We start from the raw sequence: 43,659 nt of genomic DNA, 5'->3' as shown, positions 1-43,659 counted from the left end.
ACGAAACCCGGGGCTATTCACACTCTGAACCTTGCACTTCAACCACGTCTGGCCCAGCGCCGGGCGTCTTATAACCCCTTGCAACCCCCCCACCTAGACTCCAAACACCGAGTCGAGGCTCCACCCTCTCGGTACTGGCCCGCCTGGCCTCACAGGTGGGCTTTTTTGTGGTAAACGTCTGCGAAAATCACCTTGAATAAGCTGAAGGTTCATTATGAAGGGCTTCGCAGAGAGGTGTAGGCAGGGTTTCGACTGCAACCAGTTGCTGGTGAGGCGTGTTTCAGTACACTCAGCACACTACCCACCTTAAGGAGATGAGATTTTATGAAGGATCAATCCGGCCCTATCCCCCTTGTTATCCTTGACGTTCAGGATGCCATTGATCGCCCAAACTGGGATGGCAAAAATAATCCTGAGTATTTGCCGGTGATCCAACGCCTTCTCAATCATTGGCGATCAAACGGGTGGCCGGTTCTTCATGTGAAGCACGATGAGCAGACTCCTACATCTAGCTATTACGTCCACGGTCCATGGAATGGAATCAAGAAGGACGTTGCTCCGATAAAGGGAGAAACCGTCATTACCAAGCAGGAAAACTGCGCTTTCATTGGCACCGAGTTGGACGCAATTCTTAAAAGGATGCAAGTAAAGCGTTTAGTGCTGACGGGGGTTGTCATTCACAACAGCATGGATGCCACGGTCCGTGCGGGAAAAGCACTCGGATACAGCATCATCCTTCCCTCAGACGCCACCACAGCCGTGCCCGTCATTGGGGCGCATGGAAAGTCGTGGGACGCCACAACCGTTCACGAATTAACCTTGGCCATACTCGGTGATGAGTATGCCGTTGTCATGTCAGCAGACGAAGTAGTCGCACAACTCACCCTATGAAGTTATGTGGCTCCACACCGATACGGTAGCAGTTGCCCCACCTCACTGACCCGCTGCGTCGGCACACCTTCTACCCTTCCCCGCCCAATGGTGGCTACGTAAGCGCCTACTCAAGCCCCGGCCCAACGCCGGGTATCTTGTATCTAGCTCCCTTGCAATCCCCCTCCCCCCGCCTAGACTCCAAACGCCGAGATTGAGGCTCCATTGTCTCGGCGCTTGTTCGCGTACTGCTTACCCCGGCAGTGCGCGGGCTTTTTTGTGTCTGCTACACACTCCTCATCAACCAGAAGAGACGCTATGGCCGTAAACGTCCGGTTAAGTCGCCTTGACGCAAGGGATTGGAGTTGAAGGCGCTGACGCAAGCGTGAGTAGTGGCCATATCGTCATCCAGTTTTTGGACTTGAAACGGTCTTGATAGATCTTTTTTTTCTCCATGGCAAACCTTCCCGCTGGCCTGATAACCAACCCAAATAGATCCTCAAGGCCCAACGGCGCTGCGATCTCGCATGGACCTTCCTCTCGTAGCCTGACGGCTACCGCCGTTGCGGTTTCCGGCCAGTAGCGCATTGCGTCGGTCGTAGAACGGTACGGTTCATCACCATTCTGAATATGCATTCTGGCTTGGTTTTTTACAGACCACATGACGGTCGGATCTAGCCCTCTGAGGAGAGTCTCCAGTGCTTTATCTTCCCCTGGGGAGCAACGCCTAGCGTCAAACCAAATGACGTCGACGTCTGTTAAGACAGGAGACGTACTGCGCCCGTGCAAATAGTCCCAAACCGCGTTTCGGACGAAACCTGCTCCTATCCAGCAGTCTGGCAAATTGAGGGAGCGCACCATTTCAAGTAGGCGCCAGCGAACGGGGTCGTCTGAAATAATCGCTTGGATTATCGAAATATCGTCCACTAAGAACTTCCCTTTTCGAGCTAGGCAGGCATCGTCATTGTTGATACTGTCGCAAAAATCATATGCAGAGCTGTAGTTATAATCGGGAGTTTTGCGACGAATTAAAAGAGCGGATTACAATGGAAAATCCGCTTGGTATTGGCCCATACAAAGGCAAAGGGTTTGATTTGATGATATCTGGAAGCATGACGCTGCAAGCGTTCTATCGCACCTACCTAGACTGCCTTAATCGCCAAGATTGGGATGCGCTAGGGCGGTATGTTGCCGACGATGTCAAACACAATGGCCGACCGTTTGGGCTGTCAGGCTACCGCTCGATGCTGATCAAGGATTTCGAGGATATTCCCGATCTGCGTTTCGTCATCGATCGTCTGGCGTGTGACTCGCCGCTTATTGCTGCGAGGCTTTTGTTCAATTGCTCACCAAAAGGATACTTCCTTGGCCTGAAGATCAACGGTCGGCGCATTACCTTCGCAGAGAACGTATTTTACGAGGTAAAGGATGGCAAGATTGCCGATGTTCTCTCCGTCATCGATAAAACCGCCATCGAAGATCAGCTCATTTGAGATGTGTTTGTCGCGTAACTCATGAATTTTCCGCCAGATCGTCGACACTGAAAAATCAGGGGAAAGTCTGGCGTAAAAGCCGTGACATTCAGGGGGCTTTTGCGACATCTGAAGGCCGCTTCATTGCAAAACTATCCGAAAGCTACCCGACCGGTATCAATTAGCCCGCCTGCCCCCCACAGGCGGGCTTTTTTGTGGCTGTCACTTGAGGAGCTATCCCAGAACCAGATCCAGAGGAACTGGAGCCAAAACACCCGATAAGTTCGCCGAAAGATCGTCCGAAAGGACGATGTAGCGTTTCACTATGTATTTGATGCTGCCTAAGTGTTCATTCCGCATCAGGCCTAACCGAGCGCCCCTGCCTACCAAACGCAGTATCTATTCGTGAGCAAGGATTAGTGATGAGCAACACCGCTATCGAAATTACCAATCTGCTCTACCTTTATGCCGAAAGAATGGACGGGGGTGACTTGGAGGGTGCCGCCACCCTCTTCCGACATGCGCGAATCAAAGTCACGAGCTGCGAAGATTTTCTTGATTCGACTGCATTGTTGCTCATCTGGAAGCAACACATAAAAATTTATCCTTGCGGGACTCCACGCACAAAACATGTCATCAGTAATCCGATCATCGAAATCGATGAGGCCTCAGGCAAGGCGACGATACGCTCTTACTACACCGTCCTTCAGGAAACCACCGAACTCTCCCTTCAGCCAATTGCTGCGGGCCGTTACCACGACGAATTCGAGTGTGTCGACCAGACGTGGCGTTTCTCCTTTCGCGATTATTCACTGCTGGAGTTCACGGGCGACATGAGATTTCATCTAAAAGGCTATAAGGGCTAGAACCCCACGTACTCGGCCGATTGATGTCGTCGCAGTGATGTATTGCCGAGCTCCACCTTTCCTTGTCTCGGTACTGGCCCGCCTGTACCCCACAGGCGGGCTTTTTTGTGTCTGCTACGCTTTCCTCATCATCCAGAGGACGCACTATGACCGCCCTTCCCGACGACCCGACACCAGCCCTACTCAGCCGTTTGAACCAAAATATCAACGCCCTGGGCTCTGCGATCGAAGAAATAGGCATCTGGATTGATCAACGAGGCTCCACAGAGACATGTCATAGAATCAATGAGCACCTTGAGACACTGTCAGACAACAGTGACGCTATTGCCGAGCTGCTGGTCGACCTAATAGCCAGGTGGGCGCCAGAGAATGAGTCAGCCCCAGAGGACTGAGCGCACTGGCAGACTTATGTGATCCGCTAGGTCGGCCCGTCTACAGCAACAGACGGGCTTTTTTGTGTCTAGGGCAGCCTGAGCTCCTGAAACGTGCCATTTTCGTTATCCAGCCTTATGCAGACTTCTGATCCCGTAAAAAGCAGCTTCGCCTCCTGCAGCACCACCTCTCTGCATGAGTCTTGGATCATAGGTCTACTCGACCCTTTTTTGAACAACCCCCCAGCCCGTCTTCGTTACCATCACCATGTACACATTCATAAGCACCGCAATCAGTCAGATAGCATTTGATGGCGATTATGTCCGAGTTCTCATTGCCGATCGCATTTTTCCCGCCCAGCTAAATATCCCGCAAATCTACCCCCATCCGATAGCTGCTGCAGCTGCGGAACCGTCTCATAAGACCGAGTAATACCTACCTGATAATGCTGCTGGTATGAAGCACGAATCCCAAGATTGCGGCTAATATTGTGATCTCCTCTGAATGATCGGAGCGCATATGGACACCATGAGTAGGATGCAAATTCAGGCAATCCTTTCGAGCCGGCTGCCTCAATGTGAGGTTTCCTGCTCAATAAATGCGGATAGCACCCTTTCCGTATGTGTTAGCGGGCCTAATGCGCATCACTTCACGATCATAAATATTGACCGATTTCAGTACCACGGTGATACGGGCGTAAACCGGCTCGTCCGCGAAATATTGGAGGAGATGGTGATCGCTCGACAGAACTCACATATTTAATCATGGCGCGACGAATTTCGTCATGACAGCCCTCATCTAGAAGCCACTCATCCCTCCTTTCTACTTCTCGCAGACTTCTGCCGTAACCGCACGCGTATAGGCAACGGTCGCAACCTCTATCAAAGTCCTACGTTCGTGAGAATCGATGATTCCCTCTGCTTGAAAGCCATCCGCCAACTTGAGCAATTCGTCGTATCGCTCTTGAGAATCTAGCTCTAGCTCTGGGTTGATCAATAGATCATGCCAGGCCGTAAAAGCATCAACCTTCGCATTGGTGAACATTCCATTTCTCCCAGGTGTTTTCCTGTAGATCACATGAGATCTCTGGAAATCCTCTGGGATGACGTACGGCGCATGATGTCCCCGCCCAATGGTGGTTACGTAGCGCCCACTCAAGCCTCGGCCTAGCGCCGGGCTTCTTGTTTCTGCCCCCTTGCAATCCCCCGCACCCAGCCTAGACTCCAAACACCGAGTCGAGGCTCCCACCTCTCGGTACTGGCCCGCCTGTCCCCCGCAGGCGGGCTTTTTTGTGCCTGCCACGCTCTCCTCATCAATCTGAGGAGACACTATGTGTGAGCCAAAGGGATTTGGCTCCCTTTGCTATGGTGCTCCGCTCTGATCGCAGTGGAAGCATCGAAGATCAGCAAAGACCGACGCCCTGACGTTCACTGGCTCAGATGGCGAGATTCGCGGGGCTCAATTTGAGCAGCCATCCCAGCATTACAGGACGACCTACAGTCAGCCGCTTATGACTGATATGCAGCTGGCCTAGGCAATCGCTGCATCCTTCTGAATTCAGCGCCGAGCTTCTTTATACTCTGTGTTTTCGCGGCACTGATTAATTTGTAGTGAATTAGGCTATAAAATATTACCAATACACCTCGCCTTGCTTTGCTTTGCTTTGCTTTGGCGAGGTGTTGATTTCAGCCAGTTAAAATCTTATATCAAACCTCAACTAATGCTGAGAAAACACATTCTATATCAGTCAGCTTTGCGCTTGGAGTTAGAAATAAATCTTGTATTAGACAGAGGGGACTCGTAGTAATCCTCATCCAGAAAACGCAGCAACTTTCTTAGCTCGGTATTATTGTCAGGAACGATAATTCTTCCGTCATCCGACAGAGCTAATGGAAATTGCATACTGGCTGCAACCGCAACAATTTGATCAGTACTGTAGTTATCAAGAACTGCTGACTGCCGGATTAGAGAAATCTTCTTTCTTATTTGCTGGCCTGCTGCAGCCAAAAAAGCCTGTACATCTTGAACCGCTAACTTTTCATGACCAGCAAAAGTAGTCACTTCTTCGTTAGTCGCTTCTCGAAAGTATTCCGAAAGATCGAATACCCGCTTAGCAAAGTGAAAGCTTTGAAATTTTAAGTTAGTGCCTTCGAGTACAGCTAAGAGTTTAGTATCGAGGGACAGTCCAGACTCGCTCATTTTTTGAAATTGATTTTTCGCGTAGAAAAGCATCAACCCTGCACGGGCAATCAATCTGCGGCGCTCAAAAATCTGAACAAGAACCCGAGGAGTGCCATTCACCTCTATTCCGGTAAAAATCGCTCGCACCAAGTCAAGGCTGTGAGTATTGGGATCATACTGATCAACAGAAAGTGGGTTTGCAACTGCTGATAACAGGCCGTCCACATCTGCGAAGTCAGAAATCTCAAGAAGCTCGCCTTCCTCTGGGGTATATCTACCATCAAATGGCACGATAGTATCTACGCCCCGAAAAAACTCTCCGTGCTGATCATTAAAAACAGTAGAAATATCAGCACTCAATTCCACTGAAAGCGGAAAACGAATCAATCTAGCTCCAGCCACGTCCATTAGTGCAAACAAATTCATTTGTCTTCCTTAGGTTTTGGCTTCCAATATTCCGTACTCCGTAAGTTGAACTACGTTTTTAATACTGGAAACGTTATTAATTGTTCTTTTAGTTAACATCAGATACGTTACACCCTCTTGAGTCTCAACTTCATAAAAGTGAAAACCAAGAAGACCCAGCACAGGATTTACATGCAAAGCATGAGTTGTCCACAAGACAAATATCAGCATCGCCCCCGCAAGCATCCAAGCACCCAAGTCCAGCCCAGCATTCCCCTTAAATATCAAAGGAAGTGCATATGCTACAAAAAACCCTACGACTTCTTTGTCAGCACTCTTGACCTTTTTGATTACAACAGGAAGCCGCTCAAACCGAGCTGAAGCTTCAGTGATAATCCAGCTAGATATAATTCCAAGGATTAGGCATGCGCAGATGGCTAGCACAGAAAGCAGCCACTCCCCCTTTCGCGCGCCAAAAACGTATGCCAGCGAAACCGAAACCGGTGCAATCGCGGTGAGCGCTAAAAGCACTCGAGTAGGCTTACCTAGCATAGATCCCCCCTCCCTGGGCTGATGCCATCATAACGCAATCATCCATTCAAAAGCCCTCACATTTTTTCAAACCACAAAAACCTGTACATATACACAGTATAGCAAAATAATGCAGGTCTTCCCTGCCTGTATTTCACTGAGTGAACAGCTCGCAAGATCAGCATCCGTACATGGTTGATATACGTCACGAATGATAAAGTTCGGTCTTAATTACGGGAGGGAACCAATGAAAGGCTTCGGAATTTTTGCTCTGATCGCAGGCATCTGCTGGGTGATATTTGCGCTGAGCATGGATGTGTCTGTATCGACCGGCATGGGAAGAGTCAACAACCTTGGGTTTATGGCTGATCGCCAGGTACATACGATTGTGGGCGGAATGATTGCCTTGGCGGGCATCATAATGCTGATTTTTGGCGGCAAGGTGTCAGTCTCTACCACTTCCGCGCCAGTCGAGATGGATACTCGGCCCTGCCCTCTGTGTGCTGAAACTATCAAGAATGCCGCAATCAAGTGTAAACACTGTGGCGCGGACGTTGAGGCGACGACCCGGAAGATCCCAATTACAGGCTGGTCCGTTCGCATACCCTGCAGACCGGGCACTGAATTCGAAACAACACAAGCCTTAGTAGTCGCGAGCGGTCATCCCTGCTCGAAACCAGATGGAGCAGTTGTGGTTATGGGCCCATTTGAGGAAAAACATGAAGCTGTAGAGGTCTTAAAGCAGCTAAGTGTTAACCACTCTATTTTTGGTGAGCTGTCCTATAAGTAGCCCGCTCCAAGCTAAGACCCGTAAAGTCATACCGAAGCCCGCCATTGAGCGGGCTTTTTTGTGGGCGATGCAAATTATTTAGCATTTGCTATTGCGCTGTAGTTTAGCAGTTGCTAATTTACACCCGTCGCAGCAACACACCGCAGCGACCCGCTCTTTAACAACCTGATGGACGCCGAGCTGGCCGATGCATAGCCAGCAGACCTACCGCGTAACGGTAGGCAGCGATTCGACCTTATGTCGGCGCTGGGCACAGGAGACCTCATTCGGAGGGCGCGCTGGAGAAGCGCGTGATGACTGGACGGCCAATGGTCTGATGGGAGTTGACGTGAAAGCGAACGTTGGCCTGTGCAAGAGAACGGAATTTTTCACTGATGCACCTGGTAACCCGGGTGCATTGGGAAAACAACCGAGGAGCTCCCCATGGGATGGCTACCAATCACCTGCATCAGCATTGTCATTGTGCTTCTGGTTTGTGTGGCTGTTCCGGTGTGGACTTTTGGACGGCGCGTGGAAGCGTGTGAAGAGTGAGATTTACCGACCCTCTCTATGAGAGCGCATCGGGGTGTGATCTACAGCGGAGCAAGGCACCTGACTCGTAATCAGACCAGCCACTGAGCACCGTCGACAAAGCGCGGCGGCAGGCAAAGCCAGAGGTGACGACCTCGCGTAGATCACACCCCGATGCGGACGAAACTGCGGCCTATAACCGCCCACCTGCATCTCCACACCGTCCTGTTCGACCTGGCTTCGGCCACACAGAGCGCAGGAGCCGGACAGCGTAACCGGCACCCTCCCCCTTAAACCATAAAGACCGCACTAGCAGGTGCCAGGCCAGTCTCACGGCTGGGTTTGGTCGCCCGTGCCTGGCATCTGACTAATGCGGTTTACGCCCTGGAGGCGACCATGAACCAAAGTAACCGCGCTTACTGCGATGTAGCGCTCGCCATGCACAAGCGCCGCAATATGTCCGTCGCGCTTCACCTCGGACTGGTCGGCTCCACACCTCCTAAGAACGCCCCGCGTTACCGGGTAATCCCAGTGAGCGGCGAGTTCTTCCACATCGTCGATTCTCGCACCAACAAGGTTAAGGGCTTCCGCCGCGACCATAACGCCGCCTGCACCTTTGCACGCAAACTTGAGCAGGAGTAGCTGCCATGCCTGACTTTCTTGATACCGTCGAAGGCCCCGACTGGCTTCACGATGCAATCAACACTCTGATTTGCGGCGATAACGTTACGTCGCCTCGCCCTTATGGCAAGTCGGTTGCCCTGGTTACACCGCAGTCTCTGTATGAAGCGCTGGCTGAGCATCTTGGCGCGCAAGAGCACGTTGCCCCTCTGTTGACTGACAACCGCGAATACCCCATCGAGCAGATGATCTGCGAGGTCGTTGCCGGCGGGCGCTCTGAATATGGAAAGGCCTATGACTTGGCTTGTTTGGCGCTGGGCGCACCCAAGGCAAAGCATCATCCGACAGCACTGCACGATGTAGCTGATGCCTTGATACGGCCTTGGGCGAACGATTACGGCCAGGCCCGTGCCGAAGAGATCGCGGCAGACGCAGCGGCTGATCGATTCGAACGCCGAGAGCACGCGGCATGACATCTGATCAACGCCAACGCCGCTTCGCGCTCTGGCGGGGCTCATTCCCTGCCCTCGCCGTCTTTACCGTCCTGATGTTGCTCAGCGCCTTCGTTGATCGACTTACGAATTAGCTTTTCTGACAACGGCTCTCGAAAGCTCAAGAATCGTATTCGAAGCGCTTTGAAAGCTTCCAAAGCCAGGAAGTTTGACCTCGTAAATGTAGCTATCCCGAGCCGTCAAGGCTTTATGTATTTCCTTTACCCCAAGCGCGGTCCCCAAATTGATCATTATCTCTTCCAGAGTTTCCCGCTGGCTGAGCCCTGTGTTCTTTATTGTGGCTCCGTAACTGCCTGAGCTTGGTCTTGGCGCCGTGATAATTTTTGTCTTTCGCACTTCTTGATCCTCCTGATCCTAACTCCTCGAAATATCCCACAAACAACATCAAACGCACAGCGCCCCGTTAACGGCATGGCGCAAGGAACCCCATGTCCACAGAACAGCAGCTCATCACCATCGACGACATCAGCGCCGATAACGCCCCAGCCATTTACGTAGCCGGCGGCCTTGGTCGCTTCCTCGAAGCGGTGACAACCGAAGTCACCGCTGAAGTGCCTGACCTCTCCACCCGCAAAGGTCGCGAGCGTATTGCCTCTCTGGCTGCCAAGGTGAGCAAGTCCAAGTCCGCTGTAGAGAAACCCGGCCGCGATTACCTGAAACGCCTCAAAGAAATGCCGAAGGTCATCGAGGCTGAGTTACGCGAATTCGTCACCAAAATGGACGCCCTGCGCGATGCCACTCGCAAGCCGCTGACAGACTGGGAACAGGCTGAACTGGCCAGAACCGACAAGCACGTCGATGGCATCCAGGACATTAAGGACACTCTGGTTTTCGAAGGTATACCTGCAGCATCCACGGTCAACCAGGTCATTGCAGCCCTTGAAATGGTGCCTATGGATGACAGCTGGGAAGAGTTCCTTGCCGAAGCCGCTCAGGTGAAGGATCAGACTTTGGTCAAGCTGCGCGCCCTGCTGACAGAGCGCACCCAGTACGAGGCCGAGCAGGCGGAACTGGTACGGCTGCGCGCCGAAGCCGAAGCACAGGCCCAGCGCGACCGAGATGCAGAGATTGCCCGGGCTGCCGCCGAACAGGTCCGACTCCAAGCCGAACAGCAGGCCCAGGCCGAGCGCGACGCAGCCTCCCGCCGGGAACAGGAACTGATCGACCAAGCCGCCGCCGCGCAGCGTGCAACTGCACAGGCAGCACTCGACGCAGAGGCCGCCGCCGAACGCCAGCGTATGCAGCTGGAACTGCAAGCCGAACAAGCACGCACGGCAGCGGCCCAGGCAGAAGCCAGCCGGTTGGCCGCCGAGCAGCGCGCCGAGCAAGAGCGAATCGCTGCCGAACGTCGTCAGGAAGAAGCTGTAGAACAGGCTCGATTGGCTGAGCTCTCCCGGCAGACCGCCGAGACTGAAGAAGCTCATCGGCAGCAGAAGCTTCGTGAAGCAGACCAAGCACACAAGGTGAAGATCATGGGCGCCGCGAAGGAAGCGTTGATGTCAATGAATATCACTGAGGAGCTGGCCAAGGCCATCGTCCTGAAGATCGCCCGCCGCGAAGTCCCAAATATCACAATTCAATTCTGAGGTAGCCAGTATGACCGGCCAAATCATAGTTCCAGAGCAGCGGCGCCAAGCGGTGGCGCCGATCTCAACGGACAACAGCATCATGGCAGTCATCAGTCGTGCTGCCGCAGATCCTTCCTGCGACATCGAGAAGATGGAACGCCTTCTGGCGATGCATGAACGCATGCAGGCCAAGACCGCTGAGCAGGAATTCAACTCTGCCATGGCCGAAATGCAGTGCAACATCCCTACGGTGTTCGAAGGGGCAGTAAACCTGCATACCGGTAACTCGTACGCCACGCTGGATCACATCACCCACACGCTGAAGCCGATCATGCAGCGACACGGCTTCGCCATCACCTTCAAGGTTGAAACCGAGGACAAGGTGATCAAGGTCACCGGGATCCTGATGCACCGCGGCGGCCATCGTGAGCAAACAACCATGAGTCTGCCGGTCGATATCGGCAAGGGCCGTAACGACGTGCAGGCGGTCGGATCGTCCACCACTTACGGCAAGCGCTACGTCATGAGCGCCTTGCTGAACATCACCACAGGCGAGACCCGTGACGATGACGGGCAGTCATCGGATGGCTCGGATACGGATGACATGCGCGCCCAGGTTGTCGCTGACATCCTCGAGCGTGTCGGGCAGACCACAACACCGGATGAACTGAAGGACGTCTGGCAGGCAAGCCTGAAAGTCTTGCAAGCATCGGGTGACACCAACGGGTATTCCACAGTGAAGACCGCTGTTACCGTCCACAAAGCCAAGCTGGAGGCACCTCAATGATCGTCGTTAATTGCACGCAAGGCTCACCTGAGTGGCTGCAAGGTCGCGCAGGCGTCATAACAGCCAGTATGTTCAGCACCGCCCGCTCAAAAGTGAACGGGCTGAACGCCCAGCAGAAAAAGTACGTCGACGCCATGCTTGCCGGGAAAGGCGAAACGCAAGCGATGGCGCTGGCAGGCTACAAGGCCGGACCTAAGGCCGAGGTCGTGCAGCGCGCACTAGACGGTGAGACTGTTGGCGAGCCATCTGGAGCAGCACTTACCTACGCATTTGAGTTGGCCGTCGAACGGATCGGCGGCGCACCAATTGATGGAGGGTTTGAGACTTGGCAGATGCGACGCGGCCATGATCTCGAGCCGGAAGCGCGAATGGAACATGAAATTCGGACCGGACTGATCGTGACTCAAGTCGGCCTGGTTAAGACTGATGACGGCGTCTTCGGTGCCAGTGCTGATGGTTTCATCGGTGAAGACGGCGGCGCTGAGTACAAGTGCTTCCTTGCACCGGACAAGCTCCGCGCATTCCACATCGACAACGACGCCAGCGAAGTAATTGACCAGGTGCAAGGCTGCATGTGGATCACGGGGCGCAAGTGGTGGCATATCGGGATGTACTGCCCGCTTTTGAAGCCTGTAGGCCGTCAGCTCTGGTTGCAGGAATTCAAGCGCGACGATGACTACATCGAAAAGCTCGAAGCCGATCTTTGGCAGTTCAAGCTTTTGGTGGACGGGTACGAGGAGAAACTGCGGAGTAAGGCGGCATGACCGACAACCAAATACTCGCAAGCACCCAACGCCAAGCCCAGCTGGAGGCCGCAAAAGCGGCCTTCTTCAATTCTGGCGGACAGATCACGAAAGCACGCAGCTTCGCGTTCAAGCCTGTGTTCCCGGCCCGCTCTGACAAGATCGATCCTGAAACCATCCTGAAGCGCCGGCGCATTTCACCGACCATGTCTGAGCGCAAGATCCTGCGGCGACTCGCGGAGGAATTATGAGTAAGCGTAAGCCTCACAACCTCAAGGCCCGCATCGACCGCTCATGCCGAGCACTGCTGGCCGCCAACCACGTTGCGGTGGTGAACATCGACCCCAGCGGCCGCCAAGGCATGATCAATTACAAGTCATTGAAGAGCATCGCACCCGGGAAGATTGGGCAGGCAGTGTGCGGCATTGCCCACCGCTGGACGATCTACCTCAGCGTTCTTTGTATTGATGCTCACGGTGACCGCTACAGCAAATCCATTGAGGTGGCGCCTGATGGCGTCTACCTCTCCGACCATCTGGAGGACGTGATCGAGCATTGCTACAAGCAATTGCGAGACGCAGCCAACCAAAACCAGATGGTGGCCTCGGGGTGGATCGCCATTCCAGAGTCGATATCGCTCGAAGAAGATCACGCAGCGCGGATCTTTGAAGCGGTCGGTGCCTGGAACCAGCAAAAGGTTGCGGCATGAAACGCATAGCCCGCATCCAGCAACGCAAACGTCAAACATGGCTGGTACTGCCGGCCAGCGGAATTGAAGAGGTAGGCCATGGCTGCCCAGCAGAAAGAACGATCGGCAAAGACTGCGGCGAGGCGAAGGACTCGCGGCGAGGAAGAGCTACGAATGCATGCCATGGCCGGCACCCGGCAAGCGCTGGCTGACTTGATGGCCTGGCACGGCATCGAGGAACAGGGCGAGGCAATGACGCTGATGATTCACCGCCTGCATGAATTAGGGCCTCAAAAGTCCGCCCCGCTGCTAGCCCCGCCGCGACACACCTACGAAATACCCGAAAACGTGTCGCGCAAACTTGAGCTCGCCTACAACCGCGAAGCCCTGCGCATCTGTCACGACGAATAATCACTCGCCTGCATTGGAGAACACCATGGATCTGAAAATCAGGGCGCTATACCAATGTGGGGCGTGCCGAGAAATTCACGACGATGAAGATGGCGCTCTGGAGTGCTGCCGGCCTGAGATCACCGAGCTGTTCGAATGCCCGATCTGCAAGAAACACCACGAGGACGAAGACGATGCGCTAACTTGCTGCGGCGTCGACGCCGTCAAATGCCCCTCCTGCTACCGAGACTACGCCTCGATTTCACTTTCGTATCAGGCGATCAAAATTGCCGGCCACTGCACCACCTGCAATCCGATGTTCACCATTGACCAACAGATCGCGATCCAGGATCAGCACTATCAGGAAACTGGCAAGCGCGAACACTTGCACGACTGAGGCATAAACATGACCCCACAGTTCGAAAGCCCCAACGGGCTATGGCGGCGGCTGGGCTACGCAGTTGAGCGTGGCCCGCGTGGCGCACGCACGATTCGCCGGCCGGACGGCTCAACGGTAAGCATCGACACCGAGCATGGTCACCACACCGGCGAAGTGGCCGCGGCCAGACAAGAGCTCGCGCGCTTGCCGCACGGTGAACTCGAGTGCAAAGCCGCACAAATAGATATCTTCGCCTAATCGCGTGAACTTAATAGCTATTGTTTTTCTCTGGGCTGTATCCAGAGCTGTGTGTTTTTGCGTATTCCATTATTTGCTGCAGGGCAGCATCAATAGTTTTCGCTGGAACTGGTGAAGGCTTTTTCGACCTGGATCCTTCGTGAATTGAGTAATGGCTGATATCCCAGAGATAATTCTCCGAGGTGTTGATGCCCTTGGTGATTCGAGCCTGCACCGGGTGACCGAAGAGGTCGAGAACGTAATTCGCTACAACTTCTTTAATTTCGATTTGCATACAGCAATTCCAGTTATTTGTGAAGCCTAATAATACACTATTTTTTAGGTCTCTTTTTGAGCCTCGAAAATAGGCTTCGCATCACCTACCAAAGCGTTTTCTGCATTATCAAAACCAGCCCGTACGGCTGATCACGCTGATCAGACGAATCACAGCAGCAATCAGGTTTATCCATTCGGTCAGTCGTTTCATTAGGAACAGCTCCAGCTCTATCGGTAGCCAGATGCTGAGGCCGGAGCAACGGATCGTGCCAGCCAAGGTCCTGTAGACAAAATTTACCCACCCTTCATTTCGAAACTTCACCGCCCGGGCATGCCCCGGCATAGGACGCCCCATGCCCACAGAAAACAAACCGGCCGAGCCGCAGCCAAGTCTTGCCGCCGGTGCAAACCTCAATCCAGCAACCTGGGCCGACTTCGTAGAACGCCTTCGCCATGACTGCAACGGTGCAGGCGTTAAATGGCACCACACGTCCTGCGCCCTGTTCACCGTACAGGCCAAGCGAATCGATTACGGCTTCGAGCCGGACTATGCCGAAGGCCTGGTCGTGTGCCTTGAAGATCAATCGTGGTTCACCCCGGCTGAATACTGGGAGGACCTCGACGAAGACGAGCAAGCTGAGATAAACCGGGCCACTCAAGAAAGCAACGAGTGCGATTTCCTTGAGCTTGATGAAGACGACCAGTGGGAGTTCCTGGCCGAACTAGACGACCATACCGTCACCGGCTGGAACAAGCGCTGGGAGATCGTGAACAGCCACTTCACGAAGGACGCAGCCGAGGCATTCATCCGCCGGAAAAAGCACGATTACGGCGAGATGCGCGTCTACGTCGAATCGCAGTATTACGCCTGGGAGTTTGAAGCCATCAAGGCAGCGATCCTCGACGGCACGTTGACCTACACGCCGAAGGTGGCAGCATGACCACTCAAAATGTAATCGCCGGGCCGCTGAAGGTTGAGCGCTCTACAGTCACGAAACTGGTCATCACCGGCGCACCAAGGCTCGACCCGATCACGGTGTTCCTCGAGGACTTCGGCCGCCGGGACTGCCCCACCGAATCCGACCCGAACTACCAAACCGCCCAAGGCAAGATCACGATCAACTGCTGGGACAAGAGTTGGAACGCTTACTGGGGCGGAATGGGGCCGAGGACCGTCGCCGAGTTTGTCGCGAAGTGCGGCTGGGATTACGTCCTGAACTGCCTAGATCGCGGGATCGGCAGCACGCGCTTCAGCGGTGATGCGCTCCATACCTTCGCCAAAAAGTGCATCGTCCAGCGCCGTCGGCAGCAGGCCGGGCGCCACGACTGGGAGCTGGGCGAGTTGAGCAAAGGTGAAGCCCGTGAGCTTTGGAATGACGCCAGCGTTTTGAGCGAAATAGAGACGCCCAACGAATGCTGGCATCACAGCAAGCTGCTGACCGAGCTGTTCGGCGATGAATGGCATTACCCGGTGGGCGAGCACGCTGTCGAGGAAAACCACGACTTCACCTACTTGCGTCGCATCGTCGAGGCCGTCCAGGCAGCGCTAAGTCAGGAACAGCAGCAGATTTCCTGACAGGAGTACATCTGTACTCCACCCCATAGCAACTCCCTCACCCTTCAAAGTCAGCCGCTATAGCGGCAAGGACGAAGTCATGCCTGAAGAAACTGTTGTGCCCGTCGCTCCAGTGGTTATCGAATACGCCTACTCCATCAATGGCGAAGACTGGACAGCCGACTGGTGTTCGTTCCTAGACCAAAACAAAGAGCTTTCCCCCGGCTGCGAATGCCGGCGCGGCGAGATGCACTACGCAGATCCCGCTGAGTTTGTAGATTCAGACGCAGTGATCAACTCCATGGCCGACAACGCGAGCTCAAGCGACCTTGGCGAGTGGGCCGATGATTTTCCAAGCGTCAGCGCTGAAGCCAAGCAGGAGCTAGAGGATCTTCTCGATGCCTGGGCCCGCAAGAACTGCGACTGCTCGTTCTACCGCGTCAAGAACATCGAAACATTCAAGATCGCCCATGAGGATTTGGAGCATCTGGACCAGGTCGCACCATGACCCATCACCCCAAAGGCGGCATGTGCTGCGCTTGCCGGCACGCCCGCCGAGATTGCAGCGCCCTTCCCTTCAAGACCATGCCGCCGATTCATCGAGATGCCAGCACGGTCATCGTGCGGTGCACCGACTTCAAGCGGTAGACCTGGTGGAGCAACTCCCATGATAGCGACGATCAAGGTTCGGACAGAAAATCTATCCGGAGCAGCACTGTGCTGGGCCATCGAATCAATCGAGGGTGCTGGCCAGCTTCAGACCGAACAACTCCAGCTGCCCTTTGCGCGCCAGATTGACAACTCAGCGGCGGAGCGCCTGGTCGCCAAATACGACGTCTGGCTTGAACGAGGCTGGAGCAACAACTGGCTGGCCAACGCAAGAGCAGATCGCGACCCATGCGAGCGTCAGCCCGGAGAGACGCGCGCAATCGCAGTCTGCCGAGCCGTCGTAGCTGTGCGGATCGGCAATACCGTCAGCATCCCAGCAGAACTCATTAACTAATTCCGAAAAGCGCCAAGGCGCATGGGTGACCTATGGCTAGCGTCGCAGCCGCTCAAGCAGATCAGTTCCAGCCTCGAATCCTCCGCGCAGGTAAAGCGCCTGCATATCTCGGCATGTCGCGTGGTGCATTCACAGAGATGGTACGGCCTCATCTGCAAGAAATTCGCATCGGTACACAGGGCGTCGGGTTCGATAGATACGAGCTCGATGAGTGGGTAGACAACTACCTCAAGACAAAATCGATTGAAAAAGACCCGTTGCGGGACAACAATCCGCCCTGCAGTGGGCGCCTGGGAGCAAGTAAATGGCGCGAAAAACGATCTCCGGCCTCTACGAGAGGAACGGCATCTGGCACATCGACAAAGTCGTCAGAGGTACACGACTTCAAGAAAGCACTGGAACGTGCGAAAGGGAAGAAGCCGAGCAGTACCTGATTCACCGGCTTGAGAAGCTCAGGCAGGAAAAGGTTTACGGTGTGCGCCAGGTGAGAACTTGGCGCGAGGCCACCACCCGGTTTTTAGTGGAGTATCAGGATCAGCCCTCGATTGCTTTGTCTGCATCCCACATCGAGCAGCTCGATCCTTACCTTGGTGATCTGCCGGTGACCCATGTGGATGATGGGACATTGGCTCAGTTCATTAAAGACAGAAAAGCGCCGGGGCTGACAAAGACTGGCAAGGTAAAGCCCGGTGTCTCGAACAGGACAATCAACATTGCCCTGCAGAGAGTCGTCAGGATTTTGAATCTGTGTGCGCGCAAGTGGCGGGATGCTGAGAAACGACCATGGCTTGAGTCGGTGCCGATGATCAGCATGCTTGACGAGAAATCGAACAGCCGAAAGCCCTACCCCCTTTCATGGGAAGAGCAATCGGTTTTGTTTGCTGAGCTTCCAGCTCACTTGCAACGCATGGCCATGTTCAAGGTGAACACCGGCTGCCGAGAGCAAGAGGTCTGCAAGCTTCGTTGGGATTGGGAGATTTATGTGCCCGAGTTGGATACCAGTGTATTTCTGATTCCAGCAGGCTTTGGCGGGAGACGGGAAACCTCAGGCGTGAAAAACGGCGAGGACCGTCTGGTGGTGCTGAACGGGGTAGCCAGGTCGGTTATCGAGAAGCAGCGCGGCCTGAGTAAGGAATGGGTGTTCCCTTATGACGGCACCGGAATGCATCGAATGAACGATTCGGCTTGGAAGAAAGCGCGGGTACGTGCAGCGAAGATGTGGCAGGAGAAATACTTGCGCCCTGCTTTGTTGGGTTTCGCATCAATCCGGGTTCACGACCTGAAGCACACCTTTGGCAGAAGGCTACGTGCAGCAGGCGTGACACTGGAAGATCGAAAGGCATTGCTTGGACATAAGAACGGAAGCATCACGAGCCATTATTCTACCGCAGAGCTTGGGCAACTGATCGAAGCGGCAAATAAAGCTTCATCGACTGACTCGCGAGGACCAGCTTTGACCATCTTGAGGAGGAAAACGGGATGATCCCCCGCAAAAGTCCCTACGCATGAAAAAGCCCAACTCGCGAAAGTTGGGCTAACTCATTGAAAAATATGGTCGGGACGGAGTGATTCGAACACTCGACCCCTAGCACCCCATGCTAGTGCGCTACCGGACTGCGCTACGCCCCGACTAGGCGTTACCTCTGCAAGACAACTTGCTGAGACGTCGAGAAATATACTCTAAGCATTTGAAATACGAAAGTATTTTAAGCTTAAAATTATTTCCGAAGAACCAGCAAGACGTCTTCAAGCTCGGAGATCGTTTGACGGATCAGTTGCTTGTACTGCGTGGTGTCGTCTTTGGCTTCGTCACCGGAAAGCCGCAGGCGCGCCCCTCCGATGGTGAAACCTTGATCATAAAGAAGTGCGCGTATCTGCCGGATCATCAGCACATCCTGGCGCTGATAATACCGGCGGTTTCCGCGACGTTTTACGGGGTTGAGTTGAGGAAACTCTTGCTCCCAATAGCGCAGCACGTGAGGTTTTACCCCACATAGCTCGCTAACTTCGCCAATGGCGAAGTAGCGTTTGCCTGGGATCGGCGGGAGCTCGTCGTTATGACTTGGTTCCAGCATAAGCCTCTACTCGGGCCTTCAACTTCTGCCCTGGACGAAAGGTGACCACACGGCGAGCCGTGATCGGGATTTCCTCTCCCGTTTTCGGATTGCGGCCAGGCCGCTGTCGCTTGTCACGCAGATCAAAGTTGCCAAAACCTGACAATTTAACCTGTTCATTGTCTTCTAGAGCGTGCCTGATTTCTTCGAAAAACAACTCCACCAGTTCTTTGGCTTCGCGTTTATTCAGGCCCAGCTCTTCATAAAGACGTTCCGCCATTTCAGCTTTCGTCAGAGCCCCCATACGTCACTTCCTTAACGTGGCGTTCAACCTGTTTTCGAGCGAGGTGAGGATATTTTGTGTCGTGGTATTCACCTCATCGTCATTAAGAGTGCGCGATGGATGCTGCCAGGTCAAGCCAACTGCAAGGCTTTTTCTTTGCGGATCAATGCCTTTACCCTGGTAAACGTCAAATAACCTGAGGTCAGTGAGCCATTCACCTGCATTTTCACGAATAACATCCAGTACGGCACTGGCCGCGACGTCGCGATCAACCAGCAGCGCCAAGTCACGACGAACTTCAGGAAAGCGCGATAACTCGTGGAATTTAGGCATTTTTCCGAGCGCGACTTCCGCCAAAACCAGCTCGAACACAAACACGGGACGATCCAGACCCAATGTTTTCGAAAGCTCAGGGTGAATCGCACCTACGTAACCCACTTCGCGACCATCACGTTCAATACGTGCGGTTTGGCCCGGATGCAGCGCCGGGTGCTTTCCAGGTACGAATGTGAACGCATCCAGGGCGCCAGCAAAACCCAGCACGGCTTCAACATCAGCCTTGACGTCAAAGAAGTCGACCACGTCGCGACCTTGCGCCCAGCCTTCAGCCAGACGGGTGCCGCATACCACACCTGCCAGCATCGGCTCTTGCTTCAAGCCTTCCAGTTGACCGACAAAGCGCAAACCGCTTTCGAACAGACGAACACGGTCTTGCTGACGATTAAGGTTGTGCTGCAGCGATTTGATCAAGCCTGGCCACAAAGAGGCACGCATGGCCGCCATGTCGCTGGAGATCGGGTTGGCCAGCAACAAAGGCTCCACGCCCGGGCTGAACAGCTCGAACTGCTTGGGATCGATGAAGCTGTAAGTAATCGCTTCCTGATAACCACGTGCTACCAGCAGACGTCGCAGTTCAGGCAAGTCGCTGCGCGCTTCGGCTTTGGCCTGGGGGGCCAGGCGAGCTTGCGGGTAGCGAACCGGCAAGCGGTTGTAACCGTACAGGCGCGCCAGTTCTTCGATCAGATCAACTTCAAGGCTGATATCGAAGCGATGGCTAGGCACTTCTACGTGCCACTGCCCTTCCCCGGTGGCATTGATGCTCAGGCCCAAAGCGCTGAGCAGACGCTCGACTTCAACCGGGTCCATGTCCATGCCCAGCATTTGGCTGATGCGTGCAGCACGCAAAGTGATCGGCGCGATCGAGGGCAGGTACTGCTCGCTGACGGTCTCAATGACAGGACCCGCTTCACCACCGGTGATTTCCAGCAGCAGGCCAGTGGCACGCTCCATGGCTTCACGGGCTAATTGCCAGTCCACGCCACGCTCGTAGCGGTGCGAAGCATCGGTGTGCAAGCCATAGGAACGCGCCTTGCCAGCCACCACAATCTGGTCGAAGAATGCGCTTTCCAGGAAGATGTCGCGAGTGGTCGCGGTCACGCCGCTGTGCTCACCGCCCATCACGCCCGCAATGGCCAGTGCACGCGAATGGTCGGCAATCACCAGCGTATCGCTACGCAGAGTGACTTCCTGACCATCCAGCAATACCAGCTTTTCGCCCTCTTCGGCCATACGCACCCGGATGCCGCCATTGATCTCGGCGAGATCAAATGCGTGCAACGGCTGACCCAGTTCCAGCATCACGTAGTTGGTGATGTCGACGGCGGCATCAATGCTCCGGACATCGGCACGGCGCAGACGCTCAACCATCCACATCGGTGTTGGACGGGACAGGTCGACGTTGCGGATCACACGCCCCAGATAACGAGGACAGGCCGCAGGCGCAAGCACCTCAACAGCGCGAACTTCGTCATGCACGGCCGGCACAGCAGCCACGACGGGACGTGTCACTTCTGCTGCGTACAGGGCACCGACTTCACGCGCCAGGCCAGCCAGCGACAAGCAGTCGCCACGGTTAGGCGTCAGATCGACTTCGATGCTGGCATCTTCAAGTGCCAGGTAAACGCGGATGTCTTCACCCACCGGTGCATCTGCCGGCAGTTCCATCAGGCCGTCATTGCCCTCGCCAACCTGCAACTCGGCTTGAGAGCAGAGCATGCCGTTGGACTCGACGCCACGCAGTTTGGCCTTCTTGATCTTGAAGTCGCCCGGCAGCTCGGCACCAATCATCGCAAACGGGATCTTCAGGCCGGGACGCACGTTAGGCGCACCGCACACAACCTGAAAAGTCTCCGAGCCATTGCTGACCTGGCATACACGAAGCTTGTCGGCATCGGGATGCTGCTCGGTGCTCAACACCTCGCCAACCACCACACCACTGAACACACCGGCGACCGGTGCAACGCTATCGACCTCAAGGCCGGCCATCGACAGACGGGCAACCAGCTCGTCACGTCCTACCTGCGGGTTAACCCAACCACGCAGCCATTGTTCACTGAATTTCATCCTGCTCTCCTAAGAATTCGTTACGACTAGCGAAATTGCGCGAGGAACCGCAAGTCGTTGTCGAAGAACAGACGCAAGTCGTTCACGCCGTAACGCAGCATGGCCAGACGCTCAACACCCATGCCAAAGGCAAAGCCCGAGAACTCTTCCGGATCGATCCCGGACATCCGCAACACGTTTGGATGAACCATCCCGCAGCCCATGACTTCCAGCCAGCCGGTCTGCTTGCAGACACGACAGCCTTTGCCACTGCACATCACGCATTCCATATCCACTTCAGCGGATGGCTCGGTGAACGGGAAGTACGAAGGACGGAAACGCACTGCCAGTTCTTTTTCGAAGAACACGCGCAGAAACTCTTCGATGGTCCCTTTCAGGTCAGCGAAGTTGATATCGCGATCGACCAACAAGCCTTCAACCTGGTGAAACATTGGCGAGTGGGTAATATCGGAGTCACTACGGTACACACGGCCTGGGCAGACAATGCGGATCGGAGGTTGTTTGGATTCCATGGTGCGGACCTGTACCGGCGAGGTATGGGTGCGCAACAGCATGTTTGCATTGAAGTAGAAGGTGTCATGCATCGAGCGGGCCGGGTGATGGCCAGGGATGTTGAGCGCTTCAAAGTTATGGTAATCGTCTTCAACCTCAGGGCCTTCGGCAATGCCGTAGCCGATGTGGGTGAAGAATTGCTCGATACGTTCCAGAGTGCGCGTAACCGGATGCAGACCACCTGAGGTCTGACCACGGCCAGGCAGGGTCACGTCAATGGACTCGGCGGACAGTTTGGCGGCCAGGTCGGCCTCTTCAAACAACGCCTTGCGCGCATTGAGAACCTCTGTAACACGCTCCTTGGCAACGTTGATCAGAGCACCCACTTGCGGGCGCTCCTCAGCCGGCAAATTCCCCAGGGTCTTCATCACCTGAGTCAATTCGCCCTTTTTGCCAAGGTATTGAACCCGGATTTGCTCCAGGGCATTGATATCTTCAGCGCTTTGCACAGCCTCTAGTGCTTGAGAGACCAGCGCATCCAGGTTTTCCATGTACAGACTCCAGATACAAAATAGGGGAAGAGCTTGAAGGCTCTTCCCCTATTTATGACGTTTAGCACCCGGGCCCACACAAGTGAACCCAAGTAACTGTCGGGGGTACTTAAGCCAGAGTGGCTTTAGCTTTCTCGACAATCGCAGCAAACGCCGCTTTTTCGTTCACTGCCAGATCAGACAGAACCTTACGGTCGATCTCGATGGAAGCTTTTTTCAGGCCGGCGATGAAACGGCTGTAGGACAGACCGTTGATACGTGCACCAGCGTTGATACGAGCGATCCACAGAGCGCGGAACTGACGTTTTTTCTGACGACGGTCACGGTAGGCGTATTGGCCTGCCTTGATTACCGCTTGCTTGGCAACACGGAATACGCGTGAGCGTGCGCCGTAGTAGCCTTTAGCCAGTTTCAGAATTTTTTTGTGACGTTTACGGGCGACAACGCCACGCTTTACACGAGCCATGAGTTACTTCCTCTATTCTTAACCAAAAATTAACGAAGGCGCAGCATGCGCTCGACTTTTGCCACGTCAGACGGATGCAGCAAGCTGCTACCGCGCAGTTGACGCTTACGCTTGGTCGACATTTTGGTCAGGATGTGGCTCTTGAAAGCGTGTTTGTGCTTGATACCGTTAGCAGTTTTCAGAAACCGCTTAGCAGCACCACTTTTAGTCTTCATCTTTGGCATGTTCGGATACTCCGCATTCAGTTGATAAACATAACCACAAGGCCTGCCGTGCCCTGGTGATTACTTCTTCTTTTTCGGGGCGATGACCATAATCAGTTGGCGTCCTTCCATCTTAGGATGCTGTTCGACGGTCCCGTATTCAACCAGGTCACCTTCAACCCGCTTCAACAGTTCCATACCCAGCTCCTGGTGGGCCATCTCACGGCCGCGGAATCTTAACGATACCTTGGCCCTGTCCCCATCACTCAGGAAACGTACCAGGTTGCGCAGTTTTACCTGGTAATCCCCTTCCTCCGTCCCTGGACGAAACTTGATTTCTTTAACTTGAATCTGTTTCTGGTTTTTCTTTGCAGCAGCAATCTGCTTCTTCTTTTCGAAGATCGATTTGCCGTAGTCCATCAGCTTACAAACTGGGGGTACTGCATCAGCGGAAATTTCCACCAAATCCAGTTTGGCCTCTTCAGCTTTAAGAAGCGCGTCTTCAATTGACACAATCCCAAGCTGCTCGCCTTCAGCTCCAATTAACCGAACCTCGCGTGCCGAGATATTCTCGTTGATCGGGGCCTTCGGTGCAGCTCGTTTATCTTGTCTCATTTCACGCTTAATAATAATTACTCCGAATCATGGCGACCACGCCGGGAAACCGCTTGTGCGAGGAATTCAGCGAATTGCGCGACGGGCATCGAGCCCAGGTCAGCACCTTCACGTGTACGCACAGCGACAGTCTGCATCTCGACTTCCCGATCTCCGATAACCAAGAGATAAGGAACCTTGAGCAAAGTATGCTCGCGGATTTTAAAGCCGATCTTTTCATTTCTCAAGTCAGACTTGGCACGAAATCCGCTCTGATTGAGAGTTTTTTCAACTTCAAGGGCAAAATCTGCCTGTTTGTCAGTGATATTCATGATCACTGCCTGGGTTGGCGCCAGCCACGCAGGGAATGCACCTTCATAGTGCTCGATCAGAATACCGACAAAGCGCTCGAACGATCCGAGGATCGCACGGTGCAGCATAACGGGATGCTTGCGGCTGTTGTCTTCGGACACATATTCTGCGCCAAGACGGATCGGCAGGTTGAAATCGAGCTGTAAGGTACCACATTGCCACACTCGACCCAGACAATCTTTCAGAGAAAATTCAATCTTGGGTCCGTAAAAGGCACCTTCGCCCGGCTGCAAGTCATAGGCCAGACCCGCGCTATCAAGGGCGGAGGCAAGCGCACTTTCGGCACGATCCCACAATTCGTCAGAACCCACACGCTTCTCGGGACGTGTCGACAGCTTGAGCTCGATATCCTTGAAACCGAAGTCTGCATAGACATCCAGGGTCAGCTTGATGAACGCTGCCGACTCCGCCTGCATCTGCTCTTCAGTACAGAAGATATGGGCATCATCCTGGGTAAAGGCACGCACACGCATGATGCCGTGCAGAGCACCCGACGGTTCATTACGGTGACAGGCACCGAACTCGGCCAGACGCATCGGCAGTTCACGGTAGCTTTTCAGCCCCTGATTGAACACTTGCACGTGGCAAGGGCAGTTCATCGGCTTGATCGCGTAATCGCGACTCTCCGACTCAGTGGTGAACATGTTTTCAGCGTAGTTGGCCCAGTGCCCGGACTTTTCCCACAGGCTACGGTCAACGACTTGAGGGGTCTTGATCTCAAGATAGCCGTTCTCGCGCTGGATCTTGCGCATGTATTGCTCAAGGACCTGGTAAAGCGTCCAGCCATTCGGATGCCAGAACACCATGCCCGGCGCTTCTTCCTGGGTGTGGAACAGACCAAGGCGCTTGCCGATTTTACGGTGATCACGCTTCTCGGCTTCTTCAATACGCAGGACATAAGCTGCCAGCTGCTTTTTATCAGCCCAGGCCGTGCCATAGATACGCTGCAATTGCTCGTTCTTGGCATCGCCACGCCAGTAGGCGCCCGACAACTTGGTCAGCTTGAACGATTTCAGGAAGCGCGTATTCGGGACGTGAGGCCCGCGGCACATGTCGACGTATTCTTCGTGGAAGTACAGACCCATGGCCTGCTCGTTCGGCATGTCTTCGACCAGGCGCAGCTTGTAGTCTTCACCACGGGCAGCAAACAGCTCGATCACTTCAGCACGTGGCGTCACCTTCTTGATGACGTCGTAGTCTTTTTCGATCAGTTGCTGCATGCGCTGCTCGATAGCCGCCATGTCATCCGGAGTAAACGGACGCTCATAGGCGATATCGTAGTAAAAGCCTTCGTCAATGACAGGACCGATCACCATCTTGGCAGTTGGATACAACTGCTTGACCGCATGACCGACCAAGTGGGCACAAGAGTGGCGAATGATCTCCAGCCCCTCTTCATCCTTGGGCGTGATGATTTGCAGCGTGGCGTCATTTTCGATCAGGTCACAGGCATCAACCAGCTTGCCGTTGACCTTGCCGGCCACGGTGGCCTTGGCCAGACCTGCACCAATGGATGCGGCGACCTCAGCAACGGATACCGGGTGATCGAATGAGCGTTGACTGCCGTCGGGAAGAGTAATAGTTGGCATGGCGCCTCCTCTCCTAGTGGTGACCCCTACCAAAGGTCACGTGGGTTGGGATGAGCCAGTACGTGATTCGGCGGTACGCCTGCCTCACAGTGGCAGGAGCCTTGCGGCCAACCGGAAACCGAACCAGAGTGACTGGAGTTCAATTCAAAAAAGGTTAATGGCTCTGCCTCGCGACTCACACCGCGAATCGACAGAAAAATGCCAAGGGCGGCATGCTATCACAGATGTAGCCCCCCTGCCCCGCCGCCGGCGCCTCATCCAGAAAAACCGACGGTTTTTTGCAAAATGGTGAACTTGAGCTGCACTTACCCCCTCATATACTCAGTGAAACACTCTCGGTTTTAACGCTTAAGAAGGAGCATCACATGCGCATGACTCACCTGTTCGCTTTCGCAGCACCTCTGGCTCTGCTGCTCCCACTGACTGCCCATGCCGATAATTGGCCGGCAGGCACCAAGAACGAGTACATGAAGGATTGCGTGGCTGCAGCCAGCAAAAGCATTGATCAGAAAACCGCCACTCAGCATTGCGAGTGCGGCGCAAACAAGCTGAATGAAAACTTCACCAGCGCTGAGATCGAAGCACTGATGAGCAAGACAAAACAACCGAGTGCCGAGCTTAGAACCAAGGCAATGAATGCAATTCAAAGCTGCGTGGTGAAGAAATAGATCGCTCGCAGCGCAACAATTTGAGCCTCCACCCAAGCAAAAACGGCTAAAAAACCTCAGTTACTTAAAAAAGATGCATCGCACTGCGCTTTTTTTTGAAGCGATTTAAGCCTTGAAACCCCCATGAAATGGGGGTTTCAAGCATTCCCGGCGACAGACGAAAGCTAACAATGATGCAAACTGCCACTCAGGGGGGGTTCCAAAGCGCACATTTCGACTATGATAGCCAAGTGTGCCCAGTTGGCCTGAGCAGCACAGTACTACTGAAAATATAAGTTTCTTGGAGATACACCATGTCTAATCGCCAAACCGGCACCGTAAAATGGTTCAACGATGAAAAAGGCTTCGGCTTCATCACTCCTCAAGGTGGCGGTGACGACCTGTTCGTACACTTCAAAGCTATCGAAAGCGACGGTTTCAAAAGCCTGAAAGAAGGCCAGACTGTTTCCTTCGTGGCTGAGAAAGGCCAAAAGGGTATGCAAGCTGCACAGGTTCGTCCGGAGTAAATCTCCCGCGAACAAAAAAACCCCGTCCATGTGACGGGGTTTTTTATGCCTGAAACAACGCTATACGCGCTTAACCGCAGTTGACCCGGGTAATGATCCCGCTGTTATCCGCGTTCAGGTTCAAACGATCTGAACGGTATTCAAGCGTCATCACATCGTTCGGCATCAAGATTCGTGCAGTCTGCGCGCCAGACTTGGCACGCGCCTGCTCCAGGAGCTCTGATGAGGCTTTCTTGCCGATGGCAAACCCTGCAGACTGGGCATCGCAACGGCCATGCCCTGCCTCCCCGGCGGGCTCCTGCGCCGAAGAATCTGGCGTGCTGCATCCAGACAGCGCCAAAACCGCCAGCAACGAACCCAGTGACACTAGCTTCCAAGACATGAAGCCTCCTTTAAGATAAATAATCAGTACCTTTGCGACAGCGTTTACGCAAATAGGTTGCACTGCCCCTGATCACAACACCTGTTTAATCGGGACAAAACGGATTTTTGCCCGGATACCGAGTCAATACGCGCGCCTAATCGTCACGAAATGTGTGCAGGCCGCTAGCCGCTAGTAGATATCGATGTAATCAAACGGCGGGTTCGGCCAATTGTCGTTAATCGCGTTGTAAATCTGCATGACCCAGACTTCATCGCTGGCCGCAATGTTTCCGACATATCCGGAACCGGCGGCCCAGGTTTCGAGCCTGAAAAGCAAGTTTTCGATATCCACGCCTCCTACAACCCCTGCAGAAATGTAGGCAATGCCGGCCTTCGTCACACGCAACTGAGTATGCACATCGTCACTGGCCGAGGCCAATAACTGACGCACTGCTGCGATGGTGAGGTTCTCTGGCTGGTTTAAATCAATGTGCATCGCTGCCTCCCCTTGAAAAGCGCAAGTGTGGCACGCAACGAAAGCATCTTGTGAAAGTTGAAGCGCCAACCACCGCTGAGTGTGATTAACTTTAATCTCCTGATAGCTTCAGGACGACATTTTGCTAAAATCGCGCCCCCAAAGCCTCCCGTGAGATACCCATGACAACCGTCGCAATCGATGCAGACATCAAAGCCAAGTGGCCCCAAGGGCAATGCTCATACAGCCCTGGCAGCCCGGAAGAGCTGGCTATCATCGGTATTGATCTGCTGGTCAAAGAGCTTGGCACAGAAGCCGCGCACGCATTCGTCAGCCAGATCTTCGAAAAATACAAAAGCCCTGAAGCCATTAAACCGGCGTGAATCGGCGCAGACAGTGGTCTGCGCCTATTCAAATCACTTCAATCGGCTCAATCGTGCCGTCAGCAAGTCAAAAAAGCCCTGGGCATCTCCATCCTCAACCCAAAACACCGTGTTTGGTTGCTTGAGCGTGCCGTACCAGTCAGCAATGGTCTGACCAAACGTCGGCCCTTCACGGGTGTCCACGACCATGTTGATCTCGCGCCCGGTGAACAGGCTCGGCTTTAGCAGATAGGCAATCACGCCGGCATCGTGCACAGGACCGCCTGGCAGCCCGTAGTGTTCCATATCGGCCTTCACATACCCGTTCAGAATATCGCTGACCAATTTCCCGGCCGTATTGCCCAGCGCAGCGATGTGTTTGAGGCGCTCTTCACTGGTCAGTATTTTGTGCGTCACATCGAGGGGGATGTAAACCAGTTTTACCCCGCTTTTCAAGACAACATCGGCCGCATGCGGGTCCGCGTAGAGGTTGAATTCCGCGACCGGGGTGATATTGCCACCATTGAAATGAGCCCCGCCCATGACGACCACTTCCTTGATGCCCTGTTTGATATCAGGGGCCTGAATCAAGGCCAGGGCCAGGTTTGTTTGCGGGCCGAGCATGGCAATGGTCACGCTGCCGGGCTTGACCGAACGCAAGGTATCAATCAGGTAGTTAACCGCATGGGTCTGCTCAAGACCTTTTGCAGGCTCGTGGACCGGAACGCCGGTCACGCCTTCCTCGCCATGTATGTTCTCAGCGTAGATCGGCGTACGAATCAGCGGCCTCGGCGCCCCGGCATACACCGGGATGTCTTCGCGCCCTCCCCATTCGCGCGCCAGACGGGCATTGCGTGAGGTTTTATCCAGGCGAACGTTGCCCGCTACCGTGGTAATCGCCCGCACATTGAGTTCTTCCGGCGAAGCAAATGCCAGCAGCAACGCCACGACATCATCCGCCCCCGGGTCGGTGTCGATAATCAGATCGACCTTGTCGGCAGCCTGAACGCTTGAGATAGAGAGTACGGACAAAAGCAGGATACTCCTGATCAATGGTTGGAAAGTCTGCGTGAAACGCGCCATGGGCGACTCCTTGTCGTGGTTTTAAAAGGTCACGCCTGCAATCAAGGCTATGTTGCAGTACGGTTTGCACTCACCGGTACGAATAATCACTTTGGCTTGCTGGCACAGCTCTTTGAAGGCGTTGTGGGACATCACGTTTCTCTCTCCCAGGTCCCCTGCGTCGGCATGCCGGTCAATACTCCGCAACGCCGGACAAGGAAGCGCCAGCAGTTCATGGGCCAGGACATGGCTCTGCACCTGCATTTCACTGAGCAGTACGTCCAGCGTGCTGGCCAGATCGGGAATGCCTTGGGTGAGGGCCAGGTCAATCAGCTCAACACCCTTGGGCACTGGCAAACCGGCATCGGCAATCACGACGACATCACCATGCCCCAGCGAGGCGACAAGCCTTGATAGGGCGATATTGAGCAAAGGTGTTTTTTTCATGGAATGACAAAACCCTGAACGTCGTTCAATCGAGGAATGGAAGGCTGGGCACCTTCACGGGTCACGGACAAGGCCGCGGCAACCTGAGCGAACCGGACGGCGTCGTCTTCGTCCTTGCCCGCCGCCAGTGCGGCTGAAAACGCCCCGACAAATGTGTCGCCCGCCGCGGTGGCATCTACCGCTTCAACCCTGGGCGCCGCAAAATGCACGACACGCTGCGGGCTAACCAGCAACGCACCTTGTGCCCCCAAGGTCACAATGACCTTGCGCGCACCCAGTTCGATCAGCCGGCGCGCCGCTTCTTCTGCCGTCTCGAGCGAGTTGACTGCCACACCGCTGAGCGCCCATGCCTCGCTTTCATTAGGAATCACGTAATCAATCGCCGCATACCACTGCGCAGGCAGCGGACCGCTGGCCGGCGCCGGATTGAGAATCACGGTTTTATCCAGTTCACGTCCACGGCGCAGGGTATAGCCAACCGTGTCCATCGGGACCTCAAGCTGGCAGATGATGACCCTGGCTGCCTGCAAGACCTCGTCAAAGGCCTGTATGTCCTGTGGCACCAGGCACGCGTTGGTGCCGGGCACCACCACAATGGTGTTCTGGCTGTCGGCGTCGACCACGATCAGGGCCACACCGCTCACCCCCTCCGGCACGGTACGTAATGCCCGGCAATCAATGTGCTCCGCCAGCATCCCTTCACGCAGTTGCGTGCCGTAGGCATCACTGCCGAGGCAACCAACCATGGCCACCTGCGCCCCCAGGCGGGCCGCCGCCACGGCCTGATTAGCCCCCTTGCCGCCCGGTACCGTGTCGAGGGACTGGCCGAAGATTGTTTCTCCGGGCCGCGGCAATCGTTCCGTGCGCGTGACCAGGTCCATGTTCAGGCTGCCCACCACTACTACGTTTGCTTGCATGTCTCGGCACTCATCCATTGATTTTCTGAGGGGCTGACAACCGCCCTTCTACGCGGGCGGAAGTGGACTCGCGCAACACAATGCTCGGGGTCACGATGTGCTGCTCGACGGCACGGTCTGGTGTCGCGATACGACGCAACAACAGCTGTGCAGCCATTTCACCCAGTTGCAAAATCGACTGCCCGACCGTCGTCAGCGCCGGGTAAACATAACGACTCATCTGCACATCATCAAAACCGATCACCGAAAGCTGGTCCGGCACCCGAATATTGCGTTCCGCCGCCGCACGCAGCACACCGATCCCCATCATGTCGTTACACGCAAAAATGGCCGAGGGCGGGTTATGCGCCAGCAAGCGGACCGCAGCCTCATAACCACCGACACTGCTGAAATCGCTTTCAACCTTCCAGTGCTCAGGCACTGAAACTTCAGCTTCATCAAGTGCCCGCAAATAGCCGGCCATGCGCAACTGGGCAACACGGGTAATGCCGGGGCCGCCAATGCAGGCGATATCGCGGTGCCCGAGGTTGAGCAAATGCCGCGTGGCCAGATAAGCCCCCAACTCATGATCGATGCGCACCAGATCCGCTTCAATCCCGTCAAGGTTGCGGTCGACAATCACCATGGGGGTTTTGACACCGGCCAGACCGCCCGCCAACCCGAGGTCTCCCCCTGCTGAGGCGACTACCAGCCCGTCAACCCGCTTTTCGAGGAGTACACGCAAGTAATTACGCTGCTTGACCGGGTCGTCGTCGCAATTGCACAGGATGACGCAATAGTTGTTGCGCTCGCAGCAGTCTTCGATGCCTCGCGCCAGCTCCGCGAAATAGGGGTTCAGGCTGTTCGCAACCAGCAGCCCGATGGTGGCGGTGGACTTGGCCTTCAAGGAACGCGCCACCGCGCTGGGTACATAATCAAGACGTGCAATGGCCTCTTCCACCTTCAAACGCACCGGCTCACTCACCGGACGCGTTTTGTTCAGCACATGAGAAACCGTCGTATACGAGATACCTGCCATTGCTGCGACATCTTTAATAGTTGCCATTGTTCAATTCCGTCGCCGTGCCCGTTGACTGCGGTATGTGTCCAATACCACTGCTATCACAATGACAGCACCGGTAATGATACGCTTGGTCGGCTCGGTCGCACCGATTTGCGCCAACCCTGCCGCCAGCACCGAGATAATCAACACGCCGAAAAACGTGCTGATGACGGAACCCCGCCCACCCATCAAGCTCGTGCCGCCGATCACCACCGCCGCAATCACCTGCAACTCAAGGCCTGAACCGGCATTGGGATCTGCGGCTTCCAGGCGCGATATCTGGAACAACGCGGCAACCCCTGCCAGCAACCCCATCAGGCTGAAGACCAGGATTTTATAAGGCTTTGGATTGATCCCCGCGAGGCGAACCGCCTCTTCGTTGGTGCCGATCCCGATCAGATAGCGGCCAAACACCGTGCGCGTCAGCACCGCCTGAGCCACGACAATGATCAGCAACGCGATGATAAAAGACGGCGAAATCCCGAAGGCAATCGGATTGGACAACCAGGCAAAGGCATCACCAATGTAAGCCGTGCGCGATCCTGTCATTTGATAGGCCGCACCCCGGGCCATTTCCAGAACGCCCAGCGACACAATAAAAGAAGGAATCCGCCACGCCACGGTGATCGACCCCGTAATCGTGCCGGCCAGCGCAGCGCAGCCCATTCCCAGCAAGGCTGCCGGCAGCACGCTCCAGCCCCAGCCCAGAATCGCCACACTGACCGCTGATGCCGCCAAAGCCAGTACCGAACCGACCGACAGGTCAATGCCACCGATGATCAGCACAAACGTCATCCCGACCGCCAGCACCATCAGGTCCGGGATCTGGTTGGCCAGGGTGCTCAACGTGTCATAAGAAAAGAAATGATCACTCAGGCTGGAGAACAGGATGATCATGGCCAGCAAGGCACCCGCCAGCCCCAGATAGGTACCCATGCCGTAATAGTTGTGCGCACTTTTTTGCACCACGGAAGTGGTTTTCATGAGGCATCCTTTGGCGTGGCTTCAGCGAGCAACGCATCTCGTTTTTGATAACCGGCAAACGCTGCTGCCAGCAACTGCTCCTGACTCCAGTTGTCCCGCTCGAAGGTGTCGATCAGACGCCCGGCCGACAACACGCCGATACGATCACAGATCAACATCAATTCGCGCAGATCGCTCGACACCACGACCAGTGCCTTGCCCTGACGTGTCAGGTTGCCGAGCAAACGGTAGATGTCGAACTTGGCACCGATGTCGATACCGCGGGTGGGCTCATCAAACAGCAGGACCGAACAGTCGCGCTCCAGCCAGCGGCCGATGACCACTTTCTGCTGGTTGCCCCCCGACAGTTGCGACACGATTTGCCCGGGTCCTGAACTGCGGATGCCCATTGCGTCGATCTGACGCTGCGCCAGGGCAGACTCGTCGGGAGCATTCAATATGCCCGCCCGGGAGACCCGGTCCATGTTGCCCAGACCGATATTGGCGCTGATCGACTGGGTCAACAGCAACCCTTCACCCTTGCGGTCCTCGGTAATCAAGGCAATGCCGTGCCTGACCGCTTCCACGGGTGAGCGGATACTCACCACCTGCGCCGGGGAGCCGAGCGCCACCGTGCCGCTGTCCGGCACGTCGGCACCATAGATCAAACGTAAAAGCTCAGTACGCCCTGCCCCGATCAGGCCGGAAATACCAAATATCTCGCCTTTGCGAACCTCGAACGACACCTCCCGGACTTTGTCCGAACGCCCCAGCCCCGTGACCTTGAGCGCTGTTTCGCCCAAGGTGCGGATGCCCATGTCCAGAGTGTCACCGAGCTCCCGCCCCACCATCAAATTGACCAGTTGTTCACTGCTGTAATTGGCGATGGGTTCGACGCACACCAGGCGGCCGTCGCGTAACACGGCAATGCGTTGTGCAACACGCGCCAACTCTTCGAGCCGATGGGAAATGTAGACAATCGCTACCCCGCGCGCCTGGAGCCGTTCGATCTGGGCAAACAACATGTCGACTTCGCGGGCCGTGAGCATCGCGGTCGGCTCATCCAGAATCAGCACATGGCAGTCACCGATCAGGTTGCGGGCGATTTCGACCATTTGCTGGTGCCCTACCCCCAGGTCGGCAACCAAAGTGTCGGGGTCAATGGCCTCCAGCCCCACTTGGGCCATTGCCTCGATGGCAGCCTTGCGCAATTGCTTGCGATTGACCCAGCCAAAATGGCTGGGCAGATTATCCAGAAAAAGATTCTCGGCCACGGTCAACGTGGGCAGCAGGTTGAGCTCCTGCATGACCATGCGAATTCCCAGGCGCTCCGCCTGTGTACGACTGCCGGGAGCATAGGCTTGCCCCCTGAAATGCATGTGCCCGAGCGTCGGCACTTCCAGGCCTGCGATGATTTTCGACAGTGTACTTTTCCCGGCTCCGTTTTCACCGGTCAACGCCAGGACTTCGCCACGGTGCAGCGTCAGGTCGATACCCGCCAGAACTGGCTGGGTGTAAGTTTTGCCGATCCCGCCGACCGAAAGCACCACGCTGGCATTAGAAGCAGACATAAAACTTCTCCGGGCGCCCGCTCACCGAGCAGGCGCCTGTGGCAGCGAATTGGACTATGGCTTGATAACCAGCTCGACCGGCGTGTCGATGACGCCATCTTTCAGGTTTTCGACCGGCTCTTTTTTGACCAGCTTGAGTGCCGTCTCAATGCCAAAAACCGCCTGTTGTGCAGCTGCCTGATCGGCAGTGGCAAGTACACGGCCATCTTCGAGCATCGGTTTGATGGCGTTGATGTTGTCGTAACCCACAACTTGCACCTTGCCGGTTTTGCCGGCCGCACGGATGGCCGAAACCGCCCCTATGGCCATGCTGTCATTGCCGGCCAGGATGGCCTTGATTTCGGGGTATTCACTGAGCATGCCCGACGCAACCTTGTTGCCACCGTCGATTTCCCAGTCTCCGGACTGTACCGAAACGACCTTCATGCCGGCGGCACTCATTGCATCCTTGAACCCTGCAGTGCGCATCTGCGCATTGGTGGTGGTCGATACACCCTCGATAATCCCGACCTGATCGCCCGCCTTGAGCGTTTTCGCCAGGTAGTCACCGACCTCGCGCGCGCCCTGCCTGTTGTTAGGCCCTACAAATGGCACGTCGAGGCCTTTGCTTTTCAGGACATCGGGATCCAGCCGGTTATCGATATTGACCACGACGATGCCACGGTCTTTGGCTTTTTTAATGGTCGATACCAGCGCTTTGGAGTCCGCAGGAGCAATCACCAGCGCATCGACTTTAGCGATGATCATCTGCTGAATGATGTCGATCTGGCCTGCGGTGTCGGTTTCGTTCTTGATCCCGTTGGAGATCAGGTCGAAGTCCGCTGAATGGGCTTTTTGATAATCTTCGCCACCCTTCTGCATGGTGACAAAGAACTCGTTGGCCAGCGATTTCATCACCAGGCCGACTTTGGGCTTTTCAGGGGTGTCGGCATAAGCCGTCGGGAGGGATAAGGAGGTTGCGGCCATTATGGCCACAGCGAGAAGGCGTCCAGCAAAGGGCAGCTTCATGGAAGTAACTCCGATCTTATGATTATTGTGAGCAACGTCCTGCTCGCGCCTTGCCTGCCAACCACGCTGTAAATGGCAGCCGGCCCGGGTGGGACCCTACCGCTGAGTCCGATCCGGCAACATCGCGCAAACGTTTGCTTGAACCTCACTATGGAAAGCCGCCGATTATTTGTCAACGTGAAAAAAGACCGCGCACCACCGATCAATGGCCGAGTCTCCGAACAGAGAACCCCCTATTTGTTCGGAATTCCGTACTCCGCAGAAAAAACACCTATCAAGCACAAAATAAAAACCATGAAAATCAATAACTTATACTAAAAAACAACACGCCTGAACGTTGGCACAAATACTGCTGCCTTGTTCTCGGCTCACGACCAGGGGATGGCGCGAGCCGTGCGGGATGTACGTACGTCAGCACGTTTACCAAATAAGAGAGAAAATAATGAAAACAGCTGTGTTGAAAACAATTGTCCCGGGCGCCTTGGCCCTTCTTCTGTCACTGCCGGTCGTTCAAGCTCAAGAGACCGTCACCAAGCCTAACGTGGTCATTCTGGCAACCGGCGGCACCATCGCCGGCGCCGGTGCCAGCGCTGCCAACAGCGCGACCTACACCGCAGCCAAAGTGGGCGTCGACCAACTGATCGCCGCTGTCCCTGAACTGAGCAAGCTGGCCAACGTGCGTGGCGAGCAAGTCATGCAAATCGCTTCGGAGAGCATTTCCAACGACAACTTGCTGCAGCTGGGCCGCCGCGTCGCAGAGCTCGCTGACAGCAAAGATGTCGATGGCATCGTGATTACCCACGGCACCGACACCCTGGAAGAAACCGCCTACTTCCTCAATCTCGTTGAAAAAACCGACAAGCCCATCATCGTGGTCGGCTCCATGCGCCCGGGCACTGCCATGTCGGCTGATGGCATGCTCAACCTGTACAACGCGGTAGCTGTCGCCGGGAGCAAAGATGCGCGCGGCAAAGGCGTGCTGGTCACCATGAACGACGAGATCCAGTCCGGCCGTGACGTCAGCAAAACGATGAACATCAAGACCGAGGCCTTCAAAAGCCCTTGGGGTGCATTGGGCATGGTGGTCGAAGGCAAATCCTACTGGTTCCGCTTGCCTGCCAAGCGCCACACCATGGATTCCGAGTTCGACATTAAAAACATCACTTCCCTGCCAAACGTAGGCATCGCCTACTCGTACGGCAACGTAGACGACACCGCCTACAAGGCATTTGCACAAGCCGGCGCCAAAGCCATCATCCACGTCGGTACCGGTAACGGTTCCGTGTCGTCCCGCGTGGTTCCGACCCTGCAGGACCTGCGTAAAGATGGCATCCAGATCATTCGTTCTTCACACGTCAACAACGGCGGGTTCGTACTGCGTAACGCAGAGCAGCCAGACGACAAGAACGACTGGGTTGTAGCCCATGACCTCAACCCTCAAAAAGCCCGCATCCTGGCCATGGTCGCCCTGACCAAGACCCAGGACAGCAAAGAGCTGCAGCGGATGTTCTGGGAATACTGAGTCGTCGCATACGGTTGACGGCTTGAACACAAGAAGGCCGCCTCCCTCGGGAGGCGGCCTTTTTTATGGGCCGCATAAACGCCCCGGACCCGCTTCCTCGCTCACCTAACAGTTGCGAAAAACCGCACAGTTAAATACTGTATGCGCATACAGCAACCCAAGGATTGCATCATGAGTAAAAAAGCGGCAACACCGCCAAGCCCTCCGACTCCCTACGAAACTTTCGGAATGCGCATCCAGAAGATCATCAGTTCGCCCAAAGCTCAAAAAGAAAAGATGGCTGTGCTTGAACGACAGGAAGGTGACAACCCGGAATTTTGGGAACGCTTGCTGGAAGAAATCTCCGAAAACGACAACGTCACCATCGCTCATCGCGATGATGGCGGCGTGAATGTTTTCTGGACCGTACCTGAGGAAGATTGAGTCAATGTGGGTTCGTTTACTGGCACTGGCCAGCCTTTGCATCGTCACCAGCGCACACGCGGGTGCACCCCAAACCTTCAGTGAAGCCAAAAAAATCGCCTGGAAACTCTACGCCCCCCAGTCCACCGAGTTTTACTGCGGCTGCAAATACACCGGGAACCGCGTCAACCTCGAAGCCTGCGGTTATATCCCGCGCAAAAATGCCAACCGCGCAGCACGCATTGAGTGGGAACATATCGTGCCTGCCTGGCAAATCGGCCATCAGCGCCAATGCTGGCAAAGTGGCGGCCGCAAAAACTGCACCCGTAACGACCCGGTATTCAAGGTCGCGGAAGCCGACCTGCACAACCTTGTACCCAGCATTGGCGAAGTCAACGGTGACCGGAGCAACTTCAGTTTTGGCTGGCTGCCCACGCAGCAGGGACAGTACGGTTCATGCCTGACCCAAATCGACTTCAAGTCCAAAAAGGTCATGCCACGCCCGTCTATTCGCGGAATGATCGCGCGCACCTACTTTTACATGAGCAAGCGCTACAACCTGCGCCTGTCGAAGCAAGACCGCCAACTGTATGAAGCCTGGAACAAGACCTACCCGGTACAGGCCTGGGAGCGCCAGCGCAACCAGACAGTCGCTTGCGTCATGGGCCGTGGCAACGAGTTTGTAGGCCCGGTCAACCTGAAGGCCTGCAGCTGAATCTGTGGCAGCCGGTTTGAGGCGTATCACAATGCTTGATCACGTAAAAAGCGGCACGCAACCCGACCAAAGACTGTAAGCAAAGATGTACAAAACGCCCATGAAAAGCTGGAAAAGGCCCCATGGGCTGTTTTAACCTTACTCTTTGGCGCCCCTAAAGCCACACCATTGCTCGGCAACTCCTACAGGATGCCGGGCAAATTGCGTGATGTCAGGGCTGCGTTTTCACTCGACTTGTGACGATACTCTTGAAACTCATCATTATTGCTGTCTACGTTTTGTCCATCGCGCATGTCCACTTGCGGGGCAAGGTGCGACATAAATTGAGTCGTCAACTGAGCGACCATTCGACCTTTCTTGCACCGATCAACTGCTTTCTTTACCTGTTTTCAAAGGTGCCCAGCCAACCGTACCTGAAGCCGGCGGATTTCCCTGAGCTGCAACCCCTGCAGGAGCACTGGCAGGAGATCCGCGAGGAAGCCCGGCAACTGATGCGCGCCGGAGAAATCAAACGCTCCGAGCAGCCCAATGATGTGGGATTCAACTCGTTCTTCAAAACTGGCTGGAAGCGTTTCTACCTGAAGTGGTATGGCGATAATCACCCTTCCGCGGTTGAACTGTGCCCTCGTACCATTGAGCTGCTTAACGGTATTGGCACCATCAAGGCCGCCATGTTTGCCGAATTGCCACCCGGTTCCAGGCTGGTACGCCATCGCGATCCGTACGCCGGCTCCCTGCGTTATCACTTGGGTCTCGACACGCCGAATGATCCGGGCTGCTATATCAATGTCGATGGGCAAAACTACTCATGGCGTGACGGTGAAGGCGTCATGTTTGATGAGACATTCATCCACTATGCCGAAAACACCACCGATAAAAACCGCATCATCCTGTTTTGCGATGTCGAACGCCCGATGCAATACCGCTGGGCGGCCGCCTTCAATCAGTGGTTTAGCCGCACAGTCATGGCCTCTGCCAGCTCACCCAATGACGCCAATGATAAAACCGGCAACCTGAACCGCGCCTTTACCAGACTGTATAAAATTCGCCTGCGCGGCAAAGAGCTCAAGAAGCGCAATCGCACCCGCTATTATTTAGAGAAGTGGGCGATTTTCGCGGGCCTGTTGGGCCTGTTTATTCTGATCTGAAACGCCTCTCCGACTGTGGGGGGGCCGCTGAGCCCTCCAAGGAGCGCGTCATGCCCACACGTCTGAGCTTTATCTGCCATGCCCGAACCGAAGCTCAGCGCTTGGGGTACTTTGCTGCGGATGAACCGGCAGAACCCGCCGGCCTGCTCAAAGCCGCGCAAATGGCCCCCGCCCTGAAAAAACCGGTGCGCATTCTCTGTGCTCCCGAAATCCGGACCCTGCAAACCGCCCAGGCGCTGGGCAGTGAGATTGAAATCGTTCCCGCGCTGGGCGACTACGACGCCGGAGACTGGCAAGGGCAGCGCTTGTCCGACCTGCAAGCGCGTATTCCTCAAGTGCTCCTCGACTGGACCAGCAACCCCTTTGCGGCACCGCACAATGGCGAGTCAGTGCAAGACCTCTGCCTGCGAGTCAGCACCTGGCTCGACGGATTTCGCGAAGAGGGACATTTTGTCGTGGTCACTCACCCGTTCGTTATCCGCGCTGCCGTCCTGCATGCTCTGGGCGCCAGCCTGCAGGCGTTCAATCTGATCGATGTCGAACCGCTGTCGAGGGTCGATTTGCGGTTTAACCAATGCTGGCGACTGAGGCTGTGAGTCACTCTTCCAGCATTAACCCGCCCGGCGGCAAGGGCAGTGCTGTTTTGTAACGCACCTGCTTGAGGGCAAAGCTGGAACGAATATTGGCCACGCCCGGAACCTTGGTCAGAAAGTCCATCATGAAACGTTCCAGCGCCTGGATGCTCGGCACCAGCACCCGGATCAGGTAATCCGGATCACCGGCCATCAAATAGCACTCCATCACTTCATGGCGGTCAGAAATCGCCGCTTCAAAGTGCTGTAACGCTTCTTCGACCTGTTTCTCCAGGCTGACGTGGATGAACACATTGACGTGCAGCCCGAGCATGTCGGCGTCGAGCAAGGTGACCTGCTCACGAATCAATCCACGTTCTTCCATCGCCTTGACCCGGTTGAAACACGGGGTGGGCGACAGGTTAACCGAGCGCGCAAGGTCCGCGTTGGTGATGCGCGCATTCTGCTGAAGGCTGTTGAGAATCCCGATGTCCGTTCGATCTAGCTTGCGCATGAGACAAAAGCACCTGTTTTTTATGTTTATGCAGAATTCTTATCCTTAAACGCTTCAAAGCACAACGAACTACAGAGAAATATTCTTCACTGTCAGGAATATGATGGTTGTAGGACAAGATTTGGCTGTTTCTTCAGCCAGATCTTTAACACCTAGCTCCCGCGCCCTAATAAAACACGACAAGATCGAGCGTAGAGAAAGCCATGAATGAATATGCACCGCTGCGCCTGCACGTTCCTGAACCCTCTGGCCGTCCAGGCTGCAGGACCGACTTCAGCTACCTGCGCCTGACCGATGCCGGTCTGGTACGCAAACCCCCTATCGACATCGAACCCGCCGACACTGCCGACTTGGCCAAAGGCTTGATTCGCGTGCTCGACGATCAAGGCCAGGCGCTAGGCCCGTGGGCTGAAGGCGTATCAACCGAGATCCTGCGCGCTGGCATGCGCGCCATGCTCAAGACCCGGATATTCGACACCCGCATGGTGGTCGCCCAGCGCCAGAAAAAAATGTCGTTCTATATGCAAAGCCTTGGCGAAGAAGCCATTGGCAGCGCTCAGGCACTGGCCTTGAACATCGACGACATGTGCTTCCCGACCTACCGCCAGCAAAGCATTTTGATGGCCCGCGATGTGCCTCTGGTCGACCTGATTTGCCAGTTGCTGTCCAACGAACGCGACCCCTTGAAGGGCCGGCAATTGCCGATCATGTACTCGGTGCGTGACTACGGGTTCTTCAGTATTTCCGGCAACCTTGCGACCCAGTTCATGCAAGCAGTGGGCTGGGGCATGGCGTCGGCCATCAAGGGTGACACCAAAATTGCTTCGGCCTGGATTGGTGACGGCGCGACCGCTGAGTCCGACTTCCATACCGCCCTCACCTTCGCTCACGTCTACCGCGCCCCGGTCATCCTCAACGTGGTGAACAACCAGTGGGCGATCTCGACGTTCCAGGCGATCGCCGGCGGCGAATCCACCACCTTCGCCGGACGTGGCGTTGGCTGCGGCATCGCTTCTCTGCGAGTCGACGGCAATGACTTTATCGCGGTGTACGCCGCCTCGGCCTGGGCCGCTGAACGCGCCCGACGCAATCTGGGCCCGACGCTGATCGAGTGGGTGACCTACCGCGCAGGGCCGCACTCCACATCCGACGACCCTTCCAAGTATCGCCCGGCTGATGACTGGAGCCACTTCCCGCTCGGTGATCCGATTGTTCGCCTCAAGCAGCACCTGATTGCCACCGGCAACTGGTCAGAAGAAGAACATGCTGCCGTCAGCGCCGAACTTGAAGCCGAAATCATCGGCGCACAAAAGGAAGCCGAACGCTTCGGCACCCTGGCGGGCGGGCAGATACCGAGCGCCGCGACGATCTTTGAGGACGTGTACAAGGACATGCCCGACCACCTGCGTCGGCAACGTCAGCAATTGGGGTTATAACCAGATGAACGACAACAATAAAATTCAGATGGAGAACGCCGTGAGCACCAGCACCCTGACGATGATCCAGGCCCTGCGTTCGGCCATGGACGTGATGCTTGAACGCGATGACAACGTCGTGGTGTTTGGCCAGGACGTGGGTTACTTCGGCGGCGTGTTCCGCTGCACCGAAGGCCTGCAGGCCAAATACGGCAGCTCGCGCGTGTTCGATGCGCCGATTTCCGAAAGCGGGATCGTCGGCGCGGCGGTGGGCATGGGTGCTTATGGCCTGCGGCCGGTGGCTGAAATCCAGTTTGCCGACTATTTCTATCCGGCCTCCGACCAGATTGTCTCCGAGGCGGCCCGCTTGCGTTATCGCTCGGCCGGGGAGTTCATCGCCCCGATGACCCTGCGCATGCCCTGCGGCGGCGGGATCTACGGCGGCCAGACTCACAGCCAGAGCCCCGAAGCCATGTTCACCCAGGTCTGTGGTCTGCGGACCGTCATGCCGTCCAACCCGTACGACGCCAAAGGCTTGTTGATCGCCGCCATCGAAAACGATGACCCGGTGATCTTCCTCGAGCCGAAACGCCTGTACAACGGCCCGTTCGACGGGCACCACGATCGTCCGGTCACTCCGTGGTCGAAACACCCTGCCAGCGCCGTGCCGGATGGTTATTACACCGTCCCGCTGGACTGTGCCGCCATCGTCCGGCCGGGCACTGAAGTCACCATCCTGACTTACGGCACCACCGTGTACGTCGCTCAGGTAGCCGCCGAAGAAACCGGCATCGATGCCGAAGTCATCGACCTGCGCAGCCTGTGGCCCCTGGACCTGGATGCCATCGTTACCTCCGTGAAAAAAACCCGCCGCTGTGTCGTCGTGCACGAAGCCACCCGTACCTGCGGGTTTGGTGCCGAGCTGATTGCGCTGGTTCAAGAGCACTGCTTCCACTATCTGGAAGCGCCAATCGAGCGCGTGACAGGCTGGGATACGCCTTATCCGCATGCTCAGGAATGGGCCTACTTCCCAGGCCCGGCGCGGGTGGGTGCAGCTTTGCAACGGGTTATGGAGGTCTGAATGGGTACGCACGTTATCAAGATGCCGGACATTGGCGAAGGCATTGCTCAAGTTGAACTGGTGGAATGGTTTGTCAAAGTCGGCGACATGGTCAGCGAAGACCAGATCGTCGCCGATGTGATGACCGACAAGGCCACCGTGGACATCCCCTCCCCGGTCGCGGGCAAAGTACTGGCGCTGGGTGGACAGCCCGGCGAAGTGATGGCCGTGGGCAGCGAGCTGATCCGCATTGAGGTCGAAGGGGCCGGCAACCTGCGTGAAAGCGCACAACCGGTGGCCCCGGTCGCTGCCGCGCCAAAAGCCGCACCACAGGCCCGCGTTGAAGTCGCCGCGGTTTCGGCGCCAGTGGCCAGGACAGCGCCCAGCTGCGCCCCGACCACCCGCCCGGCACCGGTTGCCCGTGAAGCCAACGAACGGCCGCTGGCCTCGCCGGCGGTACGCAAACGCGCCTGGGATGCCGGCATCGAGCTGCGCTTTGTCCACGGTACCGGCCCGGCAGGCCGCGTGCTGCATGACGACCTGGAAGCCTATCTCACGCAAGACACCACCGCACCAGCTCCGGCCAGTGGTTTTGCCAAGCGCACCGATGAGCAGCAAATCCCGGTCATCGGCCTGCGGCGCAAGATCGCCCAGCGCATGCAGGATGCCAAACGCCGCGCCGCGCACTTCAGCTACGTTGAAGAGGTGGACGTCACCGCCCTCGAAGAACTGCGGGCCCAGCTCAACCAGAAATGGGGCGACAGCCGTGGCAAGTTGACCTTGCTGCCGTTCCTGGTGCGGGCAATGGTCGTGGCCTTGCGTGATTTCCCGCAGATCAACGTACGTTACGACGACGAAGCACAAATCATCACCCGTTTTGGTGCCGCCCACATCGGGGTTGCCGCACAGAGCGATGGCGGCCTGATGGTGCCGGTGGTTCGTCATGCCGAAAGTCTGACCCTGTGGGGCGCAGCCGATGAGATCGCCCGCCTGGCCAACGCCGTACGTACCGGCAAAGCCACCCGCGAAGAACTCAGCGGTTCGACCATCACCCTGACCAGCCTCGGCGCGCTCGGTGGCATCGTCAGTACCCCCGTGGTCAATCTGCCCGAAGTCGCGATTATCGGGGTTAACCGCATCGTTGAGCGTCCGGTGGTGGTCAAA

The 43,659-nt window shown here is 55.7% G+C and carries 54 protein-coding genes, 1 tRNA gene and 1 pseudogene (1 of these 56 cut by a window edge); 31 read left to right on the top strand and 25 right to left on the bottom strand.

Annotated elements, in window-relative coordinates; translation table 11 throughout:
- The first annotated feature begins 324 nt into the window (after positions 1 to 324).
- Positions 325 to 891, top strand: coding sequence for an isochorismatase family protein (locus AWM69_RS20230; protein WP_218728156.1), 567 nt, complete (start codon positions 325 to 327; stop codon positions 889 to 891).
- 315 nt (positions 892 to 1,206) lie between these two features.
- Here the strand turns inward: AWM69_RS20230 and AWM69_RS20225 are convergent, their stop codons facing one another.
- The gene (locus AWM69_RS20225) at positions 1,207 to 1,731 is read right to left on the bottom strand and encodes a nucleotidyltransferase family protein (RefSeq protein ID WP_218728170.1); all 525 of its coding nucleotides are present in this window, start codon (positions 1,729 to 1,731) and stop codon (positions 1,207 to 1,209) included.
- Between the two features lie 185 nt (positions 1,732 to 1,916).
- On the opposite strand from AWM69_RS20225, the gene AWM69_RS20220 reads away from it, so the two are divergent.
- Positions 1,917 to 2,363, top strand: coding sequence for an ester cyclase (locus AWM69_RS20220; protein ID WP_373274342.1), 447 nt, complete (start codon positions 1,917 to 1,919; stop codon positions 2,361 to 2,363).
- Positions 2,364 to 2,764: 401 nt separating this feature from the next.
- Positions 2,765 to 3,208, top strand: coding sequence for a nuclear transport factor 2 family protein (locus AWM69_RS20215; RefSeq protein WP_218728154.1), 444 nt, complete (start codon positions 2,765 to 2,767; stop codon positions 3,206 to 3,208).
- 1,194 nt (positions 3,209 to 4,402) lie between these two features.
- On the opposite strand, the gene AWM69_RS20210 is transcribed toward AWM69_RS20215, so the two are convergent.
- Positions 4,403 to 4,624, bottom strand: coding sequence for a hypothetical protein (locus tag AWM69_RS20210; protein WP_218728152.1), 222 nt, complete (start codon positions 4,622 to 4,624; stop codon positions 4,403 to 4,405).
- Between the two features lie 355 nt (positions 4,625 to 4,979).
- Here AWM69_RS20210 and AWM69_RS20205 point away from each other — a divergent pair.
- Positions 4,980 to 5,114, top strand: a pseudogene (locus tag AWM69_RS20205) (DUF2388 domain-containing protein); the annotation flags it as partial.
- Between the two features lie 209 nt (positions 5,115 to 5,323).
- Here AWM69_RS20205 and AWM69_RS20200 read toward each other — a convergent pair.
- Both AWM69_RS20200 and AWM69_RS20195 read right to left on the bottom strand, forming a co-directional pair.
- Complete coding sequence (locus tag AWM69_RS20200; protein ID WP_218728150.1) at positions 5,324 to 6,187, bottom strand: Kiwa anti-phage protein KwaB-like domain-containing protein; 864 nt, start codon at positions 6,185 to 6,187, stop codon at positions 5,324 to 5,326.
- Positions 6,188 to 6,196: 9 nt separating this feature from the next.
- Complete coding sequence (locus AWM69_RS20195; protein ID WP_218728149.1) at positions 6,197 to 6,718, bottom strand: hypothetical protein; 522 nt, start codon at positions 6,716 to 6,718, stop codon at positions 6,197 to 6,199.
- Between the two features lie 226 nt (positions 6,719 to 6,944).
- On the opposite strand from AWM69_RS20195, the gene AWM69_RS20190 reads away from it, so the two are divergent.
- From AWM69_RS20190 to AWM69_RS20140, 11 genes are all read left to right on the top strand, one after another.
- Positions 6,945 to 7,487 (top strand): hypothetical protein, encoded by a 543-nt coding sequence (locus AWM69_RS20190; protein ID WP_218728147.1) that lies wholly within the window; start codon positions 6,945 to 6,947, stop codon positions 7,485 to 7,487.
- Positions 7,488 to 8,393: 906 nt separating this feature from the next.
- Positions 8,394 to 8,639 (top strand): hypothetical protein, encoded by a 246-nt coding sequence (locus tag AWM69_RS20185; RefSeq protein WP_218728146.1) that lies wholly within the window; start codon positions 8,394 to 8,396, stop codon positions 8,637 to 8,639.
- 5 nt (positions 8,640 to 8,644) lie between these two features.
- Positions 8,645 to 9,091 carry a hypothetical protein gene (locus tag AWM69_RS20180; RefSeq protein WP_218728145.1) on the top strand — a complete coding sequence of 149 codons (447 nt, stop codon included), beginning with the start codon at positions 8,645 to 8,647 and terminating at the stop codon, positions 9,089 to 9,091.
- A gap of 467 nt (positions 9,092 to 9,558) precedes the next feature.
- Positions 9,559 to 10,716, top strand: a complete 1,158-nt coding sequence (locus AWM69_RS20175; RefSeq protein ID WP_218728144.1) for a hypothetical protein — start codon at positions 9,559 to 9,561, stop codon at positions 10,714 to 10,716.
- A gap of 10 nt (positions 10,717 to 10,726) precedes the next feature.
- Positions 10,727 to 11,485 (top strand): ERF family protein, encoded by a 759-nt coding sequence (locus AWM69_RS20170; protein WP_218728143.1) that lies wholly within the window; start codon positions 10,727 to 10,729, stop codon positions 11,483 to 11,485.
- Positions 11,482 to 12,249: a lambda exonuclease family protein gene (locus AWM69_RS20165; RefSeq protein WP_218728142.1), complete on the top strand. Its 768-nt coding sequence runs from the start codon at positions 11,482 to 11,484 to the stop codon at positions 12,247 to 12,249. The genes AWM69_RS20170 and AWM69_RS20165 overlap by 4 nt, the downstream gene beginning before the upstream one ends.
- Positions 12,246 to 12,479: a hypothetical protein gene (locus tag AWM69_RS20160; RefSeq protein ID WP_218728141.1), complete on the top strand. Its 234-nt coding sequence runs from the start codon at positions 12,246 to 12,248 to the stop codon at positions 12,477 to 12,479. The genes AWM69_RS20165 and AWM69_RS20160 overlap by 4 nt, the downstream gene beginning before the upstream one ends.
- Positions 12,476 to 12,937, top strand: coding sequence for a hypothetical protein (locus AWM69_RS20155; RefSeq protein WP_218728140.1), 462 nt, complete (start codon positions 12,476 to 12,478; stop codon positions 12,935 to 12,937). Before AWM69_RS20160 ends, AWM69_RS20155 begins: the two co-directional genes overlap by 4 nt.
- A gap of 78 nt (positions 12,938 to 13,015) precedes the next feature.
- On the top strand, positions 13,016 to 13,327 hold the full coding sequence (locus AWM69_RS20150) for a hypothetical protein (protein WP_218728139.1): 312 nt from the start codon (positions 13,016 to 13,018) through the stop codon (positions 13,325 to 13,327).
- 25 nt (positions 13,328 to 13,352) lie between these two features.
- Positions 13,353 to 13,703 carry a hypothetical protein gene (locus AWM69_RS20145; RefSeq protein ID WP_218728138.1) on the top strand — a complete coding sequence of 117 codons (351 nt, stop codon included), beginning with the start codon at positions 13,353 to 13,355 and terminating at the stop codon, positions 13,701 to 13,703.
- Between the two features lie 9 nt (positions 13,704 to 13,712).
- Positions 13,713 to 13,943, top strand: coding sequence for a hypothetical protein (locus AWM69_RS20140; RefSeq protein ID WP_218728137.1), 231 nt, complete (start codon positions 13,713 to 13,715; stop codon positions 13,941 to 13,943).
- 10 nt (positions 13,944 to 13,953) lie between these two features.
- Here the strand turns inward: AWM69_RS20140 and AWM69_RS20135 are convergent, their stop codons facing one another.
- Complete coding sequence (locus AWM69_RS20135) at positions 13,954 to 14,217, bottom strand: hypothetical protein (protein WP_218728135.1); 264 nt, start codon at positions 14,215 to 14,217, stop codon at positions 13,954 to 13,956.
- A 108-nt stretch (positions 14,218 to 14,325) separates the two neighbouring features.
- Entirely contained in the window at positions 14,326 to 14,541 is a 216-nt protein-coding gene (locus AWM69_RS20130) for a hypothetical protein (RefSeq protein WP_218728133.1), read from the bottom strand.
- Between the two features lie 10 nt (positions 14,542 to 14,551).
- Between AWM69_RS20130 and AWM69_RS20125 the strand changes: the two genes are divergently transcribed.
- From AWM69_RS20125 to AWM69_RS20105, 5 genes are all read left to right on the top strand, one after another.
- Positions 14,552 to 15,139, top strand: coding sequence for a hypothetical protein (locus tag AWM69_RS20125; protein WP_218728131.1), 588 nt, complete (start codon positions 14,552 to 14,554; stop codon positions 15,137 to 15,139).
- Entirely contained in the window at positions 15,136 to 15,774 is a 639-nt protein-coding gene (locus AWM69_RS20120; RefSeq protein WP_218728130.1) for a hypothetical protein, read from the top strand. Before AWM69_RS20125 ends, AWM69_RS20120 begins: the two co-directional genes overlap by 4 nt.
- Before the next feature lie 79 nt (positions 15,775 to 15,853).
- Positions 15,854 to 16,261, top strand: a complete 408-nt coding sequence (locus AWM69_RS20115; protein WP_218728129.1) for a hypothetical protein — start codon at positions 15,854 to 15,856, stop codon at positions 16,259 to 16,261.
- 159 nt (positions 16,262 to 16,420) lie between these two features.
- On the top strand, positions 16,421 to 16,756 hold the full coding sequence (locus AWM69_RS20110) for a hypothetical protein (protein WP_218728128.1): 336 nt from the start codon (positions 16,421 to 16,423) through the stop codon (positions 16,754 to 16,756).
- A 304-nt stretch (positions 16,757 to 17,060) separates the two neighbouring features.
- Complete coding sequence (locus tag AWM69_RS20105; RefSeq protein ID WP_218728127.1) at positions 17,061 to 18,239, top strand: tyrosine-type recombinase/integrase; 1,179 nt, start codon at positions 17,061 to 17,063, stop codon at positions 18,237 to 18,239.
- 69 nt (positions 18,240 to 18,308) lie between these two features.
- Here AWM69_RS20105 and AWM69_RS20100 read toward each other — a convergent pair.
- From AWM69_RS20100 to thrS, 9 genes are all read right to left on the bottom strand, one after another.
- Positions 18,309 to 18,385, bottom strand: a tRNA-Pro gene (locus AWM69_RS20100).
- An 89-nt stretch (positions 18,386 to 18,474) separates the two neighbouring features.
- On the bottom strand, positions 18,475 to 18,831 hold the full coding sequence (locus AWM69_RS20095) for a MerR family transcriptional regulator (protein WP_048383164.1): 357 nt from the start codon (positions 18,829 to 18,831) through the stop codon (positions 18,475 to 18,477).
- Positions 18,812 to 19,114, bottom strand: a complete 303-nt coding sequence (gene ihfA / locus AWM69_RS20090; RefSeq protein ID WP_002553164.1) for an integration host factor subunit alpha — start codon at positions 19,112 to 19,114, stop codon at positions 18,812 to 18,814. Before ihfA ends, AWM69_RS20095 begins: the two co-directional genes overlap by 20 nt.
- A gap of 3 nt (positions 19,115 to 19,117) precedes the next feature.
- The gene (gene pheT / locus AWM69_RS20085; protein WP_218728126.1) at positions 19,118 to 21,496 is read right to left on the bottom strand and encodes a phenylalanine--tRNA ligase subunit beta; all 2,379 of its coding nucleotides are present in this window, start codon (positions 21,494 to 21,496) and stop codon (positions 19,118 to 19,120) included.
- A gap of 26 nt (positions 21,497 to 21,522) precedes the next feature.
- Positions 21,523 to 22,539: a phenylalanine--tRNA ligase subunit alpha gene (gene pheS / locus AWM69_RS20080; RefSeq protein ID WP_048383162.1), complete on the bottom strand. Its 1,017-nt coding sequence runs from the start codon at positions 22,537 to 22,539 to the stop codon at positions 21,523 to 21,525.
- Between the two features lie 109 nt (positions 22,540 to 22,648).
- Positions 22,649 to 23,005 (bottom strand): 50S ribosomal protein L20, encoded by a 357-nt coding sequence (rplT, locus tag AWM69_RS20075; RefSeq protein ID WP_003442184.1) that lies wholly within the window; start codon positions 23,003 to 23,005, stop codon positions 22,649 to 22,651.
- Positions 23,006 to 23,034: 29 nt separating this feature from the next.
- Positions 23,035 to 23,229 carry a 50S ribosomal protein L35 gene (gene rpmI / locus AWM69_RS20070; RefSeq protein WP_002553160.1) on the bottom strand — a complete coding sequence of 65 codons (195 nt, stop codon included), beginning with the start codon at positions 23,227 to 23,229 and terminating at the stop codon, positions 23,035 to 23,037.
- Positions 23,230 to 23,289: 60 nt separating this feature from the next.
- Positions 23,290 to 23,841 (bottom strand): translation initiation factor IF-3, encoded by a 552-nt coding sequence (gene infC / locus AWM69_RS20065; protein WP_172601058.1) that lies wholly within the window; start codon positions 23,839 to 23,841, stop codon positions 23,290 to 23,292.
- Entirely contained in the window at positions 23,841 to 25,763 is a 1,923-nt protein-coding gene (thrS, locus tag AWM69_RS20060; protein ID WP_048383160.1) for a threonine--tRNA ligase, read from the bottom strand. The genes infC and thrS overlap by 1 nt, the downstream gene beginning before the upstream one ends.
- A 365-nt stretch (positions 25,764 to 26,128) precedes the next feature.
- Between thrS and AWM69_RS20055 the strand changes: the two genes are divergently transcribed.
- Both AWM69_RS20055 and AWM69_RS20050 read left to right on the top strand, forming a co-directional pair.
- Positions 26,129 to 26,431 (top strand): hypothetical protein, encoded by a 303-nt coding sequence (locus AWM69_RS20055; protein WP_218728125.1) that lies wholly within the window; start codon positions 26,129 to 26,131, stop codon positions 26,429 to 26,431.
- 293 nt (positions 26,432 to 26,724) lie between these two features.
- A complete protein-coding gene (locus tag AWM69_RS20050; protein WP_003179963.1) occupies positions 26,725 to 26,937 on the top strand; it encodes a cold-shock protein in 213 nt (70 codons plus the stop codon).
- A gap of 70 nt (positions 26,938 to 27,007) precedes the next feature.
- On the opposite strand, the gene AWM69_RS20045 is transcribed toward AWM69_RS20050, so the two are convergent.
- Together AWM69_RS20045 and AWM69_RS20040 are read right to left on the bottom strand one after the other, a co-directional pair.
- Positions 27,008 to 27,319, bottom strand: a complete 312-nt coding sequence (locus AWM69_RS20045; protein WP_131654408.1) for an I78 family peptidase inhibitor — start codon at positions 27,317 to 27,319, stop codon at positions 27,008 to 27,010.
- Positions 27,320 to 27,490: 171 nt separating this feature from the next.
- Positions 27,491 to 27,796 carry a hypothetical protein gene (locus AWM69_RS20040; RefSeq protein ID WP_131654409.1) on the bottom strand — a complete coding sequence of 102 codons (306 nt, stop codon included), beginning with the start codon at positions 27,794 to 27,796 and terminating at the stop codon, positions 27,491 to 27,493.
- A 161-nt stretch (positions 27,797 to 27,957) separates the two neighbouring features.
- Between AWM69_RS20040 and AWM69_RS20035 the strand changes: the two genes are divergently transcribed.
- Positions 27,958 to 28,158 (top strand): hypothetical protein, encoded by a 201-nt coding sequence (locus AWM69_RS20035; protein ID WP_048383156.1) that lies wholly within the window; start codon positions 27,958 to 27,960, stop codon positions 28,156 to 28,158.
- Between the two features lie 33 nt (positions 28,159 to 28,191).
- Here the strand turns inward: AWM69_RS20035 and AWM69_RS20030 are convergent, their stop codons facing one another.
- Genes AWM69_RS20030 through AWM69_RS20000 form a run of 7 tightly spaced genes read right to left on the bottom strand, consistent with a single transcriptional unit; the run spans position 28,192 to position 35,147 of the window.
- Positions 28,192 to 29,220: a nucleoside hydrolase gene (locus AWM69_RS20030; protein ID WP_048383155.1), complete on the bottom strand. Its 1,029-nt coding sequence runs from the start codon at positions 29,218 to 29,220 to the stop codon at positions 28,192 to 28,194.
- Positions 29,221 to 29,241: 21 nt separating this feature from the next.
- Positions 29,242 to 29,646 carry a D-ribose pyranase gene (gene rbsD / locus AWM69_RS20025; RefSeq protein WP_131654411.1) on the bottom strand — a complete coding sequence of 135 codons (405 nt, stop codon included), beginning with the start codon at positions 29,644 to 29,646 and terminating at the stop codon, positions 29,242 to 29,244.
- Entirely contained in the window at positions 29,643 to 30,563 is a 921-nt protein-coding gene (gene rbsK / locus AWM69_RS20020) for a ribokinase (protein ID WP_218728124.1), read from the bottom strand. Before rbsK ends, rbsD begins: the two co-directional genes overlap by 4 nt.
- 10 nt (positions 30,564 to 30,573) lie before the next feature.
- Entirely contained in the window at positions 30,574 to 31,608 is a 1,035-nt protein-coding gene (locus AWM69_RS20015) for a LacI family DNA-binding transcriptional regulator (RefSeq protein ID WP_048383152.1), read from the bottom strand.
- A gap of 3 nt (positions 31,609 to 31,611) precedes the next feature.
- Complete coding sequence (locus AWM69_RS20010; protein ID WP_218728123.1) at positions 31,612 to 32,589, bottom strand: ABC transporter permease; 978 nt, start codon at positions 32,587 to 32,589, stop codon at positions 31,612 to 31,614.
- Positions 32,586 to 34,139 (bottom strand): sugar ABC transporter ATP-binding protein, encoded by a 1,554-nt coding sequence (locus AWM69_RS20005; protein WP_218728122.1) that lies wholly within the window; start codon positions 34,137 to 34,139, stop codon positions 32,586 to 32,588. The genes AWM69_RS20010 and AWM69_RS20005 overlap by 4 nt, the downstream gene beginning before the upstream one ends.
- A 54-nt stretch (positions 34,140 to 34,193) precedes the next feature.
- Positions 34,194 to 35,147 carry a sugar ABC transporter substrate-binding protein gene (locus tag AWM69_RS20000; RefSeq protein WP_131654415.1) on the bottom strand — a complete coding sequence of 318 codons (954 nt, stop codon included), beginning with the start codon at positions 35,145 to 35,147 and terminating at the stop codon, positions 34,194 to 34,196.
- A gap of 442 nt (positions 35,148 to 35,589) precedes the next feature.
- Here AWM69_RS20000 and AWM69_RS19995 point away from each other — a divergent pair, with 442 nt between their 5' ends.
- From AWM69_RS19995 to AWM69_RS19975, 5 genes are all read left to right on the top strand, one after another.
- Positions 35,590 to 36,669, top strand: a complete 1,080-nt coding sequence (locus tag AWM69_RS19995; protein ID WP_048383148.1) for an asparaginase — start codon at positions 35,590 to 35,592, stop codon at positions 36,667 to 36,669.
- Between the two features lie 171 nt (positions 36,670 to 36,840).
- Positions 36,841 to 37,092 (top strand): DUF1654 domain-containing protein, encoded by a 252-nt coding sequence (locus AWM69_RS19990; protein ID WP_131654417.1) that lies wholly within the window; start codon positions 36,841 to 36,843, stop codon positions 37,090 to 37,092.
- A gap of 4 nt (positions 37,093 to 37,096) precedes the next feature.
- Complete coding sequence (locus AWM69_RS19985) at positions 37,097 to 37,786, top strand: endonuclease (RefSeq protein WP_218728121.1); 690 nt, start codon at positions 37,097 to 37,099, stop codon at positions 37,784 to 37,786.
- Positions 37,787 to 38,034: 248 nt separating this feature from the next.
- Positions 38,035 to 38,934 (top strand): lipid A hydroxylase LpxO, encoded by a 900-nt coding sequence (lpxO, locus tag AWM69_RS19980; protein WP_218728119.1) that lies wholly within the window; start codon positions 38,035 to 38,037, stop codon positions 38,932 to 38,934.
- A gap of 50 nt (positions 38,935 to 38,984) precedes the next feature.
- A complete protein-coding gene (locus AWM69_RS19975; protein ID WP_218728117.1) occupies positions 38,985 to 39,530 on the top strand; it encodes a histidine phosphatase family protein in 546 nt (181 codons plus the stop codon).
- Position 39,531: 1 nt separating this feature from the next.
- Here AWM69_RS19975 and AWM69_RS19970 read toward each other — a convergent pair whose 3' ends face one another.
- Complete coding sequence (locus AWM69_RS19970) at positions 39,532 to 40,020, bottom strand: Lrp/AsnC family transcriptional regulator (RefSeq protein WP_019826494.1); 489 nt, start codon at positions 40,018 to 40,020, stop codon at positions 39,532 to 39,534.
- Between the two features lie 203 nt (positions 40,021 to 40,223).
- Between AWM69_RS19970 and AWM69_RS19965 the strand changes: the two genes are divergently transcribed.
- The 3 genes in view from AWM69_RS19965 to AWM69_RS19955 are tightly spaced (at most 4 nt apart) and all read left to right on the top strand, a layout consistent with a single transcriptional unit that may run on beyond the window.
- Positions 40,224 to 41,456, top strand: a complete 1,233-nt coding sequence (locus AWM69_RS19965) for a 3-methyl-2-oxobutanoate dehydrogenase (2-methylpropanoyl-transferring) subunit alpha (protein ID WP_048383142.1) — start codon at positions 40,224 to 40,226, stop codon at positions 41,454 to 41,456.
- Between the two features lie 4 nt (positions 41,457 to 41,460).
- Positions 41,461 to 42,516 (top strand): alpha-ketoacid dehydrogenase subunit beta, encoded by a 1,056-nt coding sequence (locus AWM69_RS19960; protein WP_048383141.1) that lies wholly within the window; start codon positions 41,461 to 41,463, stop codon positions 42,514 to 42,516.
- A protein-coding gene (locus tag AWM69_RS19955) for a dihydrolipoamide acetyltransferase family protein (protein WP_218728115.1) crosses the window boundary here: on the top strand, positions 42,517 to 43,659 show its 5' portion. 138 nt of this gene lie beyond the right edge of the window; the window shows 1,143 of its 1,281 coding nt (coding positions 1-1,143); its start codon is at positions 42,517 to 42,519; its stop codon lies off the right edge, out of view.

Source organism: Pseudomonas sp. D1HM, from assembly GCF_019266105.1.
Classification (GTDB): Bacteria; Pseudomonadota; Gammaproteobacteria; order Pseudomonadales; family Pseudomonadaceae; genus Aquipseudomonas; species Aquipseudomonas taetrolens.
This window is presented reverse-complemented; position numbering and strand designations above follow the sequence as displayed.

Bases quoted from the DNA above. Each gene is read 5' to 3' on its own strand.
- AWM69_RS20210 (WP_218728152.1), bottom strand. From the start codon at position 4,624: ATGTTCACCAATGCGAAGGTTGATGCTTTTACGGCCTGGCATGATCTA.
- AWM69_RS20215 (WP_218728154.1), top strand. From the start codon at position 2,765: ATGAGCAACACCGCTATCGAAATTACCAATCTGCTCTACCTTTATGCC.
- AWM69_RS20175 (WP_218728144.1), top strand. From the start codon at position 9,559: ATGTCCACAGAACAGCAGCTCATCACCATCGACGACATCAGCGCCGAT.
- AWM69_RS20005 (WP_218728122.1), bottom strand. From the start codon at position 34,139: ATGTCTGCTTCTAATGCCAGCGTGGTGCTTTCGGTCGGCGGGATCGGC.
- AWM69_RS20195 (WP_218728149.1), bottom strand. From the start codon at position 6,718: ATGCTAGGTAAGCCTACTCGAGTGCTTTTAGCGCTCACCGCGATTGCA.
- AWM69_RS20160 (WP_218728141.1), top strand. From the start codon at position 12,246: ATGACCGACAACCAAATACTCGCAAGCACCCAACGCCAAGCCCAGCTG.
- AWM69_RS20225 (WP_218728170.1), bottom strand. From the start codon at position 1,731: ATGGTGCGCTCCCTCAATTTGCCAGACTGCTGGATAGGAGCAGGTTTC.
- AWM69_RS19970 (WP_019826494.1), bottom strand. From the start codon at position 40,020: ATGCGCAAGCTAGATCGAACGGACATCGGGATTCTCAACAGCCTTCAG.
- ihfA (WP_002553164.1), bottom strand. From the start codon at position 19,114: ATGGGGGCTCTGACGAAAGCTGAAATGGCGGAACGTCTTTATGAAGAG.
- rplT (WP_003442184.1), bottom strand. From the start codon at position 23,005: ATGGCTCGTGTAAAGCGTGGCGTTGTCGCCCGTAAACGTCACAAAAAA.
- AWM69_RS19985 (WP_218728121.1), top strand. From the start codon at position 37,097: ATGTGGGTTCGTTTACTGGCACTGGCCAGCCTTTGCATCGTCACCAGC.
- AWM69_RS20055 (WP_218728125.1), top strand. From the start codon at position 26,129: ATGCGCATGACTCACCTGTTCGCTTTCGCAGCACCTCTGGCTCTGCTG.
- AWM69_RS20180 (WP_218728145.1), top strand. From the start codon at position 8,645: ATGCCTGACTTTCTTGATACCGTCGAAGGCCCCGACTGGCTTCACGAT.
- AWM69_RS20050 (WP_003179963.1), top strand. From the start codon at position 26,725: ATGTCTAATCGCCAAACCGGCACCGTAAAATGGTTCAACGATGAAAAA.
- AWM69_RS20200 (WP_218728150.1), bottom strand. From the start codon at position 6,187: ATGAATTTGTTTGCACTAATGGACGTGGCTGGAGCTAGATTGATTCGT.
- AWM69_RS20105 (WP_218728127.1), top strand. From the start codon at position 17,061: ATGGCGCGAAAAACGATCTCCGGCCTCTACGAGAGGAACGGCATCTGG.
- AWM69_RS20110 (WP_218728128.1), top strand. From the start codon at position 16,421: ATGATAGCGACGATCAAGGTTCGGACAGAAAATCTATCCGGAGCAGCA.
- rpmI (WP_002553160.1), bottom strand. From the start codon at position 23,229: ATGCCAAAGATGAAGACTAAAAGTGGTGCTGCTAAGCGGTTTCTGAAA.
- AWM69_RS20030 (WP_048383155.1), bottom strand. From the start codon at position 29,220: ATGGCGCGTTTCACGCAGACTTTCCAACCATTGATCAGGAGTATCCTG.
- AWM69_RS20095 (WP_048383164.1), bottom strand. From the start codon at position 18,831: ATGCTGGAACCAAGTCATAACGACGAGCTCCCGCCGATCCCAGGCAAA.
- rbsK (WP_218728124.1), bottom strand. From the start codon at position 30,563: ATGCAAGCAAACGTAGTAGTGGTGGGCAGCCTGAACATGGACCTGGTC.
- AWM69_RS20155 (WP_218728140.1), top strand. From the start codon at position 12,476: ATGAGTAAGCGTAAGCCTCACAACCTCAAGGCCCGCATCGACCGCTCA.
- AWM69_RS19995 (WP_048383148.1), top strand. From the start codon at position 35,590: ATGAAAACAGCTGTGTTGAAAACAATTGTCCCGGGCGCCTTGGCCCTT.
- AWM69_RS20170 (WP_218728143.1), top strand. From the start codon at position 10,727: ATGACCGGCCAAATCATAGTTCCAGAGCAGCGGCGCCAAGCGGTGGCG.
- pheT (WP_218728126.1), bottom strand. From the start codon at position 21,496: ATGAAATTCAGTGAACAATGGCTGCGTGGTTGGGTTAACCCGCAGGTA.
- AWM69_RS19965 (WP_048383142.1), top strand. From the start codon at position 40,224: ATGAATGAATATGCACCGCTGCGCCTGCACGTTCCTGAACCCTCTGGC.
- AWM69_RS20185 (WP_218728146.1), top strand. From the start codon at position 8,394: ATGAACCAAAGTAACCGCGCTTACTGCGATGTAGCGCTCGCCATGCAC.
- AWM69_RS20220 (WP_373274342.1), top strand. From the start codon at position 1,917: ATGGAAAATCCGCTTGGTATTGGCCCATACAAAGGCAAAGGGTTTGAT.
- AWM69_RS20135 (WP_218728135.1), bottom strand. From the start codon at position 14,217: ATGCAAATCGAAATTAAAGAAGTTGTAGCGAATTACGTTCTCGACCTC.
- rbsD (WP_131654411.1), bottom strand. From the start codon at position 29,646: ATGAAAAAAACACCTTTGCTCAATATCGCCCTATCAAGGCTTGTCGCC.
- AWM69_RS20190 (WP_218728147.1), top strand. From the start codon at position 6,945: ATGAAAGGCTTCGGAATTTTTGCTCTGATCGCAGGCATCTGCTGGGTG.
- AWM69_RS20115 (WP_218728129.1), top strand. From the start codon at position 15,854: ATGCCTGAAGAAACTGTTGTGCCCGTCGCTCCAGTGGTTATCGAATAC.
- AWM69_RS19990 (WP_131654417.1), top strand. From the start codon at position 36,841: ATGAGTAAAAAAGCGGCAACACCGCCAAGCCCTCCGACTCCCTACGAA.
- AWM69_RS20140 (WP_218728137.1), top strand. From the start codon at position 13,713: ATGACCCCACAGTTCGAAAGCCCCAACGGGCTATGGCGGCGGCTGGGC.
- AWM69_RS20040 (WP_131654409.1), bottom strand. From the start codon at position 27,796: ATGCACATTGATTTAAACCAGCCAGAGAACCTCACCATCGCAGCAGTG.
- AWM69_RS20045 (WP_131654408.1), bottom strand. From the start codon at position 27,319: ATGTCTTGGAAGCTAGTGTCACTGGGTTCGTTGCTGGCGGTTTTGGCG.
- AWM69_RS19960 (WP_048383141.1), top strand. From the start codon at position 41,461: ATGAACGACAACAATAAAATTCAGATGGAGAACGCCGTGAGCACCAGC.
- AWM69_RS20120 (WP_218728130.1), top strand. From the start codon at position 15,136: ATGACCACTCAAAATGTAATCGCCGGGCCGCTGAAGGTTGAGCGCTCT.
- AWM69_RS20150 (WP_218728139.1), top strand. From the start codon at position 13,016: ATGGCTGCCCAGCAGAAAGAACGATCGGCAAAGACTGCGGCGAGGCGA.
- AWM69_RS20145 (WP_218728138.1), top strand. From the start codon at position 13,353: ATGGATCTGAAAATCAGGGCGCTATACCAATGTGGGGCGTGCCGAGAA.
- AWM69_RS20035 (WP_048383156.1), top strand. From the start codon at position 27,958: ATGACAACCGTCGCAATCGATGCAGACATCAAAGCCAAGTGGCCCCAA.
- AWM69_RS20000 (WP_131654415.1), bottom strand. From the start codon at position 35,147: ATGAAGCTGCCCTTTGCTGGACGCCTTCTCGCTGTGGCCATAATGGCC.
- AWM69_RS20015 (WP_048383152.1), bottom strand. From the start codon at position 31,608: ATGGCAACTATTAAAGATGTCGCAGCAATGGCAGGTATCTCGTATACG.
- thrS (WP_048383160.1), bottom strand. From the start codon at position 25,763: ATGCCAACTATTACTCTTCCCGACGGCAGTCAACGCTCATTCGATCAC.
- AWM69_RS20165 (WP_218728142.1), top strand. From the start codon at position 11,482: ATGATCGTCGTTAATTGCACGCAAGGCTCACCTGAGTGGCTGCAAGGT.
- AWM69_RS20125 (WP_218728131.1), top strand. From the start codon at position 14,552: ATGCCCACAGAAAACAAACCGGCCGAGCCGCAGCCAAGTCTTGCCGCC.
- AWM69_RS20230 (WP_218728156.1), top strand. From the start codon at position 325: ATGAAGGATCAATCCGGCCCTATCCCCCTTGTTATCCTTGACGTTCAG.
- pheS (WP_048383162.1), bottom strand. From the start codon at position 22,539: ATGGAAAACCTGGATGCGCTGGTCTCTCAAGCACTAGAGGCTGTGCAA.
- AWM69_RS19975 (WP_218728117.1), top strand. From the start codon at position 38,985: ATGCCCACACGTCTGAGCTTTATCTGCCATGCCCGAACCGAAGCTCAG.
- AWM69_RS20010 (WP_218728123.1), bottom strand. From the start codon at position 32,589: ATGAAAACCACTTCCGTGGTGCAAAAAAGTGCGCACAACTATTACGGC.
- AWM69_RS20130 (WP_218728133.1), bottom strand. From the start codon at position 14,541: ATGCCGGGGCATGCCCGGGCGGTGAAGTTTCGAAATGAAGGGTGGGTA.